The 57506-nt window shown below is 72.3% G+C and carries 47 protein-coding genes and 1 riboswitch (2 of these 48 cut by a window edge); of the genes, 27 read left to right on the forward strand and 20 right to left on the reverse strand.

Features of this window, described 5'->3' with window-relative positions; all coding sequences use genetic code 11:
• Positions 1-2753: the end of an SDR family NAD(P)-dependent oxidoreductase gene (locus ACFVFH_RS13490; protein ID WP_383766917.1), read on the forward strand. Its footprint begins 17350 nt before the window's first position; 2753 of the gene's 20103 nt are visible here — the last part of the coding sequence; its start codon lies off the left edge, out of view; its stop codon occupies positions 2751-2753.
• Between the two features lie 97 nt (positions 2754-2850).
• On the forward strand, positions 2851-3777 hold the full coding sequence (locus tag ACFVFH_RS13495; protein ID WP_383766920.1) for a LysR family transcriptional regulator: 927 nt from the start codon (positions 2851-2853) through the stop codon (positions 3775-3777).
• A 96-nt stretch (positions 3778-3873) separates the two neighbouring features.
• On the opposite strand, the gene ACFVFH_RS13500 is transcribed toward ACFVFH_RS13495, so the two are convergent.
• A complete protein-coding gene (locus ACFVFH_RS13500) occupies positions 3874-4962 on the reverse strand; it encodes an NADH:flavin oxidoreductase (protein ID WP_383766923.1) in 1089 nt (362 codons plus the stop codon).
• Positions 4963-5264: 302 nt separating this feature from the next.
• Here ACFVFH_RS13500 and ACFVFH_RS13505 point away from each other — a divergent pair, with 302 nt between their 5' ends.
• The 5 genes from ACFVFH_RS13505 to ACFVFH_RS13525 all read left to right on the forward strand — a co-directional run bounded on the left by ACFVFH_RS13505 (position 5265) and on the right by ACFVFH_RS13525 (position 12785).
• Positions 5265-6050 carry an SDR family oxidoreductase gene (locus ACFVFH_RS13505; RefSeq protein ID WP_383766926.1) on the forward strand — a complete coding sequence of 262 codons (786 nt, stop codon included), beginning with the start codon at positions 5265-5267 and terminating at the stop codon, positions 6048-6050.
• A 65-nt stretch (positions 6051-6115) separates the two neighbouring features.
• Positions 6116-7315, forward strand: coding sequence for a cytochrome P450 (locus ACFVFH_RS13510; protein WP_383766929.1), 1200 nt, complete (start codon positions 6116-6118; stop codon positions 7313-7315).
• Positions 7316-7507: 192 nt separating this feature from the next.
• Positions 7508-10915, forward strand: coding sequence for a carboxylic acid reductase (gene car, locus ACFVFH_RS13515; protein ID WP_383766931.1), 3408 nt, complete (start codon positions 7508-7510; stop codon positions 10913-10915).
• Positions 10916-11015: 100 nt separating this feature from the next.
• Complete coding sequence (locus tag ACFVFH_RS13520; protein ID WP_383766934.1) at positions 11016-11390, forward strand: nuclear transport factor 2 family protein; 375 nt, start codon at positions 11016-11018, stop codon at positions 11388-11390.
• 75 nt (positions 11391-11465) lie between these two features.
• Positions 11466-12785, forward strand: coding sequence for a TerD family protein (locus tag ACFVFH_RS13525; RefSeq protein ID WP_383766937.1), 1320 nt, complete (start codon positions 11466-11468; stop codon positions 12783-12785).
• A 27-nt stretch (positions 12786-12812) separates the two neighbouring features.
• On the opposite strand, the gene ACFVFH_RS13530 is transcribed toward ACFVFH_RS13525, so the two are convergent.
• On the reverse strand, positions 12813-13985 hold the full coding sequence (locus tag ACFVFH_RS13530) for a glycosyltransferase (RefSeq protein WP_383766940.1): 1173 nt from the start codon (positions 13983-13985) through the stop codon (positions 12813-12815).
• A 58-nt stretch (positions 13986-14043) separates the two neighbouring features.
• Between ACFVFH_RS13530 and ACFVFH_RS13535 the strand changes: the two genes are divergently transcribed.
• The 4 genes from ACFVFH_RS13535 (at position 14044) to ACFVFH_RS13550 (ending at position 17735) form a co-directional block, all read left to right on the forward strand.
• Positions 14044-14829: a glutamate racemase gene (locus tag ACFVFH_RS13535; protein ID WP_383766943.1), complete on the forward strand. Its 786-nt coding sequence runs from the start codon at positions 14044-14046 to the stop codon at positions 14827-14829.
• Between the two features lie 59 nt (positions 14830-14888).
• Entirely contained in the window at positions 14889-15452 is a 564-nt protein-coding gene (locus tag ACFVFH_RS13540; RefSeq protein ID WP_383766946.1) for a hypothetical protein, read from the forward strand.
• 187 nt (positions 15453-15639) lie between these two features.
• A complete protein-coding gene (gene lnt / locus ACFVFH_RS13545) occupies positions 15640-17226 on the forward strand; it encodes an apolipoprotein N-acyltransferase (RefSeq protein ID WP_383766948.1) in 1587 nt (528 codons plus the stop codon).
• Between the two features lie 29 nt (positions 17227-17255).
• The gene (locus tag ACFVFH_RS13550) at positions 17256-17735 is read left to right on the forward strand and encodes an NUDIX domain-containing protein (protein WP_383766950.1); all 480 of its coding nucleotides are present in this window, start codon (positions 17256-17258) and stop codon (positions 17733-17735) included.
• Positions 17736-17787: 52 nt separating this feature from the next.
• On the opposite strand, the gene ACFVFH_RS13555 is transcribed toward ACFVFH_RS13550, so the two are convergent.
• The gene (locus tag ACFVFH_RS13555; protein WP_383766952.1) at positions 17788-19173 is read right to left on the reverse strand and encodes an MFS transporter; all 1386 of its coding nucleotides are present in this window, start codon (positions 19171-19173) and stop codon (positions 17788-17790) included.
• A gap of 245 nt (positions 19174-19418) precedes the next feature.
• On the opposite strand from ACFVFH_RS13555, the gene ACFVFH_RS13560 reads away from it, so the two are divergent.
• Complete coding sequence (locus ACFVFH_RS13560; protein ID WP_383766954.1) at positions 19419-20705, forward strand: helix-turn-helix domain-containing protein; 1287 nt, start codon at positions 19419-19421, stop codon at positions 20703-20705.
• 372 nt (positions 20706-21077) lie between these two features.
• Here the strand turns inward: ACFVFH_RS13560 and thpR are convergent, their stop codons facing one another.
• From thpR to ACFVFH_RS13585, 5 genes are all read right to left on the reverse strand, one after another.
• Positions 21078-21659, reverse strand: a complete 582-nt coding sequence (gene thpR / locus ACFVFH_RS13565; RefSeq protein ID WP_383766958.1) for an RNA 2',3'-cyclic phosphodiesterase — start codon at positions 21657-21659, stop codon at positions 21078-21080.
• A gap of 105 nt (positions 21660-21764) precedes the next feature.
• The gene (locus ACFVFH_RS13570) at positions 21765-22841 is read right to left on the reverse strand and encodes an ABC transporter ATP-binding protein (protein WP_383766961.1); all 1077 of its coding nucleotides are present in this window, start codon (positions 22839-22841) and stop codon (positions 21765-21767) included.
• The gene (modB, locus tag ACFVFH_RS13575) at positions 22838-23698 is read right to left on the reverse strand and encodes a molybdate ABC transporter permease subunit (RefSeq protein WP_383766964.1); all 861 of its coding nucleotides are present in this window, start codon (positions 23696-23698) and stop codon (positions 22838-22840) included. The genes ACFVFH_RS13570 and modB overlap by 4 nt, the downstream gene beginning before the upstream one ends.
• Positions 23695-24483: a molybdate ABC transporter substrate-binding protein gene (gene modA, locus ACFVFH_RS13580; protein ID WP_383768015.1), complete on the reverse strand. Its 789-nt coding sequence runs from the start codon at positions 24481-24483 to the stop codon at positions 23695-23697. The genes modB and modA overlap by 4 nt, the downstream gene beginning before the upstream one ends.
• Positions 24484-24548: 65 nt before the next feature.
• Complete coding sequence (locus ACFVFH_RS13585) at positions 24549-24935, reverse strand: molybdopterin-binding protein (RefSeq protein WP_383766966.1); 387 nt, start codon at positions 24933-24935, stop codon at positions 24549-24551.
• 138 nt (positions 24936-25073) lie between these two features.
• On the opposite strand from ACFVFH_RS13585, the gene ACFVFH_RS13590 reads away from it, so the two are divergent.
• Together ACFVFH_RS13590 and ACFVFH_RS13595 are read left to right on the forward strand one after the other, a co-directional pair.
• Entirely contained in the window at positions 25074-25544 is a 471-nt protein-coding gene (locus ACFVFH_RS13590; RefSeq protein WP_383766969.1) for a molybdopterin-dependent oxidoreductase, read from the forward strand.
• Positions 25545-25648: 104 nt separating this feature from the next.
• The gene (locus tag ACFVFH_RS13595) at positions 25649-26338 is read left to right on the forward strand and encodes a M24 family metallopeptidase (protein ID WP_383766972.1); all 690 of its coding nucleotides are present in this window, start codon (positions 25649-25651) and stop codon (positions 26336-26338) included.
• Here ACFVFH_RS13595 and ACFVFH_RS13600 read toward each other — a convergent pair.
• Positions 26314-29043: a molybdopterin-dependent oxidoreductase gene (locus ACFVFH_RS13600; protein ID WP_383766975.1), complete on the reverse strand. Its 2730-nt coding sequence runs from the start codon at positions 29041-29043 to the stop codon at positions 26314-26316. The two genes, ACFVFH_RS13595 and ACFVFH_RS13600, sit on opposite strands and share 25 nt — an antisense overlap.
• Positions 29040-29861: an FAD binding domain-containing protein gene (locus tag ACFVFH_RS13605; RefSeq protein WP_383766978.1), complete on the reverse strand. Its 822-nt coding sequence runs from the start codon at positions 29859-29861 to the stop codon at positions 29040-29042. The genes ACFVFH_RS13600 and ACFVFH_RS13605 overlap by 4 nt, the downstream gene beginning before the upstream one ends.
• Positions 29862-30083: 222 nt before the next feature.
• Between ACFVFH_RS13605 and ACFVFH_RS13610 the strand changes: the two genes are divergently transcribed.
• Positions 30084-31643, forward strand: a complete 1560-nt coding sequence (locus tag ACFVFH_RS13610) for a helix-turn-helix domain-containing protein (protein ID WP_383766980.1) — start codon at positions 30084-30086, stop codon at positions 31641-31643.
• A 35-nt stretch (positions 31644-31678) separates the two neighbouring features.
• On the opposite strand, the gene ACFVFH_RS13615 is transcribed toward ACFVFH_RS13610, so the two are convergent.
• Entirely contained in the window at positions 31679-32074 is a 396-nt protein-coding gene (locus ACFVFH_RS13615; RefSeq protein ID WP_383766983.1) for a molybdopterin-binding protein, read from the reverse strand.
• A gap of 146 nt (positions 32075-32220) precedes the next feature.
• Between ACFVFH_RS13615 and ACFVFH_RS13620 the strand changes: the two genes are divergently transcribed.
• Entirely contained in the window at positions 32221-33003 is a 783-nt protein-coding gene (locus tag ACFVFH_RS13620; RefSeq protein ID WP_383766986.1) for an HAD hydrolase family protein, read from the forward strand.
• 117 nt (positions 33004-33120) lie between these two features.
• Here the strand turns inward: ACFVFH_RS13620 and metE are convergent, their stop codons facing one another.
• From metE to ACFVFH_RS13645, 5 genes are all read right to left on the reverse strand, one after another.
• Entirely contained in the window at positions 33121-35439 is a 2319-nt protein-coding gene (gene metE, locus ACFVFH_RS13625) for a 5-methyltetrahydropteroyltriglutamate--homocysteine S-methyltransferase (protein ID WP_383766988.1), read from the reverse strand.
• Positions 35440-35600: 161 nt separating this feature from the next.
• Positions 35601-35817, reverse strand: a riboswitch (cobalamin riboswitch).
• 137 nt (positions 35818-35954) lie between these two features.
• Positions 35955-36896: an aminoglycoside phosphotransferase family protein gene (locus tag ACFVFH_RS13630; RefSeq protein WP_383766991.1), complete on the reverse strand. Its 942-nt coding sequence runs from the start codon at positions 36894-36896 to the stop codon at positions 35955-35957.
• A 145-nt stretch (positions 36897-37041) separates the two neighbouring features.
• Positions 37042-38379 (reverse strand): MFS transporter, encoded by a 1338-nt coding sequence (locus tag ACFVFH_RS13635; protein WP_383766993.1) that lies wholly within the window; start codon positions 38377-38379, stop codon positions 37042-37044.
• Positions 38380-38498: 119 nt separating this feature from the next.
• Positions 38499-39782 (reverse strand): 2-oxo acid dehydrogenase subunit E2, encoded by a 1284-nt coding sequence (locus ACFVFH_RS13640; RefSeq protein WP_383766996.1) that lies wholly within the window; start codon positions 39780-39782, stop codon positions 38499-38501.
• A gap of 37 nt (positions 39783-39819) precedes the next feature.
• Positions 39820-42018, reverse strand: coding sequence for a thiamine pyrophosphate-dependent enzyme (locus tag ACFVFH_RS13645; protein WP_383766999.1), 2199 nt, complete (start codon positions 42016-42018; stop codon positions 39820-39822).
• 138 nt (positions 42019-42156) lie between these two features.
• Between ACFVFH_RS13645 and ACFVFH_RS13650 the strand changes: the two genes are divergently transcribed.
• The 4 genes from ACFVFH_RS13650 to ACFVFH_RS13665 are packed head-to-tail and all read left to right on the forward strand — an operon-like array spanning position 42157 to position 45063.
• A complete protein-coding gene (locus ACFVFH_RS13650; RefSeq protein ID WP_383767002.1) occupies positions 42157-42711 on the forward strand; it encodes a VOC family protein in 555 nt (184 codons plus the stop codon).
• Positions 42712-42741: 30 nt separating this feature from the next.
• Positions 42742-43464: a GntR family transcriptional regulator gene (locus ACFVFH_RS13655; protein ID WP_383767005.1), complete on the forward strand. Its 723-nt coding sequence runs from the start codon at positions 42742-42744 to the stop codon at positions 43462-43464.
• Positions 43430-44203 carry an SDR family NAD(P)-dependent oxidoreductase gene (locus tag ACFVFH_RS13660; RefSeq protein ID WP_383767008.1) on the forward strand — a complete coding sequence of 258 codons (774 nt, stop codon included), beginning with the start codon at positions 43430-43432 and terminating at the stop codon, positions 44201-44203. Before ACFVFH_RS13655 ends, ACFVFH_RS13660 begins: the two co-directional genes overlap by 35 nt.
• Positions 44204-44259: 56 nt before the next feature.
• On the forward strand, positions 44260-45063 hold the full coding sequence (locus tag ACFVFH_RS13665) for an SDR family NAD(P)-dependent oxidoreductase (protein ID WP_383767011.1): 804 nt from the start codon (positions 44260-44262) through the stop codon (positions 45061-45063).
• Positions 45064-45096: 33 nt separating this feature from the next.
• On the opposite strand, the gene ACFVFH_RS13670 is transcribed toward ACFVFH_RS13665, so the two are convergent.
• Entirely contained in the window at positions 45097-45561 is a 465-nt protein-coding gene (locus ACFVFH_RS13670; RefSeq protein ID WP_383767014.1) for a hypothetical protein, read from the reverse strand.
• Positions 45562-45690: 129 nt separating this feature from the next.
• Here ACFVFH_RS13670 and htpG point away from each other — a divergent pair, with 129 nt between their 5' ends.
• Positions 45691-47637 carry a molecular chaperone HtpG gene (gene htpG / locus ACFVFH_RS13675; RefSeq protein ID WP_383767017.1) on the forward strand — a complete coding sequence of 649 codons (1947 nt, stop codon included), beginning with the start codon at positions 45691-45693 and terminating at the stop codon, positions 47635-47637.
• Between the two features lie 274 nt (positions 47638-47911).
• On the opposite strand, the gene ACFVFH_RS13680 is transcribed toward htpG, so the two are convergent.
• Positions 47912-48334, reverse strand: a complete 423-nt coding sequence (locus ACFVFH_RS13680) for an arsenate reductase ArsC (RefSeq protein WP_383767020.1) — start codon at positions 48332-48334, stop codon at positions 47912-47914.
• 91 nt (positions 48335-48425) lie between these two features.
• Between ACFVFH_RS13680 and ACFVFH_RS13685 the strand changes: the two genes are divergently transcribed.
• The 5 genes from ACFVFH_RS13685 (at position 48426) to ACFVFH_RS13705 (ending at position 54001) form a co-directional block, all read left to right on the forward strand.
• The gene (locus tag ACFVFH_RS13685) at positions 48426-48734 is read left to right on the forward strand and encodes an ArsR/SmtB family transcription factor (protein ID WP_383767022.1); all 309 of its coding nucleotides are present in this window, start codon (positions 48426-48428) and stop codon (positions 48732-48734) included.
• Positions 48731-49855 (forward strand): ACR3 family arsenite efflux transporter, encoded by a 1125-nt coding sequence (gene arsB, locus ACFVFH_RS13690; protein ID WP_383767025.1) that lies wholly within the window; start codon positions 48731-48733, stop codon positions 49853-49855. The genes ACFVFH_RS13685 and arsB overlap by 4 nt, the downstream gene beginning before the upstream one ends.
• A 121-nt stretch (positions 49856-49976) precedes the next feature.
• Complete coding sequence (locus ACFVFH_RS13695) at positions 49977-51350, forward strand: MFS transporter (protein ID WP_383768017.1); 1374 nt, start codon at positions 49977-49979, stop codon at positions 51348-51350.
• A gap of 188 nt (positions 51351-51538) precedes the next feature.
• Positions 51539-52684, forward strand: coding sequence for a glycosyltransferase (locus tag ACFVFH_RS13700; RefSeq protein ID WP_383767028.1), 1146 nt, complete (start codon positions 51539-51541; stop codon positions 52682-52684).
• 111 nt (positions 52685-52795) lie between these two features.
• Complete coding sequence (locus ACFVFH_RS13705; RefSeq protein WP_383767030.1) at positions 52796-54001, forward strand: aromatic acid exporter family protein; 1206 nt, start codon at positions 52796-52798, stop codon at positions 53999-54001.
• On the opposite strand, the gene ACFVFH_RS13710 is transcribed toward ACFVFH_RS13705, so the two are convergent.
• Together ACFVFH_RS13710 and ACFVFH_RS13715 are read right to left on the reverse strand one after the other, a co-directional pair.
• Positions 53972-55153, reverse strand: coding sequence for a PP2C family protein-serine/threonine phosphatase (locus ACFVFH_RS13710; RefSeq protein ID WP_383767033.1), 1182 nt, complete (start codon positions 55151-55153; stop codon positions 53972-53974). The genes ACFVFH_RS13705 and ACFVFH_RS13710 overlap by 30 nt on opposite strands.
• 133 nt (positions 55154-55286) lie before the next feature.
• Complete coding sequence (locus tag ACFVFH_RS13715) at positions 55287-57092, reverse strand: hypothetical protein (RefSeq protein ID WP_383767035.1); 1806 nt, start codon at positions 57090-57092, stop codon at positions 55287-55289.
• A 230-nt stretch (positions 57093-57322) separates the two neighbouring features.
• Between ACFVFH_RS13715 and ACFVFH_RS13720 the strand changes: the two genes are divergently transcribed.
• A protein-coding gene (locus tag ACFVFH_RS13720) for an extracellular solute-binding protein (RefSeq protein WP_383767037.1) crosses the window boundary here: on the forward strand, positions 57323-57506 show its beginning. The gene runs 1199 nt beyond the window's last position; the window shows 184 of its 1383 coding nt (coding positions 1-184); it begins with the start codon at positions 57323-57325; its stop codon lies beyond the right edge, outside the window.

Here is a 57506-nt window from a genome sequence, read left to right on the forward strand (position 1 = left end):
CCTTCAGCGACGCCTACGCCCACTTCCTCGCCCGGCACCGGAAGTATCCGGTGAAGGTGATGAACTGGGGGTGGTGGGGGAGCATCGGCAGCGCCTCGACCGAACGCCACCGGGAACGCATGGCGCGCTGGGGCCTCCTCTCCATCGAGCCGCCCGAGGCGATGGAGGCACTCGACACGCTGCTCCGCGGGCCACAGCGTCAGCTGAGCTTCGTCAAGTCGCTGGAGCCCGGAGCCATCGCGGGGATCGACCCTGCGACGCGGCTCACGGTCCACGCGAGGGCGCGGTCCCGCATCGCACCCGCCGCCCTGGCGGCGGCCGCCGGGGCGCCGTCCGCATGGGAGGCGATGCGTGCGATCGCCGCATGGCGCCGCGACGAACGCGATCCGCTCCTCGCACGCCTCGTCCACGGACACCTGGAAGCGCTCGGCGCCCTGCGCGACCCCGGCACCCCGCCGTCCCCGGGCGACACCGCCCGGCTGCGCCGACGCGCCGGAATCCTGGAGCGGTACGACACCTGGCTCGACCACGCGCTCAGGATCGTGCCGCCGTCGGCCCCGCCGCTGGACGTCAGTTTCCGTGAGTGGGACGAGCGCCGCACGCAGTGGTCCGCGGATCCGGACAAGGCCGCGGAACTCGCCCTGCTCGACGCCGCACTCCGTGCGCTGCCGGACATCCTCACCGGCAGGACCAGGCCCACCGACATCCTGTTCCCGCGCGGTTCCGTCGCGCTCGTCGAAGGCACCTATCGCAACAACCGCGTGGCCGACATGTACAACCGCGCCCTGACGGACACCGCGGCCGCCGTCGTCACCGAGCGGCTGCGCCTGGATCCGTCCGCACGCCTGCGCATCCTGGAGATCGGCGCCGGTACGGGGGGCACGAGCGTCGGGATGTTCGCCGCGCTGCGCCCCTTCCAGGACCACATCGAGACCTACACGTACACCGATCTCTCGAAGGCGTTCCTGAACCACGCCAGGACCGAGTACGGACCGGAGGTCCCGTACCTCGCCTACGCGCGCTTCGACGCCGAGCAGCCGCTGGCCGGGCAGGGGATGGAGAGCGGGAGTTACGACCTGGTCGTCGCCGCCAATGTGCTGCACGCGACCCGCGACACCCGGAACACCATCCGCAACGCGAAGGCGGCGCTGCGCGACGGGGGGTGGCTCCTGCTGAACGAACTGGCGGCCTTCGACGTCTCCAGCCATCTCACGTTCGGACTGCTGGAGGGCTGGTGGCTCTTCGAGGACCACGCGCTGCGCGTGCCCGGTTCGCCCGCGCTGTCGCCCGCTAACTGGCGGGAGGTGCTGGTGAGCGAGGGCTTCTCCGCCGTCGTCCCGGTGCTGCCCGAGACACTTGAGCTCGGACAGCAGATCATCGCCGCGGAGAGCGACGGGATCACCCGGCAGGCGGTGGCCCCGCCGGCGCGATCGAGGACCGCCGCTCCGCGAGCGCTCCCGGAGACCGTGCCGACGGCCACCGCGGTCCCGCGCCCCGGCCCCGCCCCGCAACGGCCCCCGACCGGTGGCGGGACGGCCGGCGCGTCCGGCGCCGGTGCGGAGAGCCGGGCCGACACCATGGCCGGGTACCTCCGGGACCAGGCCGCACGGACCCTCGGCATCCCGCCGGAGAAGATCGCCTCCGCCGCGCCGCTCAGCGACTACGGGATGGACTCCATCCTCGTCCTCCAGCTCACCACCGCGCTGCGTGAGGATCTCGGAGAGGTCCCGTCCACGCTGCTCTTCGACGCCGAGTCCGTCGAGGATCTCACCGATCACTTCCTGGCGGCCGGTGGCCCCCGGGTGGATGCCCTCCTGGCACGTCTGAACCCCGCGACAGCCGGGACACCCGCCCCCGACACGGCGCCCCGGCCGCCGGAGCCGTCCGCGCCCCCCGCCACGGAACCGGCACAGCCCGTGGCCGCGCTCTTCCGCGCGGCGGTGCGGACCGGCACCCCGCAGCAGGCCGGTGACCTGCTGTCGGCCGCCGCCCGGCTCCGGCCGACCGCCGCCGCCGGAGCCGGTCCGGAGCCGGAAGTCCTGCGGCTGTCGGACGGCGACCAGGAACCGCCCCTGGTCTGCCTGCCCTCCCTCGTCGCCCCCACCGGCGCCCACCAGTACGTGAGGTTCGCGGCCGCGCTCCGCGGCCGCCGCCAGGTGTGGACGGTCTCCCTCCCCGGATACGGGGCCGGTGAGCCGCTTCCGGTGAACCTGGAGGCGGCCGCGGACCGGCTGGCCGGGACGCTGCTCCGGCGCTTCGAGGGCCGGCCGTTCGCGCTCGCCGCCTACTCCTCCGGAGGGTGGCCCGCCCATGAGCTGGTACGGCGGCTGGAGAAGGCCGGTGCTCCGCCCACCGCTCTGGTGCTGCTCGACACCCTCCGGTCGGCCGGTCCCGCCATGATCGGCGGAATGTCGGTGCTCACTCGACGGCTGATCGACCGCTTCCCCCGACTGCCCGTCCTGGACGACCAGCTCACGGCGATGGGGTGGTACGCGCGGCTGCTCGAAGGCTGGAGCCCGCTTCCGGTCACCACTCCGACCCTCCTGGTGGGCGCCGCGGACGACAAGACCCTGCTCGAACTGCTCGGCGACGAGGCACGTGCCGACTGGCCGCTGGAACACACGCGGACGGAAGTGGCGGGAGACCACTTCTCCATGCTGGAGGAGTACGCGGAGCCGACCGCGCTCGCCGTTCATGAATGGCTCCGCGGACACCGCGCATCCCCGCGACGGAACGCGGAGGAGGGGGCATGAACCGTTCGGCCCATCCGTGCGCGTCCCCCGACGCCCCGGCAAAACCGGGTGCCCGGCGGGAACAGACCCCGCATCAGGAGCTGCCCGGGTGTGCGCGATGAACGACCGGGTGGACTTCAGTCTCACGCAGTTGCGGTACTTCGTCGTATCCGCCGAACTGGGCAACATCTCGGAGGCGGCGGAGAGACTGTGCGCCTCGCAGTCCACGGTCTCCTCCGCCGTGATGAGGCTGGAACGCCAACTCGGTGTGCAGCTGCTCCTGCGCCATCACGCCCGCGGCGTCACCCTGACCCCGAGCGGCCGCCACCTGCTCCGGGAGGCCCGCGCGCTGCTGGGGCAGGCCAGAAACCTCAAGGCCCGGGGCGACGCCCTGGCGGGCCGCACCGCCGGCCGGCTGGACGTCGGATTCTTCTTCTCGATCGCTCCCTTCCTGCTGCCTCTGGTCCACCGGCTGGCCGAAGAGCGGTACCCGGCATTGCAGTTGACCGTTCATGAGGGATCGGACCGGCTGCTGGAACTGTTGCGGGACGGCCGGTGCGAACTGGCGGTGACGTACGGCTTCCTGGCGGACGGCGCCGGGTTCCACCCCCTGGCCGAGCTGCCCGTCCACGCCCTGCTGGCGGAGGACGACCCGATGGGCATGACCGGCGCGGTCGGTCTGGACGAACTGGCCGCCCGGCCGCTCGTCACCCTGGACGTCCCGGCGGGGCTCCGCCATGTCGAGACGGTGTTCGCCACCGCGGGCGTCCGGATGCCGCAGGTGATCACGACGTCCAGCCTGGAGACCATGCGGGGGCTGGTGGCCGCGGGCTCCGGATTCGCTTTGATGTATCAACGCGCCGCCCATGGACGGACGTTGGACGGTGGAAGAGTCCGGTCGGTGGAGATCGCCGGAGAGGTTCCCCCCGCGTCCCTCGGCGTGGCCACGATGCCCGATCTGCACCTCAGCAGCCGCGGCAGGGCCTTCCTGGACGTGCTGGGATCCGCGGTCTCGGTCAGCGGCGACGTGCACTCGGTCGCGTGATACGGAACGTCCCGCGGACGTGGAGCGGTGGCTCGGGAGCCGCAGGCCCACGTCCCCGGGGCGTTCCCTCGTACCCGGGGAGCGGGCGCGCGGCCGTCAGGCCAGGGTCCTGAGCACGTCCGGGTCGTAGGGGACGGTGCGGTCCAGCTCGCCGCGGAGCGCCTTCGCCGCCCAGTCCGGGTTGGCCAGCAGCGTCCTGCCCACGGCGACCAGGTCGAACTCGTCACGCTTCAGACGGTCCACCAGCTCCTCGATGCCGGTCAGGCCGGCCCGCTCGGTGAAGCCCTGGGCGAAGTCGCCCACACCGTACTGCTGGTCCAGGCCCACGGAGCCGACCGTCACCGTGGGCCTGCCGCTCAGCCTGCGCACCCAGCCCGCCAGATTGAGCTGGCTGCCCTCGAACTCGGGCAGCCAGTACCGGCGGGTGGAGGCGTGGAAGGCGTCGACACCGGCCTCGGCCAGCGGCGCCAGCAGCCCCGCCAGCTCGTCCGGGGTCTCCGCGATGCGGGCCCCGTAGTGGTTGACCTTCCACTGGGAGAGCCGGAAGAGGACCGGGAACCCCGGGCCGACGGCCGCGCGGACCGCCTGCACGATCTCGGCGCCGAAGCGGGCGCGGGAGGCCGGGTCCCCGCCGTAGCGGTCGGTACGCCGGTTGGTGCGGCTCCACAGGAAGTCGTCGATCAGATAGCCGTGCGCCCCGTGCAGTTCCACACCGTCGAACCCGAGCCGCTCCGCGGTGGCGGCGGCCTCCGCGAAGGCGGCGACCGTGTCGTCGATGTCCCGCTGGGTCATGGCACGACCGGCCGGGGCGCCGTCCAGCCCGAGCCCGGAAGGGCCCTCCGCGGGCGGCTCCGTACCCGGGCGCACCACCCCGGTGTGCCACAGCTGGGGAATGATCCTGCCACCGGCCTCGTGCACCCGCCGCACCACATGGGCCCAGCCCGCGAGGGGCCGCTCGCCGTGGAAGTGGGGCACGTTCTCGTACGCGACGGCGGCGGCCCGGCCGATGTAGGTGCCCTCCGTGATGATCAGCCCGACCTGGTGGGCCGCCCGGCGGGCGTAGTACTCCGCCACGTCCGGGCCGGGCACGCCGCCGGGGGACTGCATCCTGGTCATCGGGGCCATCACGATCCGGTTGGGGACCGTGAGGTCGCCCACGGTGAACGGCTCGTCCAGGCTGGCCATTTGTTCCTCCGTATGGGTCGGCGCTGTGGACATGGATCGGCGCATGATTATCGACGTCGTCGATAGCGCTGTCCAGATCGCGGAGATCTTTCCGGCTTGTATCGCATGAGGCGATCCAATGCATCGGAATAATCTGTTTGACCGTATCGGGGAGGCCGTTGATAGTGGTCCTCGTGATTCCGCGTCACCATGGTCGTCCGGAGTGACTCTTTCCTTCCGGAAGGCAACGGAGAAGCTCATCCGAATTCCCGTTTCATTGCGCGTCCGGATCTGTTGAGTAAGGAAAGGGGGCGGAACCCGGAGTGAGCCGAGATCGCCTTGCCGAAGAGACCGACAAGTTCGCCCATGAGCTGGAAGGAAAGCGGGCCGTGGTGACCGGCGGCAGCCGCGGTATCGGCGCCGCGATCGTGCAGAGATTACTCGACGCCGGCGCCACCGTCGTGACCTCCGCCCGCAATCCGACCGAGCAGACCCCGTCCGCGGCCAAGTTCATCCGAGCCGACCTCAGCACGCCCGGAGGCGTGCGCGAGTTCGCCGAAGCGGCGCTGGAGAATCTCGGCGGAGTGGACATCGTCGTCAACAACGCGGGCGGCTGCCGGGCCTTTCAGAGTGCGCTGGACCTTGAGAACGACTGGCAGTACACGATGGACATCAACTTCCTCGCCGCGGTCCGCACCAATGCCGCACTCGTACCGTCCATGCGCGAGAGCGGGGGCGGGGTCGTCGTGCACGTATCGTCCATTGCCACCATCGCCTCCTATCCGATGATCCTGCACTACGCAGCCGCCAAGTCCGCACTGGAGACCTACAGCAAAGGACTCTCCGCAGAATTGGCGCCACAAGGAATACGCGTCGTCGCGGTCTCCCTCGGGAACGTCATGACGCCGGGGGCGGACGAGGCACGTGAAAAGATCGTCGATTACCTCGGTGTCGATTCCGCGGACTGGGCCGACGAAATCCCGCTCGGGCGCATCGGACAGTCGGACGAGATCGCGGAAGCGGTCGGATTCCTGGTCTCGGAACGCGCCGCCTGGATCACCGGCAGCACGCTCGTCATCGACGGCGGGCGCAGCGCGGCCCTGACCTGAACCTCCTTCATCGGCGTGCCCGTATCCGCGGGTTTCCGTCTGCCAGGACTGAAAGGACCGACACGATGACCGCCACAGGAGAAGGGGTGCGGGCCTACCCGTTCGGTCCGGTCGACCGACTCGAAGTGGACCCGAAACTGGCCGAGATCTGCGGCGAACAGCCGGTGCTGCGCGTGACTCTGCCCTACGGCGGTGGCGACGCCTGGCTGGTCACCCGGCACGCGGACGTCAAGGCGGTACTGGCCGACCCCCGCTTCAGCCGTGCCGCCGCCGTGGGCGAGGACGTCCCGCGCACGGTCGCCACCGGCCTGCCCAGCACCTCCATGCTGAGCATGGACCCGCCGGAGCACAGCCGACTGCGGCGCCGGGTGGCCAACGCGTTCACCGTGCGCCGGGTCGAGGCGCTCCGCCCGCGCGTCCAGCAGATCGTGAACGGCCTGCTCGACACCATGATCGCCGCGGGCGGCCCCGCCGACCTGACCCGGACGCTGACCTGGCCGCTGCCGATCACGGTCATCTGCGAACTGCTCGGCGTCCCCGTCGCCGACCGCGACCGGTTCAACGTCTGGGTGGACGGTCTGCTGATGCTGTCCGATCCGGCGCAGTCCACGCGGGCCCGGGGACACCTCAACGACTACCTCGCCGGACTGATCGCACTGCGCCGCGTCACCCCCACCGGCGACTTGCTCGGCGAGCTGGCGCACGTGGACGACGAGGAGGACCGGCTCCAGGACGAGGAACTGGTCAGCCTCGGCGTCAGCCTGCTGTCCGCGGGCCAGGAGGCCACCGCCAACCAGCTCGGCAACTTCGTCTACACACTGCTGACCCGCCCCGACCTCTGGCAGAAGCTCCTCGCCGACCCCGCTCTGGTGCCCGACGCGGTCGAGGAACTCTCCCGGATCATCCCGATCAGCGCCTCCGCCGGCTTCACCCGCATCGCGCTGGAGGACGTGGAACTGAGCGGGCAGACCATCCGGGCGGGCGACGCGGTGGTCGCGGAGCTGGGGATCGCCAACCGGGATCCGGCGGTCTTCGACCACCCCGAGGAGATCGACTTCCACCGGGGGAGCGTCCCCCACGTCACCTTCGGCCACGGGGTGCACCACTGCCTCGGCGCGCAACTGGCCAGGATGGAGCTGCGGGTCGTGCTCGAAACGCTGCTGCGCCGCCTGCCGGGACTGCGCCTCGCCGTGCCGGTCGACCAAATCGCCTGGCGCACCGACCGCCTGATCCGCGGGGTGGAGGAGCTGCCGGTCAGCTGGTGAGGACCGCACGGGCCCACGGGCGCCTGCTCCACGACCACCACGGCCGGGCGGCACCCCGTGCGCGCCGCACACCGCCCGCCGCGAGGAGCGACGTACGCGTCCCGGGGCCGGCCGACGCACGCAATCGAGTGCCCGGCGACATCCACGACCAGGACGCGTCGGCATCACCGGGACGTCAAGGAGGGCCTGATCATGACCGAACCGCTGGAGGCGGTCGCCGCGGCAGTGCGTGATCCCGGCAAGGGACTCGCCGAGGTCATGGCGGCCGTACTGGAAGGGTACGGGGACCGGCCGGCCCTCGGGGAACGCGTCGGGGAAGCCTCGACGACGCGGCTGCTCCCGAAGTTCGACACCATCAGCTACCGCGAACTGTGGGCACGGGTCCGCGCGGTCGCCGGCGCGTGGCACCACGATCCGCGGCATCCGTTGAGCGCGGGCGACCGGATCTGCCTCATCGGCTTCGCCAGCACCGACTACGCCACCCTCGACCTCGCGTGCATCCACTCCGGTGTCGTGTCCGTGCCCCTGCAGTCCAGCGCCCCGCTCTCCCAACTGGCCCCGATCGTCGCGGAGACGGAGCCGCGCGCCCTCGCCACCAGCGTCGAGCGGCTGGACACCGCCGTCGAAGCCGTGACCGGGGCCGACTCGATCCAGCACCTGATCGTGTTCGACTACCGTCCCGACATCGCCGACCAGCGGGCCGCCTTCGAGTCCGCCCGTCGCCGCCTGGCCGGAGCCGGCCGCACGGTGGCCGTCGAATCCCTGGCCGCGCTGACCGAACGCGGAGCCGGACTGCCGCCCGCCCCGCTCTTCGTCGCCGAAGCGGGGGACGATCCGCTGGCCCTGCTCATCTACACGTCCGGCAGCACCGGGACCCCCAAGGGGGCCATGTACACCCAGCGGCTGGTCGGCACCGCCTGGTACGGCTTCAGTTACGGGGCGGCGGACGGCCCCCCGATCAGCGTCCTCTACATGCCGCAGAGCCACCTCGCGGGCCGCTACGCGCTGATGGGTTCGCTCGTCCGGGGCGGCATCGGCTACTTCACCGCCAGGAGCGATCTCTCCACCCTGTTCGAGGACATCGCGCTGGTCCGCCCCACCGAGCTGACCATGGTCCCGCGCCTGTGCGACATGCTCTTCCAGCAGTACCGGAGTGAACTGGCCCGCCGGGCGGGCGAACCCGGTGACGTCGAGACGGCGGTCAGGACGGATCTGCGCGAGAACTTCCTGGGCGGCCGCGTCGCCAAGGCGTTCTGCGGGACCGCCCCGCTGTCCGCGGAGCTGGCGGCGTTCGTCGAGTCCTGTCTGGATCTCCACCTGTACACCGGTTACGGATCCACGGAGGCAGGCGGGGTGCTGCTCGACACCGTGGTGCAGCGCCCGCCGGTGATCGACTACAAGCTGGCCGACGTACCGGAACTGGGCTACTTCCGCACCGACTTGCCGCATCCGCGCGGGGAACTGCTGCTCCGGACGGAGAGCATGATTCCCGGCTACTACAAGCGGCCCGAGGTCACAGCCGGGATCTTCGACGAGGACGGCTACTACCGGACCGGCGACGTCATGGCCGAGATCGGACCCGACCGGCTGGTCTACGTCGACCGCACCAAGGACACCCTGAAGCTGTCCCAGGGCGAATTCGTGGCCGTCTCCCGCCTGGAGACCGTCTTCGCGGGCAGCCCCCTGATCCGGCAGATCTATGTGCACGGCAACAGCGAACGCGCCTACCTGCTCGCGGTGGTGGTGCCCGCGGCCCGCACACCGGCCGACGGCGGCGGGGAGCCGGACTCGCTCAAGGCGCTGCTCGGCGAGGCGCTCCAGCAGACGGCCAGGGAGGCCGAGCTCAACTCGTACGAGATCCCGCGCGACTTCCTGATCGAGACCGAACCCTTCAGCCCGGAGAACGGCCTGCTCACCGAGAGCCACAAACTGCTGCGCCCCAGGCTCAAGGAGCGCTACGGGGAAGCTCTCGACCGGCTGTACGACGAGATCGCTGAGGACCAGGTCAGGGAGGTGCGCGCGCTGGGCCGGGCCGCCGCGGACCGGCCGGTGCTGGAGACCGTCACCCGGGCCGCCCAGGCGCTGCTGGGCCGTCCGGGCACCGCTCCCGACGCCGGGGCGCACTTCACGGACCTGGGCGGCGACTCGCTGTCCGCGCTGTCCTTCTCCCAGCTCCTGAAGGAGATCTTCCGCGTCGAGGTGCCGGTCGGCGTGGTCATCAGCCCGGCCAATGACCTGACCCGGCTGGCGAGGTACGTCGAGGAGCAACGCGCGTCCGGGGCGCAGCGGCCCACCTTCGCCTCCGTGCACGGCGAGAGCAGCGCCGAGGCCCGCGCCGGTGACCTCACGCTGGACAGGTTCATCGGCGCGGCGACGCTCGACGCCGCGCCGACGCTGCCCCGCCCGCGCGGTGCCGTGCGCACCGTCCTGCTGACCGGAGCCAACGGCTACCTGGGCCGGTTCCTGTGCCTGGAGTGGCTGGAGCGGCTGGCGCCCCTCGGTGGCAGGCTGGTCTGCGTCGTCCGCGCGAGCGACACGGCCGCGGCGGCGCAGCGGCTCCGGGCGGCCTTCGACAGCGGTGACGCCGAACTGCTCCGGCGGTTCCGGGAGCTGTCCGAAGGGACCCTGGACGTACGCGCGGGCGACATCGGCGAACCGCGTCTGGGCCTGGACGAGGACACCTGGAACGACCTGGCCGACACCGTGGACCTGATCGTCCACCCGGCCGCCCTGGTCAACCACGTACTGCCCTACCGGCAGCTGTTCGGACCGAATGTCGTCGGCACCGCGGAGCTGATCCGGCTGGCGCTCACCGCGCGGATCAAGCCCGTCACCTACGTGTCCACCGTCGCCGTGGCGGCCCCGGCCGCGGCCGGGGCACCGGCTCCCGGGGAGGACGACGACATCCGCACCGTCGTCCCGGTACGGCGGATCGACGAGAGCTACGCCAACGGGTACGCGACCAGCAAATGGGCCGGAGAGGTCCTGCTCCGGGAGGCACACGACCTGTGCGGCCTGCCGGTCGCCGCCTTCCGGTCGGACATGGTCCTCGCGCACAGCAGGTACCGGGGACAGCTGAACGTCCCCGACCTGTTCACCCGCCTGCTGCTGAGCCTGCTCGCCACCGGACTCGCGCCGGCCTCGTTCTACCGGACCGGGGACCGCGCGCACTACGACGGCCTGCCCGCCGACTTCACCGCGGAGGCCGTCACCGCGCTGGGCGCGCGGGCCACCGAAGGCTACCGGACCTTCCACGTGCTGAACCCGCACGACGACGGCATCTCGCTGGACACCTTCGTCGACTGGCTCATCGAGGCAGGCCACCCGATCCGGCGGATCGACGACCACGGCGAATGGCTCGCCCGCATCACGGCCGCGCTCCGCGCCCTGCCGGAGAAGCAGCGCCGGCACTCGCTGCTGCCCCTGCTGCACGCCTTCGCGCAGCCCGAGGAGGGCGTCCCCGGTTCGGAGATACCCGCGGACCGGTTCCACGCCGCCGTCCACGCCGCGAAGATCGGCCCCGCCAAGGACATCCCCCGGCTGTCGGCCTCCCTCATCACCAAGTACGTAACCGACCTGCGCCTGCTCGGCCTGATCTGAGCACTGCCCCGGCAGGGCCGTGCCGCACGTCCGCCGACACAGGTGAACGGCCACTCCCCGGCCACACATTCGACGAGAGACAGCGAAGAGGGCACTCGACATGGAACAAAACATCGGCGAGAAGGCGAATTCGTTTCTGCGCCGTCTGGAGGCGTACGACTTCGCCGGGTGCCGGGCGATGTGCACCGCCGGAGCCACCGTCTGGCAGAACGACGGCGCGGGGGAGCGGACGATCGACGCGACACTGCGCCGGTTCGAGGCCTTCGCCGCCGAGGTGGAGACGCTGCGGTACGACGTGGTGCGCCAGTTCCGGAACGGGGACGAGGTGCTCCAGCAGCAGGTGCTTCACCTGACCGCGGCCGACGGGACGGCCGGCGAGGTCCACGCGGCGGTCTGCTTCCGGTTCGGGGACGGCGGCCTCATCGACCGGATCGAGGAGTGCGTCTACCCGGTCCCGACGGCCGAGGCACTTTGATCCGCCCTCCATGACGCCCGTGGCGGTCCGGGGGATTAGGTTGTCGGAGAAAGGTTTTCGGCAGCCGGACTCGCGATGGGGGCGAGCATGACCATGCTAAAGGGCGCCAATGTTCCGGTGGCGGCTCAGTCCGTGCGGGTCGAATTGGGGTGGCGCTCCTCCCCGGGGACACCGGATGTCGACGGCTCGGCCCTCCTCCTCGTGTCGGGAAAGGTACGCGGCGACGCCGACTTCGTCTTCTACAACCAGCCCTCCCACGCATCCGGCGCGGTGCGCCACGAGGGCAAGCGGGCCGCCGCAGGCGGTACGACGGACACCCTCGCGGTGGATCTCGCGCGCGTCGAGCCCGCCATCGACCGTGTGGTCCTCGCGGCCTCCGCGGACGGCGGCACGTTCGGCCGGGTGACCGGGCTGTACGTACGGATCACGGACGCGGCGAACGGCAGCGAGATCGCCCGCTTCGACAGCGCGGACGCGACGGTCGAGACCGCCTTCATCCTCGGGGAGCTCTACCGGCGCCAGGGCGCCTGGAAGTTCCGCGCCGTCGGCCAGGGCTACGACACCGGCCTCGAAGGTCTCGCGACCGACTTCGGCATCTCCGTCGACGAACCCCAGCAGCCCCAGCAGGCTCAGCCGTATCACCAGCCCCGAGCGCCTCAGCAGCCGCAGGGCGCACCGCAGGCCGACCGGCTGCCGCCCGTCCCGCCCCTGCCCCCTGCCCCGCCGACGGCACCCCCGGCGCCCGCCGCCCCGCCCGTCCGCCTGTCCAAGGTGACGCTCACCAAGGAGGCGCCGACGGTCTCCCTCGCCAAACAGGGCGGCACCTCCGGAGCGCTCCGCGTCAACCTCAACTGGGAGGTGCGCAAGCAGTTCACGGGCTGGGGAAGCAAACTCGGCAGAGCGGTCGCCAACCACGCGGACCTCGACCTCGACCTCTGCGCGCTCTACGAACTGACCGACGGCCGCAAGGGAGTCGTGCAGGCGCTGGGCAACGCGTTCGGCGCCCTCCAGCACCCCCCGTACATCCACCTCGACGGGGACGACCGCACCGGCGCCGTCGCCACCGGCGAGAACCTCACCGTCAACCTCGACCAGAAGGACAGGATCCGCCGGGTCCTGATCTTCGTCACGATCTACGAAGGTGCCCGGAGCTTCGCCGATCTCCACGCGACGGTGACCCTCCAGCCACAGCACGGCGCGCCGATCGACTTCTCGCTCGACGAGTGCACCGTCCCCTCCACCGTCTGCGCACTGGCGCTCCTCACCAACAACGGGGGCGACCTGACCGTGCAGCGCGAGGCCCGCTATCTCGTCCCCGCGCGCGGGGTGAGCCCGCAGCGCACCATCGACCACGCCTACGGATGGGGCATGAACTGGACGCCCGGCCGTAAATGACCCCCGGCGGCCCGTCGCCGGGGCCGCTCACCGGTCCGGCGCGGCCTCGGGACGGGCGTAGGTGCGCCCCTTCCAGGCCGCGCCGCGGCCCCGGTAGTGCTGCACCGCCGAATCGACCGTCATCAGCAGATAGAGCGCGGCGGTGCCCGGCAGCAGCGGCGCCAGCCAGGGCGACTGCCGGTAGTGGCGCAGCATCGGCAGATACGTCCCGGCCATCACCGCCCACGCCGCAACCCCCGCCCACACCGCCACCGGGTCGCCGGTCAGCAGTCCGGCGGCGAGCGCGGCCGGCGGCGCGAGATAGACCAGCGCGAGCCCCAGCACCGTCCCCAGCAGCAGCGACGGACTGTGCCGCAACTGGGCGTACGCGCTCCGCGACACCATCCGCCACAGATCCGCCAGCCGGGGATACGGCCGTACGCTGTCCACCCGCTCGGCGAGCCCCAGCCAGATCCGCCCGCCGCTGTCCCGCACCGCCCGCGCCAGCGACACGTCGTCGATCACCGCCTGCCGGATCGACTCCGGCACCCGCGCCCGCTCGGCCGCCCCGGTCCGCAGCAGCACACAGCCACCGGCCGCCGCGGCCGTCCGCCCGCCGGCCCCGTTCACCCACCTGAACGGATAGAGCTGCGAGAAGAAGTACACGAAAGCCGGAACGACCAGCCGCTCCCAGAGACTCGACACCCGCAGCCGGGCCATCTGCGAGACCAGGTCGAAGCCGCCCGACTCGGCGGCCGCGACCAGTTCCCGCAGACTGTCCGGCTCGTGCGCGATGTCGGCGTCCGTCAGCAGCAGGTACTCCGGCTCCCGGGCCCGTGCCAGCGCGATCCCGTGCCGCACGGCCCAGAGCTTGCCCGTCCAGCCCGGCTCGGGCTCGCCCGGTGACACCACCGTCACGGGCAGCCCGCCGTACCGCACGGAGAGCGCGCGGGCGACGTCCCCGGTCCCGTCCTTGCTGCAGTCGTCGACGAGGAAGACCTCGGCCCGCCCCGGATAGTCCTGGGCCAGCAGCGACGGCAGGCTCACCGGCAGCATGTCGGCCTCGTCACGCGCGGGCACCACGATCGCGACGGAGGGCCAGCGGTCGGGGGCCTCGCGGCGGGGTAACCGCTGGTCGGTCCGCCAGAAGAACCCCTGTCCCAGCAGCAGCCACACCCATGCGGCCAGCGAACCCACGGCGATCCAGGCAACGGCGCTCATTCGCCGCAGTCTGCCCCACCCCGCCGGAACCGCAAGGGCGGTCGACTATGGTGACCGGGTGAAGATCGCGCTCATGGACTCAGGAATCGGCCTGCTCGCGGCAGCCGCCGCGGTACGCCGGCTGAGGCCGGACGCCGATCTGGTGCTCTCCTCCGACCCCGACGGCATGCCCTGGGGACCGCGTACGCCCGAGTACGTGACCGCCCACGCGCTCGACGTGGCCCGCGCGGCCGCCGCCCACCGGCCGGACGCACTGATCGTCGCCTGCAACACGGCCTCCGTGCACGCCCTGCCGGCGCTCCGCGCCGCACTCGAACCCGCGCTGCCGGTCATCGGCACCGTCCCCGCCATCAAGCCGTCCGTCGCCGCGGGCGGCCCGGTCGCGATCTGGGCCACGCCCGCCACCACGGGCAGCGCGTACCAGCGCGGCCTCATCGAGGAATTCGCCCGCTCCGTCGAGGTCACCGAGGTCCCGTGCCCCGGGCTCGCGGACGCCGTGCAGCACGCCGACGAGAGCGCGATCGACCTGGCCGTCGCGGCCGCCGCCGCCCGCACCCCGCGCGACGTCCGGGCCGTCGTCCTCGGCTGCACCCACTACGAGCTGGTCGCCGAACGCATCCGTGCCGCGGTGCGGCAGCCCGGTCTGCCGCCCGTCGCGCTGTACGGGTCGGCGGGCGCCGTCGCCGCCCAGGCACTGCGCCGGATCGGGGCCGAACCCGCTCCGTCGGCGGAACCGTCCGCCGGTCTTGCCGTGCTCCTCAGCGGCCGCCCAGCGGAGCTGCCGCAGGCCGCTCTCGCCTACGCCGAGGGGCAGCTGCTGGGGGCCGTCAGCACGGTCCGCTGACCCGGCGCGGGCCCTTCGGCCCATCCCCGGCATGCGGAATCTTCAGTACGCTGCTTGGCATGAGGGACCACCCCCGAAAGCCCCGGCACGACGTCGCCGGGTCCCACCCGGCCGTCTGGACCGGCCGGGCCACCAACCGGGCCCAGTGGGTACTCGCGGCCGCGGGCGCGGCCTGCCTGGCGCTGGGCGTACAGCTGGCCGTCAGCTCCAACTGGACCTCCGGGATCGTGCCGCTGCTGATGTCCGTGATCGGCTGCGTCGCCGCCGGACTGCTGATGCTGTTCGGCACCCTCGCCTTCGTGAACGTGGCCGTGAGGGTCGACGGGGACGCCCTGGAGGTGCGCTGCGGCCACATGGGCCTGCCGCGCCGCCGGATCCTCCTCACCCATGTGGTGGGCGCGGAGTTCGCCCCCGAGGTCACCCCGCGCCAGTGGGGCGGCTGGGGCTACCGCTGGCGCCCCGAGCAGGGCACGGCCGTGGTGGTCCGCAGGGGCGAGGGCCTGGTGCTCCGGCTCGGCGACGGCCGGACGTTCACCATCACGGTCGACGACGCGGAGGCGGGCGTCCGGTTCATCCGCGAACGCCTCCACCTGCCCGCGACCGGCGCGGCGGCCGGAACCTGACCCGGTCCCCGCGAAGGACCCCCGCGGCCACGTCACGGCGCACGACCGGCCGGTCGCCTCGGCCACCCGGTCCGTACGGGAAAGCCGAGGGACGGTCCGGTACGACCGAGGGACGATCCGGTACGAAGGGTTCCACCGCGCGGACGGAGCTGCCGGCCCCACAGCCGACCACCGTAGACTCCGCCGGGTGAGCGCCACCATCACCCCAGTAGAAGCCGCGCAGCCGGCCCCGCCCCCCGTGTCCTGGAAGCGGCGTCCGGTACGGCCCGCCGCCGCCTTGGCCGCGGGCGTACTGCTGTACCTGAGCTTCCCGCCCCGCCCCCTGTGGTGGCTGGTCCTGCCCGGCTTCGCCCTGCTCGGCTGGGTGCTGCACCGACAACGGCTGCGTGCCGGGTTCGGGCTCGGCCTCCTCGCCGGGCTCGGCTTCATGCTGCCGCTGCTGCACTGGACCGGCGAGGAGGTCGGTCCGGTGCCGTGGCTGGCGCTCGCCGCCGCCGAGGCGCTCTTCATCGCGGTCGGCTGCCTCGGGATCGCCGCCGTCAGCCGCCTCGCCTGCTGGCCGGTGTGGGCCGCCGCGGTCTGGGCGCTCGACGAGGCGGTCCGGGCCAGGGTGCCGTTCGGCGGCTTCCCCTGGGGGAAGATCGCGTTCGGGCAGGCGGACAGCGTGTTCCTGCCCCTCGCGGCCGTGGGCGGCACGCCGCTGCTCTCCTTCGCGGTGGTGCTGTGCGGCTTCGGTCTCTGCGAGGCGGTACGCCGGTTCCGCGCCCACCGTCGTACGGGCACGCTGCCTCGGGCGGCCGTCGCGGCCGCTGCCGCGACGGTCCTCGTACCCGTGGCCGGCGCGTTCGCCGCGCTGCCCCTCGTCGACGACTCGGCCGAGGACGGCACCGCGACCGTCGCCGCGATCCAGGGCAATGTGCCGCGGCTCGGACTCGACTTCAACTCCCAGCGCCGTGCCGTCCTCGACAACCACGTGCGCCGCACGGAGCAGCTCGCCCGGGAGGTGAAGGAGGGCAAGGTGCCGCAGCCCGACTTCGTCCTGTGGCCCGAGAACTCCTCCGACCTCGACCCGTACCGCAACGCCGACGCCCGGATCGTGATCGACGACGCGGTGAAGGCGATCGGCGTGCCCACCGTGATCGGCGCGGTGATCGAGCCCGACACCGGGAACCTGCGCAACACCCTCATCCAGTGGGACCCGAAGAAGGGCCCGGTCGACACCTACGACAAGCGGCACATCCAGCCGTTCGGCGAGTACATGCCGATGCGTTCCGTCGCCCGGGTCTTCAGCTCGGACGTGGACCGGGTGCAGCGTGAATTCGGCCCCGGCAGGAAGGTGGGCGTCTTCGATCTGGCGGGGACGCAGGTGGGCCTGGTGACCTGCTACGAGGCCGCCTTCGACGACGCCGTGCGGGACACCGTCATGCACGGCGGCCAGATGATCGCCGTACCGAGCAACAACGCCACCTTCGGCCGCAGCGAGATGACCTACCAGCAGCTGGCCATGTCCAGGGTGCGGGCGGTCGAGCACAGCAGGTCCGTGGTCGTCCCCGTCACCAGCGGTGTCAGCGCGGTCATCCGCCCGGACGGGACGATCGTCCGGAAGACGAAGCTGTTCACCCCGGACGCGCTCGTCGACAAGGTGCCGCTGCGGTCCTCGCTGACGCCCGCGACCCGGATGGGCACGCTCCCCGAGGGAGTGCTCGCGCTGATCGCCGTGGCCGGGCTCGGCCTGGTCACCGTCCGTTCGGCACGCCGTCGTCGCAGCCGGTGACCGGGCACTTCACCGCGTAGGCTCGCCCCATGGCCACTCCTGATTTCATCCGTGAGATCCGCGCCACCGCGGGTCAACAGCTGCTCCTGCTGCCGGGAGTCACCGCCGTCGTCTTCGACGACGAGGGCAGAGTGCTGCTCGGGAGGCGTTCCGACACCGGCAAGTGGTCGGTCATCGGTGGCATCTGCGAGCCGGGTGAGCAGCCGGCGGCGACGGCGGAGCGCGAGGTGTACGAGGAGACCGCCGTGCGCTGCGTGGCCGAACGGGTGGTGCTCACCCAGGCCCTGGAGCCCGTGGAGTACGCCAACGGTGACCGCTGCCAGTACCTCGACGTCACCTTCCGCTGCCGGGCGACCGGCGGCGAGGCGCGCGTCAACGACGACGAGTCGCTGGAGGTGGGCTGGTTTCCGGTGGACGCGCTGCCGCCGTTGGACCGGTTCGCGCTCTTCAGGATCAAGCAGTCCCTGACCGACGGACCCGCCTGGTTCGAGCCGACCGCCGAGCAGTGAACGGCGCCCGCGCCGGGCGGCCGCAAGAGCCGGCCCGCCCGGCGCGGCGTTCTCAGGCGGTACGGGCGTCCGCCGACGGCACCACGGGCGTCTTCGGGGCGCCGTCGGTCCCCTCGATGTCCGTGAGGTCCCGGTGCCTGGTCTCCCGGGCACAGGAGACCGCCAGCAGGGTGATGAGCGCCGCGGCGATCACGTACAGCGAGATGGGCGTCGAGCTGTCGAAGTCCGCGAGCAGCGCGGTGGCGATGAGCGGCGCCGGGGCACCGGCCGCGACCGACGAGAACTGCGCGCCGATCGACGCGCCGGAGTACCGCATCCGGGTCGCGAACATCTCCGAGAAGAAGGCCGCCTGCGGTGCGTACATCGCCCCGTGGAAGACGAGCCCCACGGTGACGGCGAGCAGCACGTTCCCGAAGCTCCGGGTGTCGATCAGCGCGAAGAACGGGAACGTCCACAGCCCGACGCCGACCGCCCCGGCCAGATAGACGGGCTTGCGTCCGACCCGGTCGGACAGCGCGCCCCACATCGGGATGACCACGAAGTGCACGGCCGAGGCGATGAGCACCGCGTTGAGTGCCGTCTGCTTGCTCAGATCCGCCGCGGTGGTCGCGTAGACGAGCACGAACGCCGTGATGACGTAGTAGCTGATGTTCTCCGCCATCCTGGCCCCCATGGCGATCAGCACGTCACGCCAGTGGTGGCGCAGCACGGCGACGAGCGGCATCCGCTCCGCCGCCCCGGCGGCCGACCTGCGCTCCTCGGCCTGGGCCAGTGCGGCCTTGAAGACCGGTGACTCGTCGACGGAGAGCCGGATCCACAGACCGATGAGCACCAGGACCCCGGAGAGCAGGAAGGGGATGCGCCAGCCCCACGTCCCGAAGGCGGAGTCCGACAGCAGCGCGGTGAGCGCGGACAGCACCCCGGTGGCGAGCAACTGCCCGGCCGGAGCACCCGTCTGGGGCCAGGAGGCCCAGAAGCCGCGCCGCTCGGCGTCCCCGTGCTCCGACACCAGCAGCACGGCACCGCCCCACTCGCCCCCGAGCGCGAATCCCTGCACCAGGCGCAGAACGGTGAGCAGCACGGGGGCGGCGGCCCCGACCGTGGCATGCGTCGGCAGCAGCCCGATGGCGAACGTCGCACCGCCCATCATCAACAGGCTGAGCACCAGCAGCTTCTTGCGGCCGAGCCGGTCGCCGTAGTGCCCGAACACCAGGGCACCGAGCGGCCGGGCGGCGAAGCCGACCGCGTAGGTGAGGAAGGACAGCAGCGTGCCGACGAGCGGATCGGACTCGGGGAAGAACAGCTTGTTGAAGACCAGCGCGGCGGCCGACCCGTACAGGAAGAAGTCGTACCACTCGATGGTGGTGCCGATGAGACTGGCGGCGACGATGCGCTTGAGGTTCGAGGGCGCTGGCGGAGAGCTTGCTGGGGCGGCCATGGGTACCACTTCCGGACGGTGGGGAGGGGACGGTTCCGTGTCGCCACACCGTAGGAAGGGGCGGATCGGGGGCGTATGTGGTGGGACACCACAGTTCTCGGGCCGGGTGTGCGCGGAGGCACCACTACTTCGGTTGTCCCGTGGTCGTGCGCCTGCCGCCGAGCGGCCGTACACGTCAGCCGCGCGGTGCACAGAGTGCCGACGACTCCTGCTCCGGCTCCAGCCAGGGCCTAGACTCGAAGAAGGTGACGAAGAGTCACACATGGGCGATCACGGGCCATGACTTGGAGGGCGGACAAGTGGCCTCAGCGTCACAGCCCCCATCGGGTGATCCGGTGGGGGATTCGACAGAGCGGTTCGCCTTCGAGTTACGGGCCCTCCGTAACTCGGCTGGAGATCCGACGTATCGTCAGATGGCTGAGCGTACGGGCCAGTCGTCCAGTGCTCTGGCCGACGCCGCGAAGGGTGGAAAGCTGCCGCCCCTCGAAGTGGCCCTGGCCTACGCCGAAGCCTTCGACGGCGACCGAACGGAATGGGAACGACGGTGGCGAGCGGCGAAGGCCGAGGCCGGCCCGGCACCGAAGCCGAGACGGCGGTGGCTGGTCGTTGCCACCGCTGGTGCCGTCGGGCTGGCACTGGTGGTCGTCGCAGCGGTTCTTGTGAGCCGGCTCGCGCACGAGCCCCCGCCGTCGGACGCTGCCGACCACCCTCCCCGCTTCTTCGCCGATGATGACGCCTTCAATCAGCGGCATGCGCGTCCCCACCTGTCGCCCGACTCCGCGCGGATGGTCGCCGACCTGCTCGCCCTGGGCCGGGCGGAGCTGTACAGCGGCACGGCCGGTCCTCCGGTGTACCGGGCCACCTCAAGCACCCCGACCTACGAAGTCACCCCGCGCAAGCATGTCGAGAAATGGGGGCCCAACCCCTTCGAAGGCGTCGGCTTCCCCTGGGACGCATCGTGGCAGGAACCGCCACGAGAGCGCCAATGGACGGTGGTGATCACGTCGGACGGGCAGTCGGTGGAGTGCTGGCGGACCGAGGTGCGGGACAGCAGGCCGAGCTGTGAATGGGGAGCCGTGTCCGACACCCGCGGTTCCTCGGTCTCCGTCAAGGGCCAGGCCACCGGCAGCGGCCTGTCCCGCCTCGCCGGAGTGATCACCCGCGCGGACTGGAAGGCCGGCCGCATCGATCACGCCCTGAGCTTCGGCACCCCGGACAACAACGGCCGGTACGTCTTCCCGGCGGTGGGAAGCGATGGTCCGGAGCAAGGCCGCTGGCGCGAAGGGCAGTTCATCTGGCTGGACCGTGCGTACGACATCGACGCCGACACCTCGCTCAGGCCGTACGAGCGGATGGTCGCGAAGGCACTTCAGGAGTACGGCGCGTTCAACGTCAAGAACGCCGGGCAGTTCAACTTCACGTCCGAGTACGGATCGAAGCCGCCGGGCACCGGCGGCGACGCCTATGCGTCCCTCACCCACATCAAGTTCGCGAAGTATCTGAGAGTCGGGACGATCGCGCCTGCGTCGTAGGAGGCTGTAGTGCCAGGCCCTGTCTTCACACTGCCGTCTGTCGTGCGGCGTCCGGCACGCACGCTCGCCGCGTTGTCGGGATCGCCCCGATGCGTCCAGTATCGGGGCGACCCTCCGCCTTGCGATCGCACGCACCGGACGCCGCACGGCCCGGCCTCCGGCCGGACGACCGCAGTGTGAAGACAGGGCCTGGGAGCCGTTCAGCGGGCCGGGGGCTGGTTCGGCCATCAGGCAGTGCTCTGCTGACCGCGCGACCGTACGGATCACAGCTCATGGGATGAGAGTTCATCGGGTGAACCGTGCGGGGAAGTGCAACCCCACGGGGCCGGGGCCGCCCCGTCGGCGCGTCGGAGGCCGGGGCCCGGTCGAACCTCAGACCGGCAGGGGCCAGGACTCGATGTCGCGGTAGTGGATCGGCCCGCTGCTGCGGCCCGCGTTGCTGCCGACCAGGTGCAGGCGCTCGGCGGTCCAGCGGCGGCCGGTGAACCCGGCGAACCCCTCGGCGATCTCCCCGGCCGAGGACCCATCGCCCCGCCGGGCACGGGCCAGCGTCAGATGGGGGCGCAGCGGGCGGTCCTCGAAGGCGATGCCGCAGCCCTTGACGGCGGTCCGTACATCGGCGGCGAGCATGTGCAGTTCATCGAGGTCCCCGTCGATTCCGCTCCACAGCACCCGGTCGTCGAAGGTGCCGCTGCCGCGCAGCGCCAGACGCAGCGGCCGGGGGTGGTCCGCGGCGAGCCCGGCGAGCACCGGGCGCAGGAGCGGCACCGTGCCGACCGGCAGCTCCCCGAGGAACGCCAGCGTGATGTGCCAGTCCTCGATGCGGTTCCACCGCATCCGGGGGTAGGTGCCGAGGGCGGGCTCCAGCTCCCCGGCCAGTTCCTCCTTCGCGGGGTCGGGCGGGGCGAGCGCGATGAACACGCGGACGGTCGCGGGCCGGGTCTCTTCGTTCACACCGGTCTTGGTACCTCATCCGGGTGGTGGAAGCGAAGTCCGGGTGACGCCGGAGAGCGCGCCTCGGCCATGGAGCCGGGGGCGCTCCCCGGCCCCCGCGCGTCCTCACACGGGATAGGCGTGGGTCTGGGCCGCCTTCACCGACGCCCAGACCTCCGCGCCCGGGTGCAGATCGAGTTCGGCGGCGGCGACCGTGGTCAGGTCGGCCGCGAGGGGGAGGTCGCCGCTGAGGGCGGCCCGGATCTGGTCGCCGTGGGTCTCCAGGCCGGTGACCTCGCAGCGCCACACGTTACGGGCGCTGGAGTCGGTGGGGCGGCTGCCGTGGAGGGTGACCGCGCTCGGTGGGAACGCCACGAAGACCGCTCCGGACAGCGCCTCCGCGGTGGTGATCGCGGGGCCGGTGTCCAGGCGGACCGTATGGCCCTCCGCGCGCCCCCGGTGGAGGTTGAGGCCGACGAGCTGCGCGATGTAGTCCGTACGGGGGTGACGGGCGATGTCGGACGGGCTGCCCTCCTGGACGACCTCGCCGTGCTCGACGACGACCAGGCGGTCGGCGAGGACCATGGCGTCGAGCGGGTCGTGGGTGACCAGTACGGCGACCGCCTCGAACTCGGCCAGGTGGCGCCGGAGCTGGGTGCGGACCTCCAGGCGGGTGCGGGCGTCGAGGGCGGCGAGGGGCTCGTCCAGGAGGAGCAGGCGCGGGCGGGTGGCGAGGGCGCGGGCCAGGGCGACGCGCTGGGCCTGGCCGCCGGAGAGCCGCCGGGGCTTGGCGCCGCCGTGCTCCGCCAGCCCCAGACGGCCGAGCCACTCGGCGGCCTGCGCACGCGCCCGCGACTTGGACGCCCCCTGGCAGCGCGGCCCGAACGCCACATTGTCCAGGGCGGTCAGGTGCGGGAAGAGCAGATAGTCCTGGAAGACCACGCCGACCGGACGGGACTCCGGCGGCGTGCGTTCCAGTGGTGCGCCGTCCAGCCGCAGGTGCCCGCCGGTGAGCGGGGCCAGACCGGCGAGCGCCCGCAGCGCCGTGGTCTTTCCGGCGCCGTTCGGGCCGAGCAGCGCGACCACCTCGCCGGGCGCGACGGTCAGCGCCACATCGAGGCGGAAGGAGCCGCGGTCCACCACGAGACGGGCGTCGAGCCCGTCCGCGGCGGTACCGGTGCGGTCGTCGTGGGTCTGGGTCATCCGGCGGTCATCCAACGGTCGCGCAGCCCGGCCAGCACCGCGATGGACACGGCCAGCAGCACCAGGCTGAGGGCGATCGCCGCCTCCGGATCGCTCTGCAGCGCGAGGTAGACGGCGAGGGGCATGGTCTGGGTACGGCCGGGGAAGTTGCCGGCGAAGGTGATGGTCGCGCCGAACTCGCCGAGCGCGCGGGCCCACGCCAGTACCGCGCCCGCCGCGATGCCCGGAGCGATCAGCGGCAGCGTGACCCGGCGGAACGCGGTGAAGCGGGACGCTCCCAGAGTGGTCGCCGCCTCCTCGTAGCGCGGGTCGGCGGCCCGCAGGGTGCCCTCCACGCTGATGACGAGGAACGGCATCGCCACGAACGCCTCCGCCACCACGACTCCCGCCGTGGTGAACGGCAGGGTGACGCCGAACCAGGAGTCCAGCCACTTCCCGACGATGCCGTTCCGGCCGAGCGCCGTCAGCAGCGCCACGCCGCCCACGACCGGCGGCAGGACGAGCGGGAGCGTCACGAGCGCGCGGACCAGGCCGCGGCCGGGGAACTCCACCCGGGCCAGCAGCCAGGCCAGCGGCACCCCGATGACCAGGCTCACGGCGGTCGCGGCGGTGGCGCAGATCAGCGAGAGCTGGAGCGCCTGCCACACCTCGGCGCTGGTCAGCTGCTCCGGCATGCTGCGCCAGGGGGCCCGTACCAGCAGGGCGACCAGCGGCACGACCAGGAACGCCATCCCGATCAGCGCGGGTACGAGCAGGGGCAGCGGCACGCCGCGGCCCCGCCCCGCCCGGACCCGCCGACGCCGCGGCCCGCCCCGGAGGGCGTCGGCCGCGGCGCCGGACTTCACGGTCGGTGTCACGGCTTCAGGAACCCGGCCCCGGTCAGGACCTTCTGGCCCTCGGGGGACTGCACCAGCGCGATGAACGCCTTGGAGGCGGCGGCGTTGGGGGCGTCCTTGAGCAGCGCGATCGGGTAGTCGTTGACGGCCTTGGCCGACTCGGGGAACTCCACGCCCTCCACCTTGTCACCGGCCGCCTTCACATCGGTCTTGTACACGACCGCCGCGTCGGCCTCCTTGAGCTCGACCTTGGTCAGGGCGCTCTTGACGTCCTGCTCGTACGAGACCGGGGTGAGCTCGAGACCGCTGGCGTCCAGGGCCTTCTGGGCGGCGGCGCCGCACGGCACCTCCTTGGCGCAGAGCACCACCTTCAGACCAGGACCGGTGAGGTCCTTGAGCGAGGAGACCTTGTCGGGGTTGCCCGGCAGGGTGGCGATCTCCAGCTGGTTGCGGACGAAGGTGGCGGGCGTGCCCGAGGCGTCCCCCGCGTCGGTGACGATCTTCATCGTCTTGGGGCTGGCCGCGGCGAACACATCGGCCGGTGCGCCCCCGGTGATGCTCGCGGCGAGCGAGTCGCTGCCCCCGAAGCTGAACGTCACCTTCGTACCCGGGTGTTGCGCCTCGAACTCCTTGCCCAGGGCCGTGAAGCTCTCCTTCAGCGAGGCCGCGGCGAACACGGTCACCGTGCCGGAGAGCTTGTCCGACGAGGAGGCCGGGGCGGAGGAGCCCGACTTCGACGGCGAGGAGTCGTCGGACGAGGAGCAGGCGCTCAGGGCCAGCAGTGCGGCGGTGCCCACACCTGCCATCCGCAGGGTCCGGCGCGCATTACGGGTTGTCACGGGTCCACTCCCTCTGGTCCTGACGGACACATCTACGGTCGGTCGACGACCACATTGGTCGACTTGATCACGGCAACCGCCGGAACACCGGGCTCCAGCGCCAGTTCCTCAGCCGACTCGCGGCTGACCGTCGCCACCACCCGGAACGGCCCGGCCTGGATCTCCACCTGCGCGGACACGTCTCCGAGGATCACATCGGTGACGATGCCGGAGAGGCGGTTGCGGGCCGAGGTCCCGGAGGTATTCCGGTTCGTACGGTGCACCTGCCGGGCGTAGGCGGCGAGGGCCGGCCCGGGGATGATCCGGTGGCCGGTCCCGTCGCGTTCGGCGGTGAGTTTCCCGCCGTCGACCAGACGCCTCACGGTGTCGGCGCTGACGCCGAGCAAGGCGGCCGCGTCCCCGATCCGGTAGGTGTGCATGCGCTGATGATACTGCCGCAGATGCGAGGGGAAAGTCTGCTGTGCCTTTGCATGAGCCGGGAACCTGATCTTCCGGGTTCGCATGTGCGTTTGTACAGGACGGCGGGGCGGGTAGGGACATCCGGGAGGTGGTAGCCCGTGACCCAGTCCCTCTGCGCGGCGGACACCACGGCGGAGCTCGCCCTCGCCGGCGATCTGACCCGTCCGGCCCGCCTGAAGGTGCCCGATCTGCTCGCCTGGCCGCAGCACGAGGCCGACGTCAGCTTCGAATGCGCCACCAGCGGCGTCCAGCACCACCGCTTCACCGGACCGTTGCTGCACGACGTCCTCTCGGCGGCCGGTCCCGTCTTCGATCCCGCGCGCCGCAAGGACCGTCTGCGCTTCCTGGTCGCGGTCTCCGGGGCGGACGGTCACCACGCCCTGCTGTCCTGGGCGGAGATCGACCCCGACTTCGGCCGCGCCCCGGTGCTGCTCGCCGTCACGATCGACGGCACCCCGCTCGACCGGGCCGGTGCGCAGCTGGTCCTGCCCCAGGACCGCTGCGGCGCCCGGCACATCAGCGGCATCACATCGATCCGGGTGGACGGCGGCTACACCGCGTGGGCGTGACACCGGCCCGCTCCGCACGGTGACGGCGCGGCCGGTCCGGACGGGGCCCGCCCGGACCGGAATCCCGTTTGCCGGAGGGGGGCCGGATGGCTACGGTCGGCCGCATGGCGGATGACGAACCCACACGCTCTGCACGGCTGCTGGACGCCCAGGCGAAGGCCGCGCGGCTCTTCACGGAGATCGAGGAACGCGGGCTGGTCGCACCGGGCGAGGGGGAGCGGGCGGTCAGCGACCGCATCCGGGACCTGGCGAACGAACTGTTCGGCACGACCCGGCACTGGCACAAGCGCATCGTGCGTTCCGGCCCCAACACCCTGAAGCCGTACCGGGAGAACCCGCCGGACCGGGTGATCGGCACGGACGACATCGTGTTCGCCGACTTCGGGCCGATCTTCGAGGAGTACGAGGCCGACTTCGGGCGGACCTTCGTCCTGGGCGGCGACCCCGTCAAGCACCGGCTGCGCGACGACCTGCCGAACGTCTTCGCGGCGGGGCGGCGCTTCTTCGAGGCCGATCCGGAGATCACCGGCGCGCGGCTGTACGCCGAGATCGAGCGGCTGGCGGCGGAGTCCGGCTGGGAGCTGGGCTGCTGGCACGCCGGGCACCTCGTCGGGGAGTTCCCGCACGAGTCGATCGAGGGCGCGGACATGGAGTCGTACATCACGCCCGCCAACGACACCCCGATGCGGCGCACCGACACGGCCGGGCGCCGCTGCCACTGGATCCTGGAGATCCACCTCGTGGACCGGGAGCGGGAGTTCGGCGGATTCTACGAGGAGCTGCTCACGCTCTGATCGGACAGCGCCCGCCACACCCGGTCGCGGGTCAGGGGGAGCCGGGTGAACCGGACGCCCGTCGCGTCCCGCAGCGCGTTGGCGAAGGCGGGCGCCACCGGATTGAAGGGGCTCTCGCTCATCGACTTCGCGCCCAGCGGCCCGATGGCGTCGGCGGTCTCCATGAAGTGGACCTCGGTGCGCGGGACGTCGGCGTACTGCGGAAGCCGGTAGCGGCGGAAGGCGGCCGTCCCGACCTCGCCCCGCCCGTCGACGCGGACCTCCTCGAAGAGGGTGGCGCCCAGCGCCTGGGCGACCCCGCCCTCGACCTGGCCGCGGCACTGCATCGGGTTCATGACCTGGCCCGCGTCGGCGGCGTGCACACTGCGCAGAATGCGGATCTCCCCGGTGTCCGGGTCCACGGCGACCCGGAACCACTGCGCGTTGAAGGCGACCGAGCGCGGGGTTCCGCCGAAGTGCCCCTCGGCGGAGAGGACGGCCCCGACCGCCCGCGCCGCCGCGTACAGCTCCTTGAGGGTCACGCGGCCGCCGGGGTGGAGCACCGCCTCCTCGGTGAGCCGGCAGTCGGCGCGCGGGACGCCCAGGTGGACGGCGGTGAAGTCGAGGAGCACGTCGGCCAGGGCGCGCGAGGCGCGGAGGGTCGCCTTCCCCGCGACCACGACGCCCGTCGAGGCGAAGGCGCCCGTGTCGTGCGGTACGACATCCGTGTCGGACTGGCGCACCGTGATCCGGTCGACGGTGGTGGCGAGTTCGCCCGCCGCGATCTGGCGGTGCACGGTGGTGGTCCCGTTCCCGAACTCGGCCGTGCCGACGCCCAGTTCGAAGCTTCCGTCGGGCAGGAGCGCGGCCCGTGCGTCGGCGATGTGGCCGCCCGGCGGACCGGTGGCGATCATCGCGAGGGCGGCGCCCTCGCCGACCAGCCAGCCCTCGGGGACCGGTTCGCGGGCGGGCTCCGCACGGGCACGGCGGACGATGGCCAGGCACTGGTCGAGCCCGTAGCTGGCGATGTACAGATCCTCCTCCTCGCCGCCCGGGGTGATCATCGCCTCGCCCGGACCGATGATGTTCTTCGCCTTGAACTCCATGGGGTCCATGCCGAGTTCACGGGCGAGCTCGTCGAGCGCGGACTCGACGGCGAACATCACCTGCCCGAGGCCGTAGCCCCGGAAGGCCCCCGCCGGGACGGTGTGGGTGTAGACGGAGTAGGCGTCGACCTTCTTGTGCGGGGCGCGGTAGACGGCGGTGGACTCACCGACGCTGTGGAACATCACCGCCGGGCCGTGGTTGCCGTACGCGCCGGTGTTCGACACCACCCGCAGCCGCAGCGCGGTCAGTGTGCCGTCCCGGCGGGCCCCGGCCTTCACCTCGATGGTGAAGGGGTGCCGGGTGGTCGCGCCGTGGAACTGCTCCGCGCGCGTGTACTCCAGCTTCACGGGGCGGCGCAGCCGCAGTACGGCCAGGGCGACGAGGTCCTCGACCAGCATCTCCTGCTTGCCGCCGAAGCCGCCGCCCACCCGCCCGGCCACCACCCGGACCCTGTCGGGCGGAAGGTCGTACAGGGCGCACAGCGCACGGCGGGTCAGGAACGGGGTCTGGGTGCTGGAACGGATGACGAGACGGCCGTCCTCGTCGAGTCGGCCGAGGGCGCCGTGCGTCTCCAGGCTGGCGTGCTGGACCCGCTGGGTGCGGAAGGTCCCCTCGTACACGGCGTCGGCCTCGGCGAAGCCCGCGTCGACGTCGCCGATCTCCCCGTGCGCCTCGCCGACGACATTGTCGCGGGGGCGTGCGATCCGGGCGGTCGCGGCGTCCTTGTCGTGCACGACCGGTGCGCCGGGCCGCATCGCCTCCTCCGGATCGAGGACGGCGGGCAGGACGTCGTACGTCACCTCGACGAGGCGGCAGCCCTCCTCGGCGGCGGCCTCGCTGTCCGCCACGACCGCCGCCACCCGCTGGCCCACATGACGCACGGTGTCGTCCAGGACACGGGTGTCGTCCGGGTCCTCCTCGGGGTGCTCGTGGCGGGCGGTGGAGAAGTGCCGTGCGGGGGCGTCGTGGTGGGTGAACACCGCGTGGACGCCCGGCACGCGCAGGGCGGCCGCCGTGTCGACGGAGGTGATGCGGGCATGGGCGTGCGGGGAGCGCAGCACCTTCATGTGCAGCAGTCCGGGCACCTCGATGTCGAAGGTGTAGCGGGCGGTGCCGGTGACTACCTGCGGTCCGGCCGGGGCGGGCAGATTGCGGCCCACCGACTCACCGGCACCGGGGGACTCGACATGACGCACCCCGCGCACCGCGTCCTCGATGGCCCGGTAGCCGGTGCAGCGGCACAGGTTGCCCTTGAACGCCCGGGGGAGGTCGGCGAGTTGGTCCGCGTCCAGTGCCGCCGTCGTCATCAGGAAGCCCGCCGTGCAGAAACCGCACTGGAAGCCCTGTGCGTCGAGGAACCGCTGCTGCACGGGATGGAGTTCGCCGTCCGGTGAGGCCAGACCCTCCACGGTCGTGACCGCACGGCCGTCGGCGCGGAACGCCGGATACAGACAGCTGTGCACCGGCCGGCCGTCCACATGGACCGTGCAGGCCCCGCAGTCCCCGGCGTCGCAGCCCTTCTTCACACCGAACCAGCCGCGCTCGCGCAGATAGGTACGCAGACACTGCCCCGGACGTGGCTCCTCTTCGAAGGACCTGCCGTTGACCTCGACCTTCATCGTGCCGCTCCTTCGAGTTCCCGCCGGATCTCTTCCGCGAACCGGTACGTCATGTGCCGCCGCCACTCCGGCAGCCCGTGGATGTCGTCGAACCACTCGTCGTCCGCGACGGCGGAACCGATCGCCGCGCGCAGCGCCTCCGCGCCGGGCGGCAGCGGGAACCACAGCCGCACCGGCCGGACCGTCGAGGCCGTGACCGTGATCGCCAAGGAGCCGTCCAGTGGATCGAGCACGCCGATGACCAGCGCCCCGGACCGCCCCAGCCCGTACAGCGACGCCTGCCGGAACGCCGTGCGGCAGGCCCGCGCACGGGCCGGCAGGGTGACCGAGCGCAGCAGCTCGCCCTCGTCGAGGTCCTTGCGGCCGGCCCCCGTGACGAAGGCCGTGACCGGCAGGCGGCGCCGGGCGCCGTCCTGGGAGAGCAGCAGGCACTCCCCGTCCAGCGCGGCCGTCAGCGAGATCATCGGACCCGCCGGGAGCGCGTTGCACAGGTTCCCGCCCACCGTGGCCATGTTCCAGATCTTGAAGGAGGCCAGGAACGCCCGGCAGCACCGCTCGACCAGCGGCGCCACCTCGGCGTCCATCCCCTTCGCGAACCGGGAGAGCTCGGCGATGGTGCAGGTCGCGGCGATCTCCACCGAGCCGTCCGGGTGCAGCCGCACCGGTGGCCAGCCGGTCCGGCTCAGATCCACCAGGCGCCGCAGATGCGGCTGGGGCTCGGAGAAGAGATACGTACCGCCGCCGAGCCAGGCGTCACCCGGCCGCCAGGGCGACGGCACCCGGGCGTCCCGTACCTCCACCACCGTGTTCAGGTCCATGGCCGTCAGTGAAGCAGCGCGGACCAGCCCCCGACGACTGGTTCACACCACAGAAACACCGACGTTCCAGGCGCCCTTCCTGGTGGATCAACCAAGAGGCATATCCCTCGTCTTGTCTGGCACTTACGATGCGATCAGCCGTATTCACCTGGCGAATATGAGATTCCGGATGTCGGGCCGACGGACGGCCGGATCCGGTGGCCGTACGAGGAGCCGCAGCACATGCACGTCGCACACCTCCTGAAGGACGAGACTCTCGGCCTGCACCTGCTGTGGGCCGAACCGACGCTGCTGGAACGCCGGATAAGCGGGGTGACCGTCACCGACCTGGAGGACCCCGCCCGCTTCGTGCGGCCGGGCGAGGTCGTGCTCAGCGGGCTGGTGTGGTGGACGCCGGAGGGCGGACGCGACAAGGCGGAACGGTTCGTGGCCGGGCTCAGGAACGCGGGCGCGGCCGCCCTGCTGGCGGGCGAGGAGACACACGGCGCCGTCCCCGGCGACCTGATCGAGGCATGCGCCCGGCACGGCATCCCCCTGGCCGCCGTGCCGACCGACGTGATGTTCCGGGCCGTCACCGACACCGTCTACCTCCAGCAGTGGGGCGAACTGAGCCGGCACCACGCGCTGCCGGAGAGCACACGGGCCCGGCTGAGCCGCCTGCTCGCCCAGGACGCCGCCCCGGACGCCGTCGTCGCCACCGCCTTCGCCCACCTCGGCCGGGCGGTCGTCGCCCATGTCCTCACCCCGGCCGGCCGCACGGTCGCCGCCACGGAGGCCGGGGGCGCGCTCTGTGCGCCGGAGGCCGCGGCACTGCTGGCGGACGGTACCGGCACCACGCTCCCGGTCGACGCGGACGCCGTCTCCCCGTACGAGCGCTGGTACCTCTGCCTGCCCGACCCCGGTGCCGCGCCGCCCCGCATGCTGCGCGAGGTGGCCGAGATCCTGGGCCGCTGCCAGGAGACGCGGATCCGGCGCGGGGCCGCCGGGCGCCGGGCGGCGGACGGACTGGGAGCGCTGCTCGTCACCCCCGGGACGGGGCCGGCCCCGCTGGCGGCCGCGCTGCGGGCCTGTGGACTGCCCGCCGAGGGACCGTACCGGGTGTTCACCGCCGACACCGGCGCGGGGCGGCCGGGACCGGCGGCGGGAGCGCTGGCGGAGGCGGCGGCCCACCCGGGGGCCGGACCCGCGGCGGTCGGACACCTTCCGGACGGCACCGCGTTCGCCGTCGTCCACGGCACCGCCGACGTCGTCAGCGAGGTGTGGCCGCTCGTCGCCGCCTGCGAACCGTCCGTCCCGCTGCACGGCGGAAGCGGGCGGCCCGCCGCCGCACCGCGGGACCTGGCCGGGGCGCTGGCCGAGGCCCGCTACGCCCTGGACTCGGCCAGGAACACCGCCCCGGACGCCTCGGTCCTCGGCGACGCCGCGTCCCTCACCAGCCTCGACCGGCTCCTCGCCGGAGTGCCGCCCGAGGTCCGCAGCGTGTACAGCCGCACCGTCCTCGGACCCCTGACCGACGACGCGAGCCCTTCCGGGGCGCCGCTCCTGGAGACCCTGAGGACCTTCCTCGCCTGCGACGGATCATGGGCGCGCACGGCGGAAGCGCTGCATCTGCACGTCAACACCGTCCACTACCGCATACGGCGCGTCGAACACTTCACCGGCCGCGACCTGTCCCGCCTCGCCGACCGCCTCGACCTGTGGGCCGCGCTGCTCTGCCACGCGGGCCCGGGGGAGGGAACCGCTCCGGCCGCCCGCCCCGGACCGGCCGCGCGCGCACGGTGACGGGCCGGGCGGCCGGGTTCGCGCCCGCCGCCCGCTCAGACGCGGTCGATGTGCACGTTCGTCGACTTCACCCGGGCAGTGGCCTCCATGCCGACCTCCAGCCCCAGCTCCTCCACCGCCTCACGTGTCAGGAGCGACACCAGCCGGTGCGGACCGGCCTGGATCTCCACCTGGGCGGCGACGTCGCCGAGCTTCACCGCGGTGACGATCCCGGCGAAGGCATTGCGCACCGAGGTGTACGGGGCGTCCTCCTCGCCGCTGCCGCCCTTGGCCAGCTCCACGGAGAACTCGGCGAGGTCCTTCCCCTCGATGAGCCGCCGCCCGCCCTCGTCGCGCCGGGTCGCCACCCGGCCGGCGTCCGCCCAGCGCCGTGCGGTGTCGGGGCTCACGCCCAGGAGTCGGGCGGCCTGGCCGATCGTGTAGAACTGCATAGGCGCCAAGATAGGCCCCTCTCCGGATCTCCCGCCCACCGCCTCGCGCCGCACCGCGGTGACGTCCGCGGCGGGCCGGTACGGAGGCATCCGGCGCGGCCATGGGCGCCCCCGGGCGCCGTAGGCGGCCCGGATAGGATCCAGCCATGATCAGTCTCCGCGCCCGCACCTTGGTCTTCGACATCGACGGCACGCTCTGTTTCGACGGACGGACGATCGACGAACGGATCCTCGCGGCGATCGGCGCGTGCGAGCGTGCCGGCCACCGTCTGGTGTTCGCCTCCGCCCGGCCGGTCCGCGACCTGCTGCCGGTCCTCGGCGGGGCGTTTCCGGCCGCCACGCTGATCGGCGGGAACGGGAGCCTCGTCTCGGTCGACAGCCGGGTCCGGGCCCGTGCCGCCTTCGACCCCACCGCGCTCGGCGCGCTGATGGACGCGGTCGGCCGGTACGAGGCGACCTACCTCGCCGACGGGCCGTGGGACTACGCCTACACCGGCCCCGCGGACCACCCGATCCGGAGCAGGGTCGACCAGGACGGCCTCGCGAGCATGGTGGACATGGCCGAGCTGCCCGAGGTCGTGAAGTTCCTCGTCGTCGGAGCCTCGGACATGGCGGCGCTGGCCGAGGCCGGGCGGGGGCTGGGAATGACGGTCAATCACCATCTCGACGAGGCGATCATCGACTTCGCGCCGGGTTCGACCACGAAGTGGGAAGCCCTCGGCGAGATGGGGATCACGCAGTACGCCGCGTTCGGCAACGACATCAACGACGTCGACCTCCTGCGGAACGCGGAGAGGTCCGTGCGCGTCGGTACGCACCCGGGCCTGGACGAGGTCGCGCACATCACGGTCGCCGCCGAACCGGAGGCGGTGGCGGCGGAGATCCTCCTGCTGGCCGAGTCGGCCGAATCCGCCGAAGTGCCGGTCTGACCAGGAGCGGCGACCCGCACCGACCGGTGCGCGGCGGAGAAGGAACCCCGCCGCGCACCGGTCGGTCGCGCCGGGGCCGGGACGCCCCTCGGCACCCCGGCCCTTCGGGCGGCCCCGTCAGGACCCGGACAGCTCCCCGCGGACCGTGCGGGCCGCGGCGACCAGGTTCTCCAGCGAGGCCCTGGTCTCGGACCAGCCGCGGGTCTTCAGACCGCAGTCGGGGTTGACCCACAGCCGCTCGGCGGGAATGGCCTTCAGCCCCTTGCGGAGCAGTGCGGCGGCCTCGGCCGCGTCGGGCACGCGCGGGGAGTGGATGTCGTACACGCCGGGACCCGCCTCGCGCGGGTAGCCGTGCGAGGCGAGTTCACGGGCGATCTGCATGTGCGAGCGCGCGGCCTCCAGGCTGATGACATCGGCGTCGAGGTCGTCGATGGCCTGGACGATGTCGCCGAACTCCGCGTAGCACATGTGGGTGTGGATCTGGGTGTCCGGCCGGACACCGCTGGTGGTGAGCCGGAACGACTCGGTGGCCCAGTCCAGGTACGCGGCGTGGTCCGCGGCACGCAGGGGCAGCGTCTCGCGCAGCGCGGGTTCGTCGACCTGGATGACGGAGGTGCCCCGGGCCTCCAGGTCGCCGACCTCGTCGCGCAGCGCGAGGGCGACCTGCCGGGCGGTGTCGCCGAGCGGCTGGTCGTCACGGACGAAGGACCAGGCCAGCATGGTGACGGGCCCGGTCAGCATGCCCTTGACCGGCCGGTCGGTGAGCGACTGGGCGTACGAGGTCCAGCGCACCGTCATCGGCTCGGGGCGGGAGATGTCCCCGGCCAGGATCGGCGGGCGGACGTAGCGGGTGCCGTAGGACTGGACCCAGCCGTGCCGGGTGGCGAGGTAGCCGGTGAGCTGCTCGGCGAAGTACTGGACCATGTCGTTGCGTTCGGGCTCGCCGTGCACCAGGACGTCGATACCGGTCTTCTCCTGGAAGGAGATGACCTCGCCGATCTCGGCCCTGATCCGCTCCTCGTAACCCGCCGCGTCGATCCGGCCCGTGCGCAGGTCGGCGCGGGCCGTGCGCAGCTCATCGGTCTGCGGGAACGAGCCGATGGTGGTCGTGGGCAGCAACGGCAGCTTCAGATGGGCCCGTTGGGCGACGGCGCGCTCGGTGTACGGCTGGGAGCGGCGGGCGTCGGCCTCGGTGACGGCGGCGGTCCTGGCGCGTACCGCGGGGTCGTGGGTGAGGGGGGAGTGCGCGCGCGAGGCGAGGTCGGCCCGGTTGGCGGCGATCTCCGCGGCGATCGCGCCGGTGCCCTGGGCCAGTCCCTTGGCGAGGGTGACGATCTCTTCGGTCTTCTGCCGGGCGAAGGCCAGCCAGCGGAGGATCCGGGGGTCGATGTCCCGTTCCGGCGCCGTGTCCAGCGGGACGTGGAGCAGGGAGCAGGAGGCGGACACGTCGACCCGGTCGGCGAGGCCGAGGAGAGTGGCGAGGGTGGCCAGCGACTTCTCGTAGTCGTTGATCCAGATGTTGCGGCCGTCGACCACGCCCGCGACGAGCCGCTTGCCGGGCAGCCCGCCGGCGGCGGCCAGGTCCGCGAGGTTGGCGGCGGCGGCGTTGGTGAAGTCCAGTGCCAGACCGTCGACGGGGGCCTTCGCCAGGACGGGGAGCGCCTGGCCGAGCCGGTCGAAGTAGGAGGCGACGAGCAGCTTGGGCCGGTCGGTCAGGCCGCCGAGCTCACGGTAGGCGCGGGCGGCTGCGTTCAGCTCGGCCGGGGTGCGGTCCTGGACGAGCGCGGGCTCGTCGAGCTGGACCCACTCCGCGCCCGCGGCACGCAGGTCGGCGAGCACCTCCGCGTAGACGGGCAGCAGCCGGTCCAGGAGCGTCAGCGGTTCGAAGTCGGCCGCCACTCCGGGGGCGGGCTTGGCGAGCAGGAGGTAGGTGACCGGGCCGACCAGCACCGGCCGGGCGGCGTGCCCGAGCGCGAGGGCCTCCTTCAGCTCGGTGACCTGCTTGGCGGAGTCGGTGGCGAAGACGGTGTCCGGGCCGAGTTCGGGGACGAGGTAGTGGTAGTTGGTGTCGAACCACTTGGTCATCTCCAGCGGCGCCACGTCCTGGGTGCCGCGGGCCATCGCGAAGTAGCCGTCGAGGGCGTCGGCGGCGGCGGCCTCACGGTGCCGCTGGGGGACGGCGCCGACCATGACGCTGGTGTCCAGGACGTGGTCGTAGTAGGAGAAGTCGCCGGTGGGCACCTCGTGGACACCGGCGTCCGCCAGTTGCCGCCAGCCGGCCCGGCGCAGGTCGGCCGCCGTCTCCCGGAGGGCGTCGGCGGTCACCCGCCCCTTCCAGTACCCCTCGATGGCTTTCTTCAGTTCCCGGTTCGGGCCCTGGCGGGGGTAGCCGTACACGGTGGCGCGTGCTGCCGCGGCTGCGGTCCTGCTGGTCACGGAAATCTCCTTCGCGAGATGACTCCTTGAGATCCCGGGACGGGACACGGGCGCGAAGGGATGACGAACCGGACGGACACCCCGCACGCCGGTCGCGCGGTCTTCCGTCTGGTATGTACGCCGACCCGCCCACGAGGTCACCGGGATATCCGCGCACGAGGGTTCGTGTGCGGGCAACGGGCAGGTCTTCGGACTCGCGGGCACGTCTGCCGAGGGCAGACACCTACTGGCCGTCGCTTCCCGGATCCGGTGGATCCAGTGCGTATGACGGCGGTCGTTCCCGCTCACCGCTGCGGGGCAGTCCCGGATTTCCACCGGGTTCCCTCTTACGACGCGCCTGCCTGGCGGACAGGGCGAACCAGCTGCACCGGTCAGACTAGAGGGCTGATCGCTCCCGGGGCGGTACTGCTCACATTCCGGAACGTGACGTGAGACACGGGGACCGGTCCGGGACGGGCCTTCGGCGCCACCGGGACGCCGTCCGGTGCCGTACGCCCGCCGGGCGGGTCAGGCCGCTACCGCGTCGGGCCGGGGGAGCCGCAGTGGCCGGCCGTCGCGGTGAGGCGTCGCAGCGAGGCGTGGCCGGGCGGGCCCCAGGTGGGCTTGCCGCCCGGACGGCCGTGGTCGCCCGCGTCGCCGATGAGGATGCAGACGAGGGCCTTCACCACCGCCCAGCCGCGCGCGCGGCGCAGCGTCGCCGGGTCCGCGGCGGGCCGGTAGGTGTCGTGGAAACGGTCGACGGCGCCGTCCGGCAGCAGGAGCCAGGCTGCGGCGAGATCGCAGGCCGGATCGCCCGCACAGAGGTCGCCGAAGTCGATCACGCCGCAGAAGGTGCCGTGCGAGGTGAGGACGTTGGCCGGGTGCAGATCGCCGTGCAGCCAGAGGGCCGGCCCCGTCCAGGCGGGCGCGGCGACGGCGTCGTCCCAGACGGCGCGGACGGCGTCCGGGTCGGGGACCAGCCCCGACCCGGCGGCCGAGGCCAGGGTCCGGGCGAACTCTTCGGCATGGTCGGCGAGCGGTCCTCCGCGGTCGCGGCCGGCCGGCGCCCCGTCGGGTGCGGGCCGGTGCAGAGCGGTCAGGAACGCCGCCAGGGAGTCGGCCGCCTCCGCGGCGCGCGTGGCGGGGGCGCGGTCGGCGGGGGTTCCCGCCACCCAGGTGGTGACGGTCCAGGGCCGCGGGAACCGTTCGGAGGGCTCCCCGAGGCGCTGGGGCACGGGGACCGGCAGCGGAAGTCCCGGGGCGAGAGCGGGAACCCAGTGGTGTTCCTTGCGCAGCAGCGCGTCCGCGGACTGCGTCGCCCAGGGCAGTCGGACGGCGAGGTCGTCGCCGACCCGCCACAGCTGGTTGTCCCAGCCGCGGGCGCCGAGCCGCACGGGGCGATCGGCCAGGTCGGGGTGCTGGTCGCGCAGCAGGTCCCGGACCAGTTCCGCGGTGATCTCGGTCTCGGAGTGGGTCATGCGGAGCCACGTTAGCCGACGGGCCCGCGGCTGTTCCGGTTCGTGGCGGGACCCGGTCCGGGGCGCGGGCCCGCGGGACCGCCCCGTTCGGCAGGGGGTGTCCCGGGGTGGTCCGCGCCCCGGTGTGCGCCGAGAGCCGTGCGCGTCAGGACTTCGGGGAGAAGCGCAGCCGGGTGGCCGCCAGCGCGCCGAGGGCCAGCAGGACGATGGACACCCAGAGGCCGGACAGGTGATTGCCGGTGGCGTCCTCGGCGTATCCCATGATGTACGGGCCGACGAAGCCGCCGGTGATGCCGATGGTGTTGAGGAGTGCCAGGCCGCCGGCGAGGGTCTTGCCGGAGAGCCGGGTGGCGGGGAAGTTGAACAGCAGGGGCTGCACGACGAAGAACGCCAGGCCGGTGAAGCAGAAGCCGAGCAGCGCGATCACGGGACCGGCGACGGCGGCGACGACGAGGCCGGTGAACATCATCAGCAGCCCGGTCACCACGAAGTTGCGGGACCGACGGGGCGTGGTCGCGCGCGGCGGCACCAGTACGGCACCGACGGCGGCGGTGAGCCAGGGCAGTCCGGTCAGCAGGCCGATGGTGAACGGCGAGAGGTCGCCCCAGCCGCCGATGATGCCGGGCAGGAAGTAGACGACGGAGTACAGGGCGACCTGGTGGGTCCAGTTGGCGAAGATGGCCAGCAGCATCTGCCTGTCCCGCAGCACCGTCAGCAGCGAGCCGGATCCGGAACCGTTGCCCGCCGCCTCGGCGCCCTCGGTCTGTTCGCGGGTGACCGCGTCCTGGACCAGCCGGGCCTCCTCCGCCGTCAGCCAGGGCGCCTTGGCCGGGCCGTCGGGCAGGTACTTGAAGATGGCGAACGCCAGGAAGAGGCACGGGACGCCCTCGATGACGAACATCCACTGCCAGCCGTGCCAGCCGCCGACCCCGTCCATCTCCATGAGCAGTCCGCCGAGCGGGTTCCCGACGACGCTGGCGATGGAGGCGCCGAGCAGGAGCAGGCCGATGGCTCTGCCACGGATCTCGGAGCGGAACCAGTAGGTGAAGTAGAGCAGGATGCCCGGCAGGAGCCCGGCCTCGGCGGCGCCCAGCAGCAGCCGCATCGCGTAGAAGGACTTCTCACCCTGGACGAAGGCCATGCAGGCCGAGATGACGCCCCAGGTCAGCATGATCCGGGTGATCCACCAGCGGGCGCCCACCCGGTACATGATCAGGTTGCTGGGCACCTCGGAGATCGCGTAGGTGAGGAAGAAGAGTCCCGCGCCCAGCCCGTAGGCCGCGGCGGAGATGCCGAGGTCCACCTCCAGGCGTTCCTTGGCCAGGCCGATGTTGGTCCGGTCCAGGAACGACATGATGTAGGCGGCCAGCAGCAGTGGCATCAGCCGCCGCAGATTTCGCTGGTCCAGCGCGCCGAGCGCGTCGCCAGGGGTTTCGTTCGGTGTGGCCGCACCGGGCGTGCGGGAAGCGCGGATCAAAGACATCGGTGTCCTCTTGGAGTGCTCTGGCAGCCGCCCGACGCGGACTGCGGCCCAGGGGTGGGCGGGTGGCGGGCGGACCGCGACGGTGACGCCGCGGTCCGCCCGGCCCCGCCGGGGTGGGGTCAGACGACGAGCCGGACCGGGTTCTCGACGGCCTCGGTGAAGGCCGCGAGCCAGCGCGCCGCCACGGCGCCGTCCACCGGACGGTGGTCCACGGACAGGACCACGCCGAGGACCTTGGCCACGGTGACCGCGCCGTCGCGGACCACCGCCGCCTCACGCGCGGCACCGACGGCCAGGATCGCGGCCTGCGGCGGGTTGATGATGGCGGCGAACTCCTCGACCCCGTACATGCCGAGGTTCGAGACGGTGATCGAGCCGCCTTCGAGGTCGGCGGGGGCCAGGCCCCCGGCCCGTGCCCGCTCCGCGAACGCACGGGTCCGGGTGGCGATGGCCGACACCGAAAGGTTCTCGGTCCCGCGCAGCACCGGGGTCACCAGGCCCGTGTCCGTGGCGATGGCGACCGAGACGTCGACGGCGTCGAACCGGCGGACGGCGTCCGGCTGCCACACCGCGTTCATCTCCGGCACCTGGGTGTGCGCCGTGGCGACCGCCTTGATCAGCAGGTCGTTGACCGAGACCTTGACCGGGCTGACGGCGTTGATCCGCTGCCGCAGGGCCAGCAGTTCGTCCACGGCGCAGGTCGCCCGCAGATAGAAGTGCGGGGTCTGCTGCTTGCTCTCCGTCAGGCGCCTGGCGATCGCCCGGCGCATGCGGCTGTGCGGGACGTCCTCGTACCCGCTGGTGCCCGCGGGCACGGCGGGGTGCGCCCCGACGGCCGCCGCCGGGGGAGCCGGGGCCGGTGCGGGCGTCGGCTCCGGCGCGCGGCGGGCCGCGACCGCGGCGTCCACGTCACGCCTGACGACGCGTCCGCCGGGACCGGTGCCGGTGAGGGCCTCGATGTCGAGGCCGGCCTCCCGGGCCAGCCTGCGGGCCAGCGGGCTGCTGAAGACGCGTCCGCCGCGGTCCGGCGCACCGGACGCCGGGACGGCCGCGGGCCGCGCCACCGTTTCCTCCGGCACGTCCCGGCGCACCGCCTTCGGGGCCTCGCCGGGTGCGGCGACGCCGAGTCCGGCCAGCAGCGCGTCCAGGTCACCGGCCTGCTCGCCGACGGCCCCGAGCACGGCGATCGGGTCGCCGACCTCGATCTCGACCCCCGCCTCGTACAGGGTCTTGAGCAGGACGCCGTCGCGCTCGGCGGCGACGTCCACCTCGGCCTTGTCGGTCTCGATGGAGACCAGCGCGTCGTCCTTGGTGAACGACGCGCCCTCCGCCACCTGCCAGGCGGACAGCACGGCCGTCGCCGCGTCGGCGGCCACGGCGGGCATTCGGAACAGTTCTGCCATGATCAACCCTCCTGGGTGTTCTCTCGTACGGGGAGGGTCAGTTCCCGGTGACCCGCTGGAGCGCGGCCACGACCTCTTCGGTCCGTGCGATGGCCGCCCGCTCCAGCACCTTGCTGATGCTGGGAGAGGACTCGCCCGCCTGGACGCGCTCCACCGGCCGGTCGAGCCAGTCGAACCAGCGTCGCTGGATCTCGTCGGACAGCCAGCCGCCGTAGGAGGTGCCCACGGGGCCCTGTTCGGCGATGAGCACGTTGTTGGTCTTCCGGACGCTCGCGCCGAGGGTGTCCCAGTCGAGACTGGCGCGGTCCAGCCAGCGCAGGTCGATGACCTCGGCGTCCAGGCCCAGCTGCTCGACCGCCTCCAGGACGTAGTGGGTCATCGCCAGGTACGTCACGATCGTGATCCGTGACCCGGTGCGGCGCACGGCCGCCTTCCCCACGGGCAGGCAGTAGTCGAGGTCGTCCACCGGGCCCGGACCGACCGAGTTGTAGAGATCGGTGTGCTCCAGGACGACGACCGGGTCCTTGCAGGTCAACGCGGAGTTCATCAGGCCGACGTAGTCGAAGGGCGTGGACGGGGCGACGATCCGCCAGCCGGGGGCCGTGGCGAGGATCCCCGCCGGGTCCATGGAGTGCTGGGAGCCGTAGCCGGTGCCCATGGCGACCTTGCTGCGCAGGACGAGCGGGACGCCGGTGCCCTGTCCGTCGCCGCCGAACATGTGCCGGGCCTTGCCGATCTGGTTGAAGATCTGGTCGGCCGCGACCCACATGAAGTCGGCGTACATGAACTCCACCACCGGCTTGTACCGGCCGTCGAGCGCGATGCCGCCCGCGAGCCCGGCGAAGGCGTTCTCGCTGATCGGTGTGCCCAGGACCCGGTCCGGATGGGCCTCGGCCAGGCCCTTGGTGGCGCCGTTGGTGCCACCCTTGAGCCGGTGCACGTCCTCGCCCATGACGACGACGGAGTCGTCCTCGGCCATGCGCCGGCTCATCACCTCGGCCACGACATCGATGAACTTCCGCTGCTCCAGCCGCCCTTGGAAGGCATCGGGCCCGGTGCCGGTGTCGGCGAGGCGGACGCCCTCGAACTCGCCGAGATCGCCCCGCACCCCGACGTCACGGAAGGACGGGTCGGGCCATTCGGCGGGCCGGATGCGGCGGGTGCCCGGCTTGCCGTCGGGGTCGGGCTCCAGCAGTTCGTCACCGATGGCGGCCATGACCGCCTCGGCCCGCGCGGTGCACTCCTCGATCTCGCCGTCCGTCAGGACACCGTTCTCGACGAGCTGCCGCGAGACGAGGGCCAGCGGATCGCGGGCCCGCCACTCCTTCTCCTCGTCCTTGGTGCGGTAGCCGAACGCGCTGCCCGGGAACGGGCCGTTCTGGTGGAAGAAGCGGTAGACCTCGGCCTCGACGATCGTCGGTCCGTGACCGGCCCGCATGTGGTCCACGGCCTCGCTCATGGCGAGGTGCACGGCGAGCGGATCCATGCCGTCCACGCGCCAGCTGGGGATGTTGAAGCCCAGACCGCGCGCGGAGAGCCGGGGTTCGGCCGTCGCCTCGTCCACGTGGGTGGAGACGGCGTACTTGTTGTTCTCGATGAAGAAGCAGACCGGCAGCTTCCAGGCGGCCGCGAGGTTCATCGTCTCCAGCACGGAACCGATGTTGACCGCGCCGTCCCCGAAGTAGGTCACCGAGACGGCATCGGTGCCGGCCTGCCGCGCCGACCAGGCGAACCCGGCCGCCTGCGGCACGCCGCCGCCGACGATCGCGTTGGTGCCCATGGCCCCGGCCTCACGCCACCGCAGATGCATGGATCCGCCGCGCCCCTGGCAGAAGCCCCTGGCCAGGCCGCAGATCTCGGCCAGGCTGCGTTGCAGGACGGTGCGCACCCCGGCGTCGACGGGGCGGCGCAGGTCGATGCCCCCGGGGGCGACGTACCCCAGGGCCTTCGCCAGGAACTGGTGGTGTCCCCGGTGCGATCCGCCGATGAAGTCGGCCCCGGTCAGTGCGGACACGGAGCCGACGGCGCCGCCCTCCTGCCCGATGCTGGAGTGCGCCGGACCATGGACCAGTCCCTGGCCCGCGAGGTCGAGGACGTACTCCTCGAAGGTCCTGATCAGCAGGGTCTGGGTGAACATCGAGGTCAGCAGCCGCGGGTCCGCGCCGTGCCAGTCCTTCTTGGTCGCCGTCACCTCGGTCCAGGGTGAGGCGGGGGCCAGTTTCCGGTGTGTGGGCATGAGCACTCTCCTGTGTGATTCGGTGAGCACTGTCGCAGCGAATGGATCCATAGCCAATACCTCGTTACCGGAACGTTACGTTCAGATTTCGGGAATGTCCATTGACTGTGACACCTGGGGCGGCGCACTGTGAGACACATGGCGGATAGATGGATCCATTCAGCAGGGGATGGGCAGCGAGGGCTTCCCGGTCTGACCGGCGTCGAGCACATCGGCTTCACCGTTCCCGACCTCGAAGAGGCGACCCGGTTCTTCGTCGACGTGATCGGCTGCGAGCACGTCTACTCGCTCGGCCCGTTCCGCTCCGACGGCACCTGGATGAGCGACCACCTCGGCGTGCACCCGCGTGCCGTGATGCGCGAGCTGCGCTTCTTCCGCTGCGCCGGCGGCCCCAACTTCGAGATCTTCGAGTACGAGGCCCCCGGACAGCAGACGCGACCGCCGCGCAACAGCGACGTCGGCGGCCACCACCTCGCCTTCTACGTCACCGACCTCGACGCCGCCGTGGCCCACCTGAGGCAGCACGGCGTACGGATCCTGGGCGGACCCACGGCCAGCTCGGGCCCGAGCGAGGGACAGCGCTGGGTCTACTTCCTCGCACCCTGGGGGATGCAGCTGGAGCTTGTCTCCTACCCGGACGGCAAGCGGTACGAGACCGGCTCACCGGTACGGCTGTGGCAGCCTTCCGTCTGACCGCGCCGCGCCACCCCACCAGGGAGAACCATGTCTCGTAAGCCGACCACCGGATCCGACTCCTCCGGAGCCGCCGCCGTCGCCAGCCAGCGCGTCGCGGACCATCTGCGCGCCGCCATCCTGAGCGGTGAACTGCGCCCCGGCGCACGGATCATGCAGGAGCAGGTCGCCGCGCAGCTCGGCGCCAGCCGGCTGCCGGTGCGCGAGGCCCTGCGGATACTGGCCGCCGAGGGCCTGACCGTCGTGAAGTCCAACAGCGGCGCCTGGGTCTCCCGGATGGACATGGCGGAGTGCGAGGGCGTCTACAAGATCCGCGAACGCCTGGAACCGCTCGCCCTGGCCGAGAGCATTCCGCACCTCACCGCCGAGCAGATCACCGAACTGGAGACGATCGCCCGGCAGATCGAGCTGACCACGGACGTCGACCGCTTCCTGGCCCTCGACGGCCGTCTGCACCTGCTCACCTACGCCGGGTGCCGGGTCAGCCAGATCACCGCCATGGTCGACCGCTTCTGGAACACCACCCAGCACTACCGCCGCGCCTTCGCCCGGCTCGCGGGCGACACCGGCTGGGAGCTGATCCACGCCGAGCACCGCCTGATCATCGACGCGATCAAGCGGGCCGACACCGTCGACGCCGAACGCTTTCTCACCGGCCACATCCGCCGCACACGGCTGGAGCTGGCCCGACACCCCGAACTGTTCACGGAGGACGACCATGACAGCGACCACACAGCAGACCCGGCCGGCTGACGCCCGCCCCTTCGAGGGCCGGACCCTCCTCGTGTCCGGCGCGGGCGGCGGCATCGCCCGCGAGGTCGCCCGCCAGTTCCACGCGGCCGGTGCCGCCCTGGTCCTCGGCGACCTGGACGCCGGGGCGCTGGAGGAGTTCGCCGCGACGCTCGACCCGACCGGCGCGACCGTGCTCACCCGGACCCTGGACGCGGCCTCGCCGGAGAGCAACAACGCGTTCGTGGCCGCGGCCGTCGAGGCGTTCGGCTCGGTCGACTTCCTGGTGCCCGCCGCCGGGATCTACCCGGAGCAGGCCGTCGCCGACATGACCGACGAGCAGTGGAACACCGTCATCTCGGTCAACCTCAACGGCGTCTTCTACCTCACCCGCGCCGTCCTGCCCCACCTCAACGAGGGCGGCAGCATCGTCAACCTGACCTCGATGGCCGGTCACCGCGGCAGCGTCCGGCACGCGCACTACGCGGCGACCAAGGGCGCGCTGCTCGCCTTCTCCCGCAGCCTCGCCTGGGAACTCGGCTCCAGGGCACGGATCAACATGGTGTCGCCCGGCATCATCGAGACCGCCATGACCCGCGGCTACGTCGCCGAGCGCGGCGACACCGCCCTCGCCACCACACCCCTCGGCCGCCTGGGCCGGCCGGAGGAGGTCGCCTCCGTCGTCACCTTCCTGTGCTCGCCCGCCGCGAGCTTCGTGCAGGGCGAGGTCATCCATGTCAACGGCGGCATGCACATGGTCTGAGCGGGACCGGAGCACCGAGGGCGAGAACGGCACAGCGAGCGGGAACGGAACGGAACATGACGACGGAAGCGGCGATCTACCCCGACCTGGACGGCAGGTCCGTATGCGTCACCGGCGCCGCGCGCGGCCTGGGCCTGGCGATGGCCGCGGCGTACGCGCGCGCGGGGTGCCATGTGCTCCTGCTGGACATCGACGGCGACGAACTGGACCGGGTGCGGCCCGCCTTGGCCGCGGGCCGCCCCGGACAGGTGATCACGACGGCCACGGCCCCGGTGAGCGACCAGGACGCCGTGACGGCGGCGCTCACCGCGTTCACCGCCCGGACGGGTGAGCTGTCCGTCATGGTCGCCAACGCGGGCGTGTCCGCCAACGCGCCCTCCCTCGACCTCGAACTGGACCGCTGGAACACCGCGTTGGACGTCAACCTCACCGGCGTCTTCGTCTGCGCCCGCGCCGCCGCCCACGTCATGCGCGCGGGCGACGGGGGCGTCGTCCTCACCACCTCGTCGATGTACGGGGTGACCGCCGGCCCCGAGCGCGCGGCGTACTGCGCGACCAAGGCCGCCGTCGCCGCCCTCACCAAGGTCCTGGCCGTCGAATGGGCCCCGCTCGGCATCCGGGTCAACGCGCTCGCACCCGGGTACGTCGAGACCGAGCTGCTGACCCGGCTCTCCGACGCGGGGCGGCTCGACACGGAGGCGCTGCGCCGCCGCACCCCGCGCGGCCGCCTCGGCACCCCGGAGGACATCGCGCACCTCGCCCTCTTCCTGTCCTCCGGGGTCTCCGCCAACATCACGGGCCAGGTGATGGTCAGCGACGGCGGCTGGACGGCCGACGGCTACGCGGTGGCGCCGGGCTGACGGCCCCGCGCCGGGCCGGGCCCGGGAACCGGCTCACCGGTCCTCCAGGAGGAACACCCGGAACTCGTCGTCGTAGTCGTGGTCCTTCAACCGCAGGGCCAACGGGGTCCGTTCGCCCGTGAAACGGAGATCGACGGACGCCTCCCTCTCGCCCGGCTGGAAGTCCGCGGTGACCGGGCGCCGGGCCGCGCCGCCCCAACGGGTCACCCAGCGCCGCGCGTCCTCCTCGGTGCCGCCGTCCTTCACGGCGAGCCCGGCCAGACCCTCGGCGTCACCGGCCCTGAGCCGGGCCAGGACGTGTTCGACGGTGGCGAGGGTGCCGGGGGTGGGGCGCCCGGTGACGGTCAGATCCAGCTCGGAGGTGCCGTTCCTGACGCGCTCGGGGGTCTTGTCGGTGTCGAGGGCGTCGCAGCCGCCGAGCAGCAGAACGGCCGCTCCGGCCAGGCCGGCCGCCCCGTACGCCCGTGGCGACCGGGCGGCTCCCGACGGCGGTCCCACAGCGTACCCGCCTTCGGATCTTCGTCTCATCCGCTCATTCTGGACCACTCGGACCCGGCACGACGACCGGCTGATCTAAAGTGCTCTGGCCACATCCCAGCCCGCGGACCTGAGAGGGAACCACGCATCATGGCCACTGAGACGTTCGAGTTTCAGGTGGAAGCACGACAGCTTCTGCAGATGATGATCCACTCGATCTACTCGAACAAGGACGTGTTCCTGCGCGAACTCGTCTCCAATGCCTCCGACGCGCTCGACAAGCTGCGACTCGAAGCACTGCGCGACGACTCGCTCGACGTGGACGTGTCCGATCTCCACATCGTCATCGAGACCGACCGGCAGGCCCGCACACTGACCGTGCGTGACAATGGCATCGGGATGTCCCACGACGAGGTGGTCCAGCTCATCGGCACCATCGCCCACTCCGGCACCGCGGAGTTCCTGCGGGAACTCAAGGAGGCCAAGGAGACCGAGCGGACGGCCGCCGCCGAAGGGCTGATCGGCCAGTTCGGTGTCGGGTTCTACTCCAGCTTCATGGTGGCCGACGAGGTCACGCTGCTGACCCGGCGCGCGGGCGAGAGCCAGGGCACCCGGTGGACCTCCGGCGGCGAGGGCACGTACACGATCGAGACCGTCGACAGCGCCCCCCAGGGGACCGCGGTCACGCTCCGGCTCAAGCCGGAGGACGCCGAGGACCAGCTCCACGACTACGTCTCCCCGTGGAAGATCAAGGAGATCGTCAAGCGGTACTCCGACTTCATCACCTGGCCCGTCAGGATGGCCTCGGAGACCGCGGCCGACGGCACCGAGGAGCCGGGGGAGGGCGCCGACGGGGTCCCGCGCGAGCCCGAGACCCTCAACTCGATGAAGGCGCTGTGGGCGCGCTCGCGCGACGAGGTCTCCGACGAGGAGTACCACGAGCTGTACAAGCACATCAGCCATGACTGGAGTGCGCCGCTGGAGACCATCCGCCTCCAGGCGGAAGGCACTTTCGAGTACCAGGCGCTGCTCTTCATCCCGTCGCGCGCGCCCCAGGACCTGTTCATGCAGGGATACCAGCGCGGCATCCAGCTCTATGTGAAGCGCGTCTTCATCATGGACGACTGCGAAGCGCTGATGCCCCCGTACCTGCGCTTCGTCAAGGGCGTCGTCGACGCTCAGGACCTCTCGCTCAACGTGTCGCGCGAGATCCTCCAGCAGGACCGCCAGATCCAGCTGATGCACCGGCGCCTGGCGAAGAAGGTGCTCTCGACGGTCAAGGACATGATGTCCGCCGAACCGGAGCGGTACGCCACGTTCTGGCGGGAGTTCGGCCGGGTCCTCAAGGAAGGGCTGCTGAGCGACTTCGAGAACCGCGAGACGATCCTCGGCGTCTCGTCCTTCGCCACGACCCACGACGAGGACGAGCCGACCACGCTGCGCCAGTACGTGGAGCGGATGAAGGAAGGCCAGGAGCACATCTTCTACCTGACCGGCGAGTCCCGGCAGGCCATCGAGAACTCCCCGCACATGGAGGCGTTCCGCGCCAAGGGCGTCGAGGTGCTGCTGCTGACCGACCCCGTCGACGAGGTGTGGGTACAGGCGGAGCCCGAGTTCGACGGCAGGAAGCTGCGGTCCGTGGCCAAGGGCGAGGTCGACCTCGGCACCGAGGAGGAGAAGAAGGAGGCCGCGAGCGAACGCGAGGGCCGTCAGCAGGAGTACGCGGATCTGCTCGGCTGGATGACGGACCGGCTGAGCGGGACCGTCAAGGAGGTACGCCTGTCCTCGCGTCTCACCGTCTCGCCCGCCTGCATCGTCTCGGACACGCACGACGTGTCGCCGGCCCTGGAGAACATGTACCGCGCCATGGGCCAGGACGTTCCCCAGGTCAAGCGCATCCTCGAACTCAACCCGGAGCACCCGCTGGTCGGCGGCCTCAACCGGGCGCACGCCGAACGCGGTGCGGACGGCGACAGCGGGCTCCAGGAGACGGCCGAGCTCCTCCACGATCTGGCGCTGCTGGCCGAGGGCGGCGAACTGGGCGACCCCTCGCGCTTCGTCAAACTGATGGCCGACCGCCTCGAACGCACCCTGTGAGCGCGCGGCCGCCCGCAACGCGCTGAGCGGCCCCGGGGCCGGCACGGCCCGCCGCCGCCCCGCGCGGCGGCGGGCCGATCCGGATGCGAACCGTGTGGCACCGCGCGAGGATCGAGATACGGGCAGTGGCCCGGCAGCGCCCCGGCTCCCCGAGGGCCGGAACCCTTCCCCGGCGCGCCGGTCCGCTTCCCGGCCCCCGCCCGGCCGTCGGTCCGTGTCCCCTCCTCCGGGTCCGGGACGTCTCCCGCTCGTGGGCCCGGTGCGCGGATTGCGCTCATGGCCCGGTGCGCGGTGCCGGCTCGGCGATCAGCTCCTCGACGAGGGTCCTGATCTCGTCGCGGATGGGGCGGACGGCTGCCACGCCCCGTCCGGCGGGGTCGTCGAGCTTCCAGTCGAGGTAGCGCCCGCCGGGGAAGACGGGACAGGTGTCGCCGCAGCCCATGGTGATGCACACATCGGACGCGCGGACGGCGTCGGCCGTGAGGATCTTCGGGATCTCGGCGGAGATGTCGATGCCGACCTCGGCCATCACCTCGACGGCGGCGGGATCGACGGCCGCGCCGGGGTCGGATCCCGCGGAACGGACCTCGACGCGGTCCCCGGCCGGATGGGTCAGCCAGGCGGCGGCCATCTGGGAGCGACCGGCATTGTGGACACGGACGAACAGGACGGACGGCTTTCCGGCGGTCTCGGGCATGAGGGACCCTCTTGTCTCGCGGCGGCACCAGTCCGCCGCTGATATCAGCCTCCGCTGGTATCAGCGGGTGGTGATGTGAAAGCATCAGTCCATGCTGACTTCAGTCGATCCTGATCTGATCCGGGCGCTGGGCGATCCGCTCCGCTTGAGGATCGTGACCCTGCTGGCCCGCGAGACGCTCTGCACGACGCATCTGATCGAGGAGACCGGAGCGAAGCAGACCAACCTCTCCAACCATCTGAAGGTGCTGCGCGAGGCCGGGCTGGTGGAGACCGAGCCGTGCGGCCGCTTCACCTACTACAGGCTCAGGCCCGAGGTCCTGGCCGGTCTTTCCGGGCAGTTCGCCGAGCTGGCCGCGTCCGCGCGCGGGGCCGCCGGGAACAAGCGGGCCTGCCCGTGACCGCCACCGGGCCCGCCGCCACCCCGGCGGGCGGCGACGACTCGATCGTCGGGAAGCTCTCCACCCTCGACCGCCACCTCGCGGTGTGGATCCTGCTCGCCATGGCCGCCGGCCTGGGCCTGGGGCGGCTGATCCCGGGGATGAACGACGCGCTGGCGAGGATCGAGGTCGGCGGGATCTCCGTGCCGATCGCGCTCGGCCTGCTCGTCATGATGTACCCGGTCCTCGCCAAGGTCCGCTACGACCGGCTCGACACCGTCACGGGCGACCGCACGCTGCTGGTGACCTCGCTGGCCGTCAACTGGATCGTCGGCCCGGCCGTCATGTTCGCCCTGGCGTGGATCTTCCTGCCGGACCTGCCCGAGTACCGCACCGGCCTGATCGTCGTCGGCCTCGCCCGGTGCATCGCCATGGTCATCATCTGGAACGACCTGGCCTGCGGAGATCGCGAGGCGGCCGCCGTACTCGTCGCGCTGAACTCCGTCTTCCAGGTCGTCGCGTTCGGTCTGCTCGGCTGGTTCTGTCTCGACCTGCTGCCCCGGTGGCTCGGCCTGGGCGACGGCCAGGGGCTGGACGTACCCGTGTGGCACATCGCCCTCAACGTCCTCGTGTTCCTCGGCATCCCGTTGCTGGCCGGCTTCCTCACCCGTCGCATCGGCGAACGGAAGATGGGCCGCGAGGGCTACGAGGCGGCGTTCCTCCCGAAGGCCGGCCCCTGGGCCCTGTACGGGCTGCTGTTCACGATCGTCGTCCTCTTCGCCCTCCAGGGACGGACGATCACCTCGCAGCCGCTGGACGTCGTACGGATCGCCGCTCCGCTGCTCGTCTATTTCGCGGTCATGTTCTGCGGCTCCTTCCTGCTCGGCAAGGCTCTCGGCCTGGCCTACGACCGCACGGCCACACTGGCGTTCACCGCGGCGGGCAACAACTTCGAACTCGCCATCGCCGTCGCCGTCGCGACCTTCGGCGTCACCTCCGGCCAGGCGCTCTCCGGCGTCGTCGGCCCGCTCATCGAAGTCCCGGTCCTGATCGGTCTCGTGTACGTGTCGCTGGCCTGGCGCAAGAGCTTCACGAGAACGACCACGGCCACGACGGCGACCCCGGCACCACCAGCCCCGTAACCGAAAAACATTGGCGTTCGGACGCGTGCTCCACCTAGCTTGTGGGCCCGTGACCGATGCCCCGAAGAGCACATCGCCCGCCCCGCCCGCGACACAGCACGGACGACGGACCACGGCCGGCCTGCCGCGCCTGGGGTCCGGAGCCGCGGAGGGGCTGTTCTCCCGGCCGCACCTGGCGGCCACCTCCTGCTTCGCAGCGGTGATGTTCCTGACCGGCCTGGCCGCGCTGGCCGTGGTGCCCACCCTGCCGACCGCCGCGCAGGATCTGGACGGGGTGTCGCTCTTCCCGCTGGTGGCGGGGTGTTTCGTGGCCGCGAGCCTGCTGGGCGGGGTGCTGGGCGGCCACTGGGCGGACCGCGCCGGGGCGCACCGCCCGCTGGCGGCCGGCATGGTGCTGGCGGTGGTCACCCTGCTGGTCTCGGCCGCCTCCACCTCGATCTGGCAACTGGCCGCGGGCCGCTTCGTGGACGGAGTGGCGGGCGGGATGACCGCGGTGGCGGTCAACGCGGCCATCGGCCAGGCGTACCCCGACCGTCTGCGGCCGCGCGCCCTGGCGCTGATGAGCGCCTGCTGGATCGTCCCGTCCCTGGTCGGTCCGCCGATGGCCGGACTGGTCGCCGAGTGGTGGTCCTGGCGGGTGGTGTTCTACGGCCTGGCCGCCCTGACGGCGCTCCCGGCCCTGGCGGTCGTCGCGGTGCTGCGCGGCCGGTCCTGGCGGGCCGCGCCCGCGCCCATGGAGGAGAGCACGCCGCGCCCCGCCCTGATGGTCGCGGTGGCGGTGAGCGCGGGAGCGGCGCTGGGCCAGTACGGCGCGTCGGGCTGGGACACCCGCCATCTGCTCTTCGCGGCGGGCGGACTCGCCCTGCTGGTGCTGTTCGCCTCGCGGCTGTTGCCGACGGGCACCTGGCGCGCCGCGCACGGGCTGCCCGCCACGGTGCTGCTGCGCGGGCTGAGTTCGGGCGTGTTCTTCACACTGGAGGCCCTGGTGCCGCTGATGCTCGTCACCGGGCGGGACGTGGCCCCCGTCGTGACGGGTCTGGCCTTCACGGGCGCGGCCCTGGCCTGGGCGGCCTCCTCCTGGGTGCAGGGCAGGCTGCCGGAACGGACCCCGCGCCACCACCTCGTGGTGGTCGGCGCCTCGGTGCAGGCGGGGGCGGTGGCGATCGCCGTCGCCGGGTCGCTGCCCGGCATGCCGCCCCTCGTCGCCGCGTCGTCGATGGTCGTCGCCGCCATCGGCATGGGACTGCTCGCCCCGTCCCTCACCGTGCTGTCGCTCGCCCACGCACCCAACGGCCGGCAGGGCTACGCCAGCAGCGCGATGCAGACCAATCAGAATCTGGGCCAGATCCTGATCCTGGGCGTCGCCTCCGCCGTCTTCAACGCCTTCCTGAGCGCGGGCTCGAACGACCATGTCGGCTACGCCGCCGCCTTCGGGCTGTTGCTCGTGCCCGGCATCCTGGCCGCGCTGCTCGCCACCCGCGCCCGCGGCGACTGAGGCGGGCACGGCCCGGGTTCCGGGGCCCTGGGCGGTGATTCCCGCGCGCAGACCTGGCACAGGGGAACGGCTGTCGATCGCCGCTGCGACGCTGCGCCCCGGCCGGCAGTACAAACGCGGAAAACGAGCCTGAATCAGGCGGAAAGCGGGCCTGTGGGCGGAAGGTGAGGAACCGTAGGGTCGGCCGCATGCGCGTACTTTTCGCCTCGACCCGCGGCTCGGGCCACTTCCAGCCGCTCGTCCCCCTCATCGACGCCTGCACCGCACGGGGCGACGACGTCCTCGTCGTCGCCCCGCCGGGGCTCGAACCCCTGCTCGCGTCCCGGAAACAGCCGTACCGCATCGGCGGGGAACCGCCCCGGGAGGATCTCGCACAGGTCATGGAGCAGGTGCTGGCCCTGCCCCCGGACGACGGCGTCGTCCTGATGGTCGGAGAGGTGTTCGGCCGGCGCTGCACCGCCGCGATGCTTCCCGCACTGGACGAGGCCTGCCGCGACTGGCGCCCCGATCTCGTCCTGCACGAGTCGTTCGAGTTCGCCTCGGTGGTGGCCGCCGAACGGCACGGCGTCCCGCATGCCCGGGTCGCGGTCTCGGCCGCGCGGTTCACCGCCGCCACCGACCCGCTCCTGCCGCCCGTGCTCGACGCGTACGGCCCCGGCATCGCGCAGCGGCTCCTCGACGCCCCGTACCTGACCCGGCTGCCGGCCTCCATGGACCCCTCGCCGTACGCCGTGACCCACCGCTACCACGAGCCCCTGCGTCCGGGCGCGCTGCCGGACTGGTGGGGCGGAGCGGAGGAACCCCTGGTCAACGTCACCCTCGGCACCGAGGCGGGCGCCCTGCCCACCGCGGCCGCTCTCTACCGGGCGGTGGTGGACGCGGTGAGCGACCTGCCGGTGCGGGTACTGCTCACGACCGGGCACCGCATCGACCCCGCGGACCTCGGGCCGCTGCCGCGCCACGTCCATGTGGAGCCGTGGGTACCGCAGGCGGACATCCTGCGCGCCGCCTCCCTCGTGGTCTGCCACGGCGGTTCCGGGACGGTCTACGGCGCCCTCGCGGCAGGCGTCCCGCTGGTCTGCGTCCCGCTCTTCGCCGACCAGCCGGAGAACGCCGACCTGGTGACCGGGGCGGGGGCGGGCATGGCCGTCACCCCGACCGGCGGCCCGGTGGACGAGCCCGCGCTCCTGGGCCCCGACGACGTACGGAGCATCCGCGCCGCCACCGAGCGGGTCCTCGCCGAGCCGTCGTACCGCGCGCGGGCCGCGCGGCTGGCCGACGAGATGGGTGCCGCCCTCCCGGCCGGGGAACTGCTCGGCACCCTGTGGCCCTGACCCCTGATCCCCGTCCCCCGACCACGGCGGGGCCGCCCGCCCGCACGCCCGTACGGTGGGTGTCGCCGCATCGGCGCACTGCCACGGTGTGCGGGCGGGCATGGGAAGGGAATGGCCCGAGTATCCACACCCGTGATCGAGCTCGTCCGGCGCACGACGGAGCCCGTCGGCGCGCAGACCGTGCGCTCCACGGCGGCCGCCGTCATCGCCTACGTCGTGGCGGTGTGGACCCTGCCCCATCCCGCACCGCTCACGGCGCCGCTCACCGCCCTCCTCGTCGTACAGGTCACCCTCTACGCGACCCTCACCACGGGCATCCGCCGGGTGAACTCGGTGGTGGTCGGGGTGCTCATCGCCACCGCGCTGAGCGCGCTGGTGGGCCTGAACTGGTGGAGCCTCGGACTGACGATCTTCGCCTCGCTGATCATCGGGCGGCTGGTGCGCGTCGGGGAGTTCGTACCCGAGGTCGCGATCAGCGCGATGCTGGTGCTGGGCGTCTCCCAGGTCGCCTCGACGGCCTGGGACCGGGTGCTGGAAACCCTGATCGGAGCCGGGGTGGGGCTGCTGTTCAACCTGCTCCTGGCACCTCCCGTGTGGGTGCTGCCCGCGGGCGCCTCCATCGACGGACTGGCCCGCGAGATGGGCCGGACGCTCCGCGCGATGGGACAGGACGTCAGTGGTCACGTCTCCGTCGAGCGGGCGGCCGAGCGGCTCCACGCGGCCCGCCGCCTCGACCACGACATCGTGGAGGTCGACGCCTCGCTGCGGCAGGCGGAGGACAGCCTCACGCTCAATCCGCGCGTCCGGCAGGGGCTGCTGTACCGGGTCGTGCTGCGCACCGGACTGGACACCCTGGAGATCTGCGCCGTGGTGCTGCGGGTGCTGTCGCGCACCCTGACCGACCTGGCCAAGGCCCGTACCGACGAAACGCTCTTCCCCGCCGACGTCGCCGAGTCCCTGACGGAGCTGTTCGGTCAGCTGGCCGGTGCCGTCGAGAGCTTCTCGGAGCTGATCACCACCCCGCTCGCGCAGAACGCCGAGGACGCGGAGGCCCGGCTGGCGGACGCCCTCGCCGTCAGCCGCGCGACCAGGGACCGGGTGGCCGACCTCCTTCTCGAAGACGTCCAGGAACATCCCCGGCAGTGGCAGCTGCACGGCGCGCTGCTCGCCGAGGTCGACCGGATCCTGGACGAGCTCGACATCGACAAGCGCACGGAACGCCTGGGCAAGGAGCTCGACCGGCGCTCCGCGCAGCTCCACGAGCGCCACCCCTGGCTCCGAGCCGTGTCACGCAGGCTGGGCGCCGGGCAGCCCTGAGGAAGCGGTCGGCGCGGCCTCGCCCGGGGCCGCCGGGCGTTCGATGGCGACCAGCGCGGCGTCGTCCCCCAGACAGCCGCCCGCATGGCGCAACAGATCGGCGCACAGGGAGTCCAGCAGGGCGTCGGGCCCGGCGCCGCACCGCGAAGCGGCCCGTTCCCGCAGCGGGTAGAAGTTCCCCGACCGGTCCCGGGACTCGATGACGCCGTCGGTGTACAGGAGCAGGGTGTCACCGGCTTCGAAGCCGAACGTCTCCGCCGTGTGCTCCGTGACCACCAGCCGGGCCAGCCCGAGCGGCGGGGCCGGCGCCCGCACGCCGAGCGGGATCACCTCACCCGCGCGCAGCAGGAGCGGCGGCGGATGACCACAGCTGACCAGGCGGATCTCGGCGGCGTCGTCGGGGATGTCGAGCACGGCGGCGGTCACGAACGACTCCGTGAGGTCCGGGTCCCGCTCCCCGCCCTCGCCCCCGGGCGCCGGGTCGTCCGGATCCGGGGCGATGCTCGCCTCCAGGTGGGCCACCAGTTCGGGCAGCGGCCACCGCTGCCGGGACAGGGCGTGGAAGGCCCCCAGAACACTGGCCGCCTCACCGATCGCGGAGAGCCCCTTGCCGCGTACGTCGCCGATGATCAGGCGGGTCCCACCCATGGTGCGGGCGGCGGCGTACAGATCGCCGCCGATCTGCGCCTCCGCCTCCGCCGCCAGATAGACCGAGGCGATGCGCAGGGGGCCGCTCCGCGCGGGCAGCGGCCGCAGCACCACGCGCTGCGCCGCCTCGGCCACCGAGCGCAGCTGGGTCACGGCCCGCTCGTTGCGGACCCGCAGATGGGCGAAGAAGGTGACGAAGACGGAGATCAGGACGAGCGCGATGATCTGGTAGGTGTGGTTGAGGTCGTTGAGACTGGTGCGGGAGACGGCCACCAGGCACTGCGCCAGCACGGCGACCGCGCCGACGAAGGCGGTCATGCGCGGCCCGCTGAACGTGGCGGCCACCGCGGGCGCCGCCACCAGGAACGGACCGAGATGGACGTCCGGCGGTACGGAGACGTCCACCGCCGTGACGACGGCGATCAGCGCGAACGGCACCACGTAGAGCACGTTCCTGCGCCTCCGTGACTCGCGGATCGACTGCAGGAACGGCCGGGACGTCATGCTTCCGGCATACCTCAACCGGACCGCCCCCGCCCCTCGTACCCCGCCCGCGCACCGCGACCGGGACCCGCCGGGCGGCCCCGCCCGTGCCGCCGCTCCCGTCCACCGGGTGCCACGGCACGGGCGGCGCGCGCTACGGAACCAGCGGGGCGTCCGACAGCCGGGGCGACGGCGGAGCGGCGCCGTCCAGCGTCGCGGAGTGCAGCGCGGCGTGCTCCTCCCGCGAGACGGCCGACCGGCCGCCGCGCACCGTCAGCCGGTGCCCCCGCGGGGTCGTCCACCGCAGCTCGGCGAGGTCGCCGCGCGTCCCCACCTCCGGCGCGGGAGCCGTGCCCCGCGGCGCCCCCGAAGGCACCAGGGACAGGGTCCCCGCCGCGAAGGTGTCGCCGAGCTCCGCCCAGTCCAGCTCAACGGGGGCCGCGCTCTCGAAGAGCACCACCTCGATCCGGACCCCGTCGGCGCGCGGGACCAGCCGGGCCGTCGGCGTGCGGCCGCCGAAGGAGCCCCCGGCCAGATGGAAGTCCAGCCGGGCCGTCCCCAGGTCGAGCTCCACCCGGCCGCCGGTCACGGAGGTCTCCGCCACGGGCGGCGCACCGATCAGGTCCACCACCAGACGCAGCGACCGGGCCCGGAAACGGTCGCCCGGTGTGATCATGTCGAGGTGGTGGTGCCGGTCGCCCGCCGGACAGGCGAACCCCGCCAGCCAGGCGACATCCGGGCCGCTCTGCACGGTGGAGAGCACACCGGAGGCGAAGTCGAAGTCCTCCGCCCCGTCGTCCTTCACCAGATGGACGTGGAGGTGCCCGGCGGAGCCGTCCGGACGCACCCAGTGGCCGAAGAGCGGCCGCCGCTGGAGCCAGGTGTCCTGGTGGTTCACGCTGCCCAGCGTGGTGACCGGATCCAGCCAGGTGGTGCCCGTCTCCGGCGCGAGCCCCCCGGTGAACAGCTCCCGGTGCTCGTGCTCGCCCGCGAGTTCCCGCAGTCCCGGCAGGACCCAGTCGGGCATCCGGTAGTCCACGCAGGCGTCCAGCCCGGTCGACATCTCGCCCCGGACCGGGCTGGGCACCGGTGCGCCGAGCGCCCCGCGTGCCGCCTTGGCCAGGAAAGGCGGCACGCCCAGGTCGTTGCTGTAGCAGCGGGCCATCGGGCCGGAGAGCTGGCGGGTCGGCGGGTGCCAGCGGGCCAGGAAGTGCTGCCAGAGGCGGTCGTGCAGCCGGTCGTCGAGCTCCAGCACCTCCGGGTCGTCGACGTGCTCCCTGATCAGGGTCAGGGTCTGGAGCACGACGCCCCAGTAGGACGGGCTGTTGAACTCGGTGAAGCTGCCGGTGCCGTCGATGGCCCGCGCGAGCCGCACCATGCGGTCCTTGCCGTACGCGAACAACTCCTCGTCGTCGAGGAGCCTTCCGGCGGCGAGCGTCACGAACGTGCCCATGACGGCGACGTTCGTGTACGTCATGGGCACGTTCCTGCGGACGATCGCCGCGGCCGCGTGCCGCACCGACTCCCTGAGCTCGTGCCGCACCCCGGCCGGCAGACGGTCGCCGTGGCGGGCGTGCACCAGCAGCAGGGCGATGCCGAGGAAGTCCGCCCAGTTCCAGTCGGCCGGGTCCATCTCGGCGGCCGGTTCCTCGGCGTAGTAGCCCCAGATGCCGTAGGTGGGGTTCTCCGGCGAGCGGTCCTGGAGCCCGGCGATCCGCAGGATCACGGCGTGCGCGCGCTCGGCGTCGCCCGCGCCGTCCCGTTCCAGCAGAAGGAGGGCGTAGTGCAGGGAGTTGCGGGTGGGGTGGGCGAGACCGCCCTTGATGTGGGTGTGGATGGGGTTGTACGGGGCTTCGACCCGCAGCAGGTTCGCCTCGGCGTCCCAGCAGCGGTCGCCCTCGTCGAGAGCGGCTCGCAGCAGGGCGCGGTCGTACGAGGCGGCCGACCAGGCAGGGTCCACGGGATGTCCTCCAGCTCGTGATCGTCGGGCCGACGATCTCCGGCAATGCTTGGGAAACGTTTTCCAGAGGCTAGGCCGACGTCAACGCTGCGGCAAGGGGCATGTGGTGAACTCCCGGTCAGAAGCCCGGCGCCAACCCATTGACGCGGAGATATCGGGCGGTGCAAGGTGACCCCGGCTGGAAAACGCTTTCCGGCCAGTTTCCGGTCCGCCCCTGAATGGAGTCCCCGATGAGACCCTCCCTGCGTACCGCTCTGGCGGGTGTCACCGCGGGTGCGCTCGTCTGCGTGCTTGCCTCGTGTTCCGGTTCCGGCGGCGACACGGCCGCCGACGGCACGGTGACGATCACCGTCTCCGGGCGCCCGCCCGCGACCAACGCGGCAGCGCTCAAGACGTTCGAGGCGCGGGTGGCGG

It is taken from the genome of Streptomyces sp. NPDC057697 (genome assembly GCF_042799335.1).
GTDB lineage: Bacteria > Actinomycetota > Actinomycetes > Streptomycetales > Streptomycetaceae > Streptomyces.

Coding starts and splice junctions, on each gene's coding strand:
- ACFVFH_RS13495 (WP_383766920.1), top strand. CDS start 2,851: ATGAACGACCGGGTGGACTTCAGTCTCACGCAGTTGCGGTACTTCGTC.
- ACFVFH_RS13500 (WP_383766923.1), bottom strand. CDS start 4,962: ATGGCCAGCCTGGACGAGCCGTTCACCGTGGGCGACCTCACGGTCCCC.
- ACFVFH_RS13510 (WP_383766929.1), top strand. CDS start 6,116: ATGACCGCCACAGGAGAAGGGGTGCGGGCCTACCCGTTCGGTCCGGTC.
- car (WP_383766931.1), top strand. CDS start 7,508: ATGACCGAACCGCTGGAGGCGGTCGCCGCGGCAGTGCGTGATCCCGGC.
- ACFVFH_RS13520 (WP_383766934.1), top strand. CDS start 11,016: ATGGAACAAAACATCGGCGAGAAGGCGAATTCGTTTCTGCGCCGTCTG.
- ACFVFH_RS13525 (WP_383766937.1), top strand. CDS start 11,466: ATGGGGGCGAGCATGACCATGCTAAAGGGCGCCAATGTTCCGGTGGCG.
- ACFVFH_RS13530 (WP_383766940.1), bottom strand. CDS start 13,985: ATGAGCGCCGTTGCCTGGATCGCCGTGGGTTCGCTGGCCGCATGGGTG.
- ACFVFH_RS13540 (WP_383766946.1), top strand. CDS start 14,889: ATGAGGGACCACCCCCGAAAGCCCCGGCACGACGTCGCCGGGTCCCAC.
- ACFVFH_RS13550 (WP_383766950.1), top strand. CDS start 17,256: ATGGCCACTCCTGATTTCATCCGTGAGATCCGCGCCACCGCGGGTCAA.
- ACFVFH_RS13555 (WP_383766952.1), bottom strand. CDS start 19,173: ATGGCCGCCCCAGCAAGCTCTCCGCCAGCGCCCTCGAACCTCAAGCGC.
- ACFVFH_RS13570 (WP_383766961.1), bottom strand. CDS start 22,841: ATGACCCAGACCCACGACGACCGCACCGGTACCGCCGCGGACGGGCTC.
- modA (WP_383768015.1), bottom strand. CDS start 24,483: ATGGCAGGTGTGGGCACCGCCGCACTGCTGGCCCTGAGCGCCTGCTCC.
- ACFVFH_RS13585 (WP_383766966.1), bottom strand. CDS start 24,935: ATGCACACCTACCGGATCGGGGACGCGGCCGCCTTGCTCGGCGTCAGC.
- ACFVFH_RS13595 (WP_383766972.1), top strand. CDS start 25,649: ATGGCGGATGACGAACCCACACGCTCTGCACGGCTGCTGGACGCCCAG.
- ACFVFH_RS13600 (WP_383766975.1), bottom strand. CDS start 29,043: ATGAAGGTCGAGGTCAACGGCAGGTCCTTCGAAGAGGAGCCACGTCCG.
- ACFVFH_RS13605 (WP_383766978.1), bottom strand. CDS start 29,861: ATGGACCTGAACACGGTGGTGGAGGTACGGGACGCCCGGGTGCCGTCG.
- ACFVFH_RS13610 (WP_383766980.1), top strand. CDS start 30,084: ATGCACGTCGCACACCTCCTGAAGGACGAGACTCTCGGCCTGCACCTG.
- ACFVFH_RS13615 (WP_383766983.1), bottom strand. CDS start 32,074: ATGCAGTTCTACACGATCGGCCAGGCCGCCCGACTCCTGGGCGTGAGC.
- ACFVFH_RS13620 (WP_383766986.1), top strand. CDS start 32,221: ATGATCAGTCTCCGCGCCCGCACCTTGGTCTTCGACATCGACGGCACG.
- ACFVFH_RS13630 (WP_383766991.1), bottom strand. CDS start 36,896: ATGACCCACTCCGAGACCGAGATCACCGCGGAACTGGTCCGGGACCTG.
- ACFVFH_RS13635 (WP_383766993.1), bottom strand. CDS start 38,379: ATGTCTTTGATCCGCGCTTCCCGCACGCCCGGTGCGGCCACACCGAAC.
- ACFVFH_RS13640 (WP_383766996.1), bottom strand. CDS start 39,782: ATGGCAGAACTGTTCCGAATGCCCGCCGTGGCCGCCGACGCGGCGACG.
- ACFVFH_RS13645 (WP_383766999.1), bottom strand. CDS start 42,018: ATGCCCACACACCGGAAACTGGCCCCCGCCTCACCCTGGACCGAGGTG.
- ACFVFH_RS13650 (WP_383767002.1), top strand. CDS start 42,157: ATGGCGGATAGATGGATCCATTCAGCAGGGGATGGGCAGCGAGGGCTT.
- ACFVFH_RS13655 (WP_383767005.1), top strand. CDS start 42,742: ATGTCTCGTAAGCCGACCACCGGATCCGACTCCTCCGGAGCCGCCGCC.
- ACFVFH_RS13660 (WP_383767008.1), top strand. CDS start 43,430: ATGACAGCGACCACACAGCAGACCCGGCCGGCTGACGCCCGCCCCTTC.
- ACFVFH_RS13665 (WP_383767011.1), top strand. CDS start 44,260: ATGACGACGGAAGCGGCGATCTACCCCGACCTGGACGGCAGGTCCGTA.
- htpG (WP_383767017.1), top strand. CDS start 45,691: ATGGCCACTGAGACGTTCGAGTTTCAGGTGGAAGCACGACAGCTTCTG.
- ACFVFH_RS13680 (WP_383767020.1), bottom strand. CDS start 48,334: ATGCCCGAGACCGCCGGAAAGCCGTCCGTCCTGTTCGTCCGTGTCCAC.
- ACFVFH_RS13685 (WP_383767022.1), top strand. CDS start 48,426: ATGCTGACTTCAGTCGATCCTGATCTGATCCGGGCGCTGGGCGATCCG.
- ACFVFH_RS13700 (WP_383767028.1), top strand. CDS start 51,539: ATGCGCGTACTTTTCGCCTCGACCCGCGGCTCGGGCCACTTCCAGCCG.
- ACFVFH_RS13705 (WP_383767030.1), top strand. CDS start 52,796: ATGGCCCGAGTATCCACACCCGTGATCGAGCTCGTCCGGCGCACGACG.
- ACFVFH_RS13710 (WP_383767033.1), bottom strand. CDS start 55,153: ATGACGTCCCGGCCGTTCCTGCAGTCGATCCGCGAGTCACGGAGGCGC.